Annotated in this window: 61 protein-coding genes (2 of these 61 only partly in view); 41 read left to right on the top strand and 20 right to left on the bottom strand. The window is 42.8% G+C overall.

The window, feature by feature from the left end:
* The 5 genes from LRQ06_RS20075 to LRQ06_RS20055 form a co-directional block, all read right to left on the bottom strand.
* On the bottom strand, positions 1-1,105 hold the 5' portion of the coding sequence (locus LRQ06_RS20075) for an MFS transporter (RefSeq protein WP_232768812.1). The gene continues 254 nt to the left of window position 1, outside the view; only the first 1,105 of its 1,359 coding nucleotides appear in the window; the start codon lies at positions 1,103-1,105; its stop codon lies off the left edge, out of view.
* Positions 1,106-1,246: 141 nt separating this feature from the next.
* A complete protein-coding gene (locus LRQ06_RS20070; protein WP_232768811.1) occupies positions 1,247-2,056 on the bottom strand; it encodes an inositol monophosphatase family protein in 810 nt (269 codons plus the stop codon).
* 183 nt (positions 2,057-2,239) lie between these two features.
* Positions 2,240-3,229, bottom strand: a complete 990-nt coding sequence (locus LRQ06_RS20065; RefSeq protein ID WP_232768810.1) for a LacI family DNA-binding transcriptional regulator — start codon at positions 3,227-3,229, stop codon at positions 2,240-2,242.
* A gap of 117 nt (positions 3,230-3,346) precedes the next feature.
* Positions 3,347-3,982: a response regulator gene (locus LRQ06_RS20060; protein WP_232768809.1), complete on the bottom strand. Its 636-nt coding sequence runs from the start codon at positions 3,980-3,982 to the stop codon at positions 3,347-3,349.
* Positions 3,979-4,893 carry a sensor histidine kinase gene (locus tag LRQ06_RS20055; RefSeq protein WP_232768808.1) on the bottom strand — a complete coding sequence of 305 codons (915 nt, stop codon included), beginning with the start codon at positions 4,891-4,893 and terminating at the stop codon, positions 3,979-3,981. The genes LRQ06_RS20060 and LRQ06_RS20055 overlap by 4 nt, the downstream gene beginning before the upstream one ends.
* 705 nt (positions 4,894-5,598) lie before the next feature.
* On the opposite strand from LRQ06_RS20055, the gene pstS reads away from it, so the two are divergent.
* The 4 genes from pstS (at position 5,599) to pstB (ending at position 9,332) form a co-directional block, all read left to right on the top strand.
* The gene (pstS, locus tag LRQ06_RS20050) at positions 5,599-6,642 is read left to right on the top strand and encodes a phosphate ABC transporter substrate-binding protein PstS (RefSeq protein ID WP_232768807.1); all 1,044 of its coding nucleotides are present in this window, start codon (positions 5,599-5,601) and stop codon (positions 6,640-6,642) included.
* An 85-nt stretch (positions 6,643-6,727) separates the two neighbouring features.
* The gene (gene pstC / locus LRQ06_RS20045) at positions 6,728-7,651 is read left to right on the top strand and encodes a phosphate ABC transporter permease subunit PstC (protein ID WP_232768806.1); all 924 of its coding nucleotides are present in this window, start codon (positions 6,728-6,730) and stop codon (positions 7,649-7,651) included.
* Positions 7,648-8,484 (top strand): phosphate ABC transporter permease PstA, encoded by an 837-nt coding sequence (gene pstA, locus LRQ06_RS20040; RefSeq protein WP_232768805.1) that lies wholly within the window; start codon positions 7,648-7,650, stop codon positions 8,482-8,484. Before pstC ends, pstA begins: the two co-directional genes overlap by 4 nt.
* Positions 8,481-9,332, top strand: a complete 852-nt coding sequence (pstB, locus tag LRQ06_RS20035; protein WP_308218843.1) for a phosphate ABC transporter ATP-binding protein PstB — start codon at positions 8,481-8,483, stop codon at positions 9,330-9,332. Before pstA ends, pstB begins: the two co-directional genes overlap by 4 nt.
* Before the next feature lie 57 nt (positions 9,333-9,389).
* On the opposite strand, the gene LRQ06_RS20030 is transcribed toward pstB, so the two are convergent.
* Positions 9,390-9,914 (bottom strand): macro domain-containing protein, encoded by a 525-nt coding sequence (locus LRQ06_RS20030; RefSeq protein WP_232768804.1) that lies wholly within the window; start codon positions 9,912-9,914, stop codon positions 9,390-9,392.
* Positions 9,915-10,261: 347 nt separating this feature from the next.
* Here LRQ06_RS20030 and frdA point away from each other — a divergent pair, with 347 nt between their 5' ends.
* The 18 genes from frdA to LRQ06_RS21310 all read left to right on the top strand — a co-directional run bounded on the left by frdA (position 10,262) and on the right by LRQ06_RS21310 (position 21,862).
* Complete coding sequence (gene frdA, locus LRQ06_RS20025) at positions 10,262-12,073, top strand: fumarate reductase (quinol) flavoprotein subunit (protein WP_232765960.1); 1,812 nt, start codon at positions 10,262-10,264, stop codon at positions 12,071-12,073.
* On the top strand, positions 12,073-12,813 hold the full coding sequence (locus LRQ06_RS20020) for a succinate dehydrogenase/fumarate reductase iron-sulfur subunit (RefSeq protein WP_232765959.1): 741 nt from the start codon (positions 12,073-12,075) through the stop codon (positions 12,811-12,813). Before frdA ends, LRQ06_RS20020 begins: the two co-directional genes overlap by 1 nt.
* A 4-nt stretch (positions 12,814-12,817) precedes the next feature.
* A complete protein-coding gene (gene frdC, locus LRQ06_RS20015; protein ID WP_232765958.1) occupies positions 12,818-13,201 on the top strand; it encodes a fumarate reductase subunit FrdC in 384 nt (127 codons plus the stop codon).
* Positions 13,202-13,211: 10 nt separating this feature from the next.
* The gene (gene frdD / locus LRQ06_RS20010) at positions 13,212-13,574 is read left to right on the top strand and encodes a fumarate reductase subunit FrdD (RefSeq protein WP_232767104.1); all 363 of its coding nucleotides are present in this window, start codon (positions 13,212-13,214) and stop codon (positions 13,572-13,574) included.
* Between the two features lie 96 nt (positions 13,575-13,670).
* The gene (locus LRQ06_RS20005) at positions 13,671-14,990 is read left to right on the top strand and encodes an anaerobic C4-dicarboxylate transporter (RefSeq protein WP_308218831.1); all 1,320 of its coding nucleotides are present in this window, start codon (positions 13,671-13,673) and stop codon (positions 14,988-14,990) included.
* A gap of 225 nt (positions 14,991-15,215) precedes the next feature.
* A complete protein-coding gene (locus LRQ06_RS20000) occupies positions 15,216-15,629 on the top strand; it encodes a sensor histidine kinase (protein ID WP_232768803.1) in 414 nt (137 codons plus the stop codon).
* Positions 15,630-15,776: 147 nt separating this feature from the next.
* Positions 15,777-15,926, top strand: a complete 150-nt coding sequence (locus LRQ06_RS19995) for a hypothetical protein (protein WP_232768802.1) — start codon at positions 15,777-15,779, stop codon at positions 15,924-15,926.
* A 204-nt stretch (positions 15,927-16,130) separates the two neighbouring features.
* On the top strand, positions 16,131-16,502 hold the full coding sequence (locus tag LRQ06_RS19990) for a sensor histidine kinase (RefSeq protein WP_232768801.1): 372 nt from the start codon (positions 16,131-16,133) through the stop codon (positions 16,500-16,502).
* A complete protein-coding gene (locus LRQ06_RS19985; protein ID WP_232768800.1) occupies positions 16,459-16,845 on the top strand; it encodes a sensor histidine kinase in 387 nt (128 codons plus the stop codon). The genes LRQ06_RS19990 and LRQ06_RS19985 overlap by 44 nt, the downstream gene beginning before the upstream one ends.
* Positions 16,842-17,087, top strand: a complete 246-nt coding sequence (locus LRQ06_RS19980) for a response regulator (RefSeq protein ID WP_232768799.1) — start codon at positions 16,842-16,844, stop codon at positions 17,085-17,087. Before LRQ06_RS19985 ends, LRQ06_RS19980 begins: the two co-directional genes overlap by 4 nt.
* 697 nt (positions 17,088-17,784) lie before the next feature.
* A complete protein-coding gene (locus tag LRQ06_RS21290) occupies positions 17,785-17,958 on the top strand; it encodes an ATP-binding cassette domain-containing protein (protein WP_373054847.1) in 174 nt (57 codons plus the stop codon).
* The gene (locus LRQ06_RS19975; protein WP_232768798.1) at positions 17,876-18,259 is read left to right on the top strand and encodes an ATP-binding cassette domain-containing protein; all 384 of its coding nucleotides are present in this window, start codon (positions 17,876-17,878) and stop codon (positions 18,257-18,259) included. The genes LRQ06_RS21290 and LRQ06_RS19975 overlap by 83 nt, the downstream gene beginning before the upstream one ends.
* Positions 18,260-18,479: 220 nt before the next feature.
* Positions 18,480-18,818, top strand: a complete 339-nt coding sequence (locus LRQ06_RS19970) for a hypothetical protein (protein ID WP_232768797.1) — start codon at positions 18,480-18,482, stop codon at positions 18,816-18,818.
* 9 nt (positions 18,819-18,827) lie between these two features.
* Entirely contained in the window at positions 18,828-19,028 is a 201-nt protein-coding gene (locus LRQ06_RS19965; protein ID WP_232768796.1) for a hypothetical protein, read from the top strand.
* A 184-nt stretch (positions 19,029-19,212) separates the two neighbouring features.
* A complete protein-coding gene (locus LRQ06_RS19960) occupies positions 19,213-19,395 on the top strand; it encodes a hypothetical protein (RefSeq protein WP_232768795.1) in 183 nt (60 codons plus the stop codon).
* A 20-nt stretch (positions 19,396-19,415) separates the two neighbouring features.
* Positions 19,416-19,661, top strand: a complete 246-nt coding sequence (locus LRQ06_RS19955; protein ID WP_232768794.1) for a hypothetical protein — start codon at positions 19,416-19,418, stop codon at positions 19,659-19,661.
* A gap of 825 nt (positions 19,662-20,486) precedes the next feature.
* On the top strand, positions 20,487-20,903 hold the full coding sequence (locus LRQ06_RS19950; RefSeq protein ID WP_232768793.1) for a hypothetical protein: 417 nt from the start codon (positions 20,487-20,489) through the stop codon (positions 20,901-20,903).
* The gene (locus LRQ06_RS21310; protein WP_232768792.1) at positions 20,900-21,862 is read left to right on the top strand and encodes an ABC transporter permease; all 963 of its coding nucleotides are present in this window, start codon (positions 20,900-20,902) and stop codon (positions 21,860-21,862) included. The genes LRQ06_RS19950 and LRQ06_RS21310 overlap by 4 nt, the downstream gene beginning before the upstream one ends.
* Positions 21,863-22,275: 413 nt before the next feature.
* Here the strand turns inward: LRQ06_RS21310 and LRQ06_RS19940 are convergent, their stop codons facing one another.
* A complete protein-coding gene (locus tag LRQ06_RS19940; protein WP_232768791.1) occupies positions 22,276-22,422 on the bottom strand; it encodes a hypothetical protein in 147 nt (48 codons plus the stop codon).
* A 293-nt stretch (positions 22,423-22,715) separates the two neighbouring features.
* On the opposite strand from LRQ06_RS19940, the gene LRQ06_RS19935 reads away from it, so the two are divergent.
* From LRQ06_RS19935 to LRQ06_RS19930, 3 genes are read left to right on the top strand one after another with little or no spacing between them, the layout of a single operon-like run.
* Positions 22,716-23,120, top strand: a complete 405-nt coding sequence (locus tag LRQ06_RS19935; RefSeq protein WP_232768790.1) for a hypothetical protein — start codon at positions 22,716-22,718, stop codon at positions 23,118-23,120.
* The gene (locus LRQ06_RS21280; protein ID WP_373054845.1) at positions 23,032-23,235 is read left to right on the top strand and encodes an SbmA/BacA-like family transporter; all 204 of its coding nucleotides are present in this window, start codon (positions 23,032-23,034) and stop codon (positions 23,233-23,235) included. The genes LRQ06_RS19935 and LRQ06_RS21280 overlap by 89 nt, the downstream gene beginning before the upstream one ends.
* Positions 23,192-24,010 carry an SbmA/BacA-like family transporter gene (locus LRQ06_RS19930; protein WP_373054844.1) on the top strand — a complete coding sequence of 273 codons (819 nt, stop codon included), beginning with the start codon at positions 23,192-23,194 and terminating at the stop codon, positions 24,008-24,010. The genes LRQ06_RS21280 and LRQ06_RS19930 overlap by 44 nt, the downstream gene beginning before the upstream one ends.
* A gap of 100 nt (positions 24,011-24,110) precedes the next feature.
* Here the strand turns inward: LRQ06_RS19930 and LRQ06_RS19925 are convergent, their stop codons facing one another.
* A complete protein-coding gene (locus LRQ06_RS19925) occupies positions 24,111-25,286 on the bottom strand; it encodes a dicarboxylate/amino acid:cation symporter (RefSeq protein ID WP_232767215.1) in 1,176 nt (391 codons plus the stop codon).
* Positions 25,287-25,689: 403 nt separating this feature from the next.
* On the opposite strand from LRQ06_RS19925, the gene LRQ06_RS19920 reads away from it, so the two are divergent.
* Positions 25,690-26,613: a LysR substrate-binding domain-containing protein gene (locus LRQ06_RS19920; protein ID WP_232767213.1), complete on the top strand. Its 924-nt coding sequence runs from the start codon at positions 25,690-25,692 to the stop codon at positions 26,611-26,613.
* A gap of 75 nt (positions 26,614-26,688) precedes the next feature.
* Here LRQ06_RS19920 and ansB read toward each other — a convergent pair whose 3' ends face one another.
* Both ansB and aspA read right to left on the bottom strand, forming a co-directional pair.
* Positions 26,689-27,750, bottom strand: coding sequence for an L-asparaginase 2 (gene ansB / locus LRQ06_RS19915; protein WP_232767211.1), 1,062 nt, complete (start codon positions 27,748-27,750; stop codon positions 26,689-26,691).
* A 59-nt stretch (positions 27,751-27,809) separates the two neighbouring features.
* Entirely contained in the window at positions 27,810-29,240 is a 1,431-nt protein-coding gene (aspA, locus tag LRQ06_RS19910; RefSeq protein WP_232768789.1) for an aspartate ammonia-lyase, read from the bottom strand.
* Positions 29,241-29,542: 302 nt separating this feature from the next.
* Between aspA and LRQ06_RS19905 the strand changes: the two genes are divergently transcribed.
* The 7 genes from LRQ06_RS19905 (at position 29,543) to fecE (ending at position 37,847) form a co-directional block, all read left to right on the top strand.
* Positions 29,543-30,850, top strand: a complete 1,308-nt coding sequence (locus LRQ06_RS19905) for an anaerobic C4-dicarboxylate transporter (protein ID WP_232768788.1) — start codon at positions 29,543-29,545, stop codon at positions 30,848-30,850.
* Between the two features lie 97 nt (positions 30,851-30,947).
* Positions 30,948-31,853 (top strand): bifunctional helix-turn-helix transcriptional regulator/GNAT family N-acetyltransferase, encoded by a 906-nt coding sequence (locus LRQ06_RS19900; protein ID WP_232768787.1) that lies wholly within the window; start codon positions 30,948-30,950, stop codon positions 31,851-31,853.
* A gap of 173 nt (positions 31,854-32,026) precedes the next feature.
* Complete coding sequence (locus LRQ06_RS19895) at positions 32,027-34,144, top strand: TonB-dependent siderophore receptor (RefSeq protein WP_232768786.1); 2,118 nt, start codon at positions 32,027-32,029, stop codon at positions 34,142-34,144.
* Positions 34,145-34,218: 74 nt separating this feature from the next.
* A complete protein-coding gene (locus LRQ06_RS19890) occupies positions 34,219-35,133 on the top strand; it encodes a Fe(3+) dicitrate ABC transporter substrate-binding protein (RefSeq protein WP_232768785.1) in 915 nt (304 codons plus the stop codon).
* Between the two features lies 1 nt (position 35,134).
* Complete coding sequence (locus LRQ06_RS19885) at positions 35,135-36,121, top strand: iron chelate uptake ABC transporter family permease subunit (RefSeq protein WP_232768784.1); 987 nt, start codon at positions 35,135-35,137, stop codon at positions 36,119-36,121.
* Entirely contained in the window at positions 36,118-37,077 is a 960-nt protein-coding gene (gene fecD, locus LRQ06_RS19880; RefSeq protein WP_232768783.1) for a Fe(3+) dicitrate ABC transporter permease subunit FecD, read from the top strand. The genes LRQ06_RS19885 and fecD overlap by 4 nt, the downstream gene beginning before the upstream one ends.
* Positions 37,077-37,847: a Fe(3+) dicitrate ABC transporter ATP-binding protein FecE gene (gene fecE / locus LRQ06_RS19875; protein WP_232768782.1), complete on the top strand. Its 771-nt coding sequence runs from the start codon at positions 37,077-37,079 to the stop codon at positions 37,845-37,847. The genes fecD and fecE overlap by 1 nt, the downstream gene beginning before the upstream one ends.
* Before the next feature lie 79 nt (positions 37,848-37,926).
* On the opposite strand, the gene LRQ06_RS19870 is transcribed toward fecE, so the two are convergent.
* Positions 37,927-38,832 (bottom strand): LysR substrate-binding domain-containing protein, encoded by a 906-nt coding sequence (locus LRQ06_RS19870; RefSeq protein ID WP_232768781.1) that lies wholly within the window; start codon positions 38,830-38,832, stop codon positions 37,927-37,929.
* Positions 38,833-38,946: 114 nt separating this feature from the next.
* Here LRQ06_RS19870 and LRQ06_RS19865 point away from each other — a divergent pair, with 114 nt between their 5' ends.
* The 4 genes from LRQ06_RS19865 to LRQ06_RS19850 all read left to right on the top strand — a co-directional run bounded on the left by LRQ06_RS19865 (position 38,947) and on the right by LRQ06_RS19850 (position 42,750).
* On the top strand, positions 38,947-40,275 hold the full coding sequence (locus LRQ06_RS19865) for a 6-phospho-beta-glucosidase (RefSeq protein WP_232768780.1): 1,329 nt from the start codon (positions 38,947-38,949) through the stop codon (positions 40,273-40,275).
* A 143-nt stretch (positions 40,276-40,418) separates the two neighbouring features.
* The gene (locus LRQ06_RS19860) at positions 40,419-40,706 is read left to right on the top strand and encodes a YciI family protein (RefSeq protein ID WP_232768779.1); all 288 of its coding nucleotides are present in this window, start codon (positions 40,419-40,421) and stop codon (positions 40,704-40,706) included.
* Between the two features lie 202 nt (positions 40,707-40,908).
* Positions 40,909-42,153 (top strand): DNA/RNA non-specific endonuclease, encoded by a 1,245-nt coding sequence (locus LRQ06_RS19855; RefSeq protein ID WP_232768778.1) that lies wholly within the window; start codon positions 40,909-40,911, stop codon positions 42,151-42,153.
* A gap of 165 nt (positions 42,154-42,318) precedes the next feature.
* Entirely contained in the window at positions 42,319-42,750 is a 432-nt protein-coding gene (locus LRQ06_RS19850) for a GNAT family N-acetyltransferase (protein WP_232768777.1), read from the top strand.
* A 15-nt stretch (positions 42,751-42,765) separates the two neighbouring features.
* Here LRQ06_RS19850 and LRQ06_RS19845 read toward each other — a convergent pair whose 3' ends face one another.
* The 7 genes from LRQ06_RS19845 to LRQ06_RS19815 form a co-directional block, all read right to left on the bottom strand.
* A complete protein-coding gene (locus LRQ06_RS19845; protein WP_232768776.1) occupies positions 42,766-43,662 on the bottom strand; it encodes a LysR family transcriptional regulator in 897 nt (298 codons plus the stop codon).
* A gap of 117 nt (positions 43,663-43,779) precedes the next feature.
* The gene (locus LRQ06_RS19840; RefSeq protein WP_232768775.1) at positions 43,780-44,397 is read right to left on the bottom strand and encodes a cysteine hydrolase family protein; all 618 of its coding nucleotides are present in this window, start codon (positions 44,395-44,397) and stop codon (positions 43,780-43,782) included.
* Positions 44,398-44,465: 68 nt separating this feature from the next.
* Complete coding sequence (locus LRQ06_RS19835; protein ID WP_232768774.1) at positions 44,466-45,035, bottom strand: Crp/Fnr family transcriptional regulator; 570 nt, start codon at positions 45,033-45,035, stop codon at positions 44,466-44,468.
* A gap of 89 nt (positions 45,036-45,124) precedes the next feature.
* On the bottom strand, positions 45,125-46,615 hold the full coding sequence (locus tag LRQ06_RS19830) for an MFS transporter (protein WP_232768773.1): 1,491 nt from the start codon (positions 46,613-46,615) through the stop codon (positions 45,125-45,127).
* 17 nt (positions 46,616-46,632) lie between these two features.
* Complete coding sequence (locus tag LRQ06_RS19825; RefSeq protein ID WP_232768772.1) at positions 46,633-46,962, bottom strand: ArsR/SmtB family transcription factor; 330 nt, start codon at positions 46,960-46,962, stop codon at positions 46,633-46,635.
* Between the two features lie 239 nt (positions 46,963-47,201).
* Positions 47,202-49,277, bottom strand: coding sequence for an EAL domain-containing protein (locus LRQ06_RS19820; RefSeq protein WP_232768771.1), 2,076 nt, complete (start codon positions 49,275-49,277; stop codon positions 47,202-47,204).
* A gap of 239 nt (positions 49,278-49,516) precedes the next feature.
* Positions 49,517-50,983, bottom strand: coding sequence for a sensor domain-containing diguanylate cyclase (locus LRQ06_RS19815; protein ID WP_232768770.1), 1,467 nt, complete (start codon positions 50,981-50,983; stop codon positions 49,517-49,519).
* A 258-nt stretch (positions 50,984-51,241) separates the two neighbouring features.
* Between LRQ06_RS19815 and LRQ06_RS19810 the strand changes: the two genes are divergently transcribed.
* Positions 51,242-51,838, top strand: coding sequence for a gamma carbonic anhydrase family protein (locus LRQ06_RS19810; RefSeq protein ID WP_232768769.1), 597 nt, complete (start codon positions 51,242-51,244; stop codon positions 51,836-51,838).
* 31 nt (positions 51,839-51,869) lie between these two features.
* On the opposite strand, the gene fhuB is transcribed toward LRQ06_RS19810, so the two are convergent.
* Both fhuB and LRQ06_RS19800 read right to left on the bottom strand, forming a co-directional pair.
* A complete protein-coding gene (gene fhuB, locus LRQ06_RS19805; protein ID WP_232768768.1) occupies positions 51,870-53,846 on the bottom strand; it encodes a Fe(3+)-hydroxamate ABC transporter permease FhuB in 1,977 nt (658 codons plus the stop codon).
* Positions 53,847-53,914: 68 nt separating this feature from the next.
* A complete protein-coding gene (locus LRQ06_RS19800) occupies positions 53,915-54,700 on the bottom strand; it encodes an ABC transporter ATP-binding protein (RefSeq protein ID WP_232768767.1) in 786 nt (261 codons plus the stop codon).
* 193 nt (positions 54,701-54,893) lie between these two features.
* Here LRQ06_RS19800 and LRQ06_RS19795 point away from each other — a divergent pair, with 193 nt between their 5' ends.
* From LRQ06_RS19795 to LRQ06_RS19785, 3 genes are all read left to right on the top strand, one after another.
* Positions 54,894-55,637 (top strand): siderophore ferric iron reductase, encoded by a 744-nt coding sequence (locus LRQ06_RS19795; RefSeq protein ID WP_232768766.1) that lies wholly within the window; start codon positions 54,894-54,896, stop codon positions 55,635-55,637.
* A 78-nt stretch (positions 55,638-55,715) separates the two neighbouring features.
* The gene (locus tag LRQ06_RS19790; RefSeq protein WP_232768765.1) at positions 55,716-56,624 is read left to right on the top strand and encodes an ABC transporter substrate-binding protein; all 909 of its coding nucleotides are present in this window, start codon (positions 55,716-55,718) and stop codon (positions 56,622-56,624) included.
* A 184-nt stretch (positions 56,625-56,808) separates the two neighbouring features.
* On the top strand, positions 56,809-57,671 hold the beginning of the coding sequence (locus LRQ06_RS19785; RefSeq protein WP_232768764.1) for a TonB-dependent siderophore receptor. Its footprint extends 1,216 nt past the window's final position; only the first 863 of its 2,079 coding nucleotides appear in the window; its start codon is at positions 56,809-56,811; its stop codon lies off the right edge, out of view.

The following is a 57,671-nucleotide window of genomic DNA, read 5'->3' as shown; positions in this document are numbered from 1 at the left end:
AAGAAATATCCACCGCAATCAGGCCACCCAGAAAACAGGTCAAAGCCCCTATCGTTGCCCCAAAAATCAACATGGAAATGATGTCGGTATAATAATTTTTAGGTAAGAACAACATGGCAGCAAAACCACAAACATTAATTAAGCTGATAAACCCTGCCATAACACTACGGTTACGAGGGAAAAAACGGTCAGATAAAACGCCTGCGATAATAGTACCAACAATACCTGCGATGGCATTCACGCCCACAATGGCTGATGCTTCGATAGTGGTATAATCTTTGGCTTGTTGAAAATAGAAAATACCCCAGGAGTTGACCGCGTACCGATCGATATACATAGATGCGGAAGCAATAGCGATCACCCACAATGCAGGATTTTTCAAAGATAACAACTGGCTTTTAATAACCGGGCCCTGTTGCTCGATCTCATCCTGAGGTTCATTACGAATAACTCCGATTGGTGGATAGCCGGCACTTTGTGGAGAATCACACATAAAGAGCAATATAACAATCGCCCCGATAACGCCCAACGCAGAAGAAGAAAAATAGCCTAAATTCCAACCGTAAGTCGCTACAACCGTAGCAATTCCCATATAAGTTACGGCTTCACCAACATTATGGGCCGTAGACCAAAGAGAATAAAAGGTTCCGCGCTCTTTCGAGCCATACCACCGGGCCAGCGACACAACACATGGTCCAGCGCCCATTGACTGTGCCCAGCCATTGATGCCCCAGAACAAAGTCAGCCACATAGCATTTGTATTAAAGCCCATCAACAGGTTCATACACGCACTGAGCAATAGGCCAAAACCCATAAAGTGAACAACGTTCGCATGGTCCGCCAGAAATCCGTTAACCAGTTTACCGATTGCGTAAGCAAAAAATAAAGCGGAGCCTATCATCCCTAATTCTGTCGGCGAAATACCGATATCAATCAGAGCACTCTTAGCCACCGTAAAAGAAAGACGGCAGACATAAAAAGTCACATAAGCTATCGTCATAGCAAGGAAACTTTTCCACCGAAGAAACATAAATTTCTGAGGATTAAATGTTTTATTTTCTGCTGCGGGAGCCGCAGCTTTGAAAAAATTCACAACTCCAGACATAATTGTTACCCCATTTAGTAATAGAACACTTAATCTGATAGTTGCCAATTTCGAGTCTTATTTATCGCTTATATGTACTCTATTTATAACCGGCATTGTAGGGTATCAGAGTAAAGTGAGTCTCAGATTATAATGACAATGTTATTCCAGCCGCTGCGTGATCATATCGCTCAACTGTGCAAATATTGTCTCGTTAGCCAGCAATAGAGGGTTCCCCTGAAGCAGACCATGATTGGCCAAAAAATCATTACTTACGCCTCCGGCTTCAACAACCAGAACCAGACCCGGCAGGCTGTCCCACGCATTCATATGAGGTTCGTAATATCCAATCAGCCTTCCGGCTGCAACCCAGGCTGTCATCAAAGCGCCGGAACCGCTTCGTATAAACATGCCGCCCTTGTGCAGCAGATTCCCGATAAAAGGCACAAATGTCTCAGGTGTCACACGGTGTGAAACTCCAACACCCATAACCCCATCTTTCACGTCTTTTCCCGGATGAACACGCATGGGTTTATCATTCACCCACGCACCTTTTCCTTTACAGGCACGGAAAAGTTCACGATGATTTGGATCGTAAACCACACCCACAACTGGCTGACCCGCGACTAAAATACCAATGGACACACACCAGTTATGCAATCCATTCAGAAAACAGCTGGTACCATCGATCGGATCGACAACCCAGGTACATAATGCACTTTCATCACCCCCTCCGGTTTCTTCACCTAAAAAATCATCATCAGGAAAACGGCTGCTGATCATTGTCCGGGTCAAATCTTCAACTGTCCGGTCTGCTTTACTTACAACATCCTGAAAATCATCACCTTTATGTTCAACGACAAGACTCTCCCGTTGCTGGTAAAACTTAAACCCACAATTTGCGGCTTCAACGGCTACCTCGCAGGCATACCGGTATCGTTCTTCAATATCCTGATCTGTTAAATTTTTCATATTTCAACCTTATTGCACACGTGTGCAATTATTAATAAAAAAAGAGTATACTTAAACTTAAGTTTGAATTTGCACGCGTGTGCAAATTCAAACCAAAAAAAATATACCGAAGAATACTGATTAATATGGGCGCTTAATAAACGAAATTCTGTGACCATGAACTCAGAAACTAAATTAAGCTAATCACGCTGTTTTTCTTAAAACTAATTTGACAGGTACCGCCTTCTGAGTTGATGGCCGGGAAAAATCAAAAATTCTTTTTAGTAGCGAATCTACCGCGAACTTCGCCAAACTGTCAGTATCTTGCTGAATAGTCGTAAGTTGATAAGCATCAAAAGAAGCTTGGGGAATATCATCAAAACCAACAATCTTTACGTGGGAAAATTGCGAATTATTCTTAATATAATCGACGACTCCCATGGCCAACATATCGGTTGCACAGAATATCCCCCCCAGAGATGAATCATTGTTTAACAGTTTTTCAGCGGCATCCCAGCCTGAACGATAGCTACTGTCCGGACAAAAATAAGCTTTGGGAGTAACCGCATCCAGAGCCTGACTAAAAAAAGTCCAACGTTGCGATGAACTGAAATTAACTTCGCTTTCACCGATAAAACCGATCTCTTTAAGCCCCTGAGCCAGAAAAAGCTCTGCAACTAAACTCGCTCCCTGTGCATTATCACTACAAATCAGATCCGCTCCGGGTAAATCTGCGTAGCGATTAAGCAACGTAACAGGGATTTTTTTTGCCAGATAATCTTCCGCAAGAGACAAAGGAGGGGCACCGGATGTCAAAATAACGCCGGCGATATGATAACTTAATAAGTGACGTAATGAAGGCTCAAGCTGCTGCGGGTCATCGGCATTAATCAAAAGAGGCATAAACCCCTGTAATGCCAGATGATGAACTAACGGAGCAAGCAACTTGCTCCGGAAAGGGTTGTCAAATCCGGCGGTCACTATCCCAACAAAATTACTGCTCCCTTTCGTCATTGTCCGGGCAATAATATTAACCTGATATCCCAGCTCTCTGGCTGAATTCATCACCAGTTCCCGGGTATGCTCGGAGACAGACGCACCTGGTGTGAAAGTTCGGGAAACGGCAGATCGGGAAACCCCTGCATGACGGGCAACATCAGCGGCTGTCACCCAACTTTTCTTTTTCGTCGCCATTTCCACCTCTGGTTTATGATACTCATAGATTCATTCTAAGCTAATAGAATGAAATATATAAGTAAATTATTCCAGGTAGCTAAGTCCCGTGGAAACCGGCTTCGTAAAAATGTCCAGTTAAAATTCCATTAAACCACCGGAGCAAATATCTTTCCCCAGCGCAGTTAGTGTGTACTCTTTATGATTCAGTTTTTTTACGATACCACAGTTGACTAACTGCCTAAGATGAAAATTAAATTTGGTGTGATCATCAACATCAACCAAACGACAAAGGTCCATAAATTTAACCTGATGATACAGTCGTAGCTGCTTAATCACGGAACGACGGATGGGGTTCGCCAGCGCACTAAAAATAAGATCATCATCACGTTCAGATTTTACCGACTTAGGCTGATACTTCTGAACCACTTTCTTTAACGTCACTACTAAAGTATCAATATCAAATGGCTTTGTCAGAAACTCATCTGCCCCTTTTTTCATGGCGTTTACAGCAAGATCCACGGTTGCGAAAGCAGTCATAATAATAATCGCAACACCGGGCTGGAGATATTTAAATAATGTAATCCCGTCAATTCCCGAAATTTCACCCAGCATGATGTCTAATAAAATAACATCAAAGTTTTCTTCTTTAAGACGTGCCAGAGCCGTTTCAACACTGGAGTCACATTCGACTTCAAAATTTTCATACTCCAGTGCCGCACATAAGCTATCACGAAGCGAATCATCATCTTCAACAATGAGTACTTTTTTCATTGAATATTCTCCGGAATCACGACATGAGCACATGCACCGACAGACTTATCATCAAAGTGCAAACTTCCCCGGTGAGATTTCAGAATGTTAGACACAACATTCAGACCAACACCCGTTCCGTTATTACCGTGTTTGGTAGTAAAGAAAGCGTCCTCTATCAGCGCTTTATTATTAACAGAGATACCCTCACCTTCATCCATAATCTTAATGTGAATGAGCCCCTGACTGGCAAAGGCTTCTATCGCTATGTATTTCACCTCTGATTCTTCACAGGCATCAATGGCATTACTCAACAAGTTACTCCACACAGATAGCAATAAATTCTTATCCCCAAACACCGTTAAATCAGGCTGAATTTTACGGGAAACTGAAAAATTTTTTAATCGGAAATGCAGCAGTGATAATGCTTCTTCGATGGAATCGTTAATGAGGAACTCCGATTTATCCGGTGTCAGCGTTTGTGAATAGTTCAGCACACTTTGACAGGTTCCGATAACCCGTTGAATACTCTTTTTCATGCGAACAGCATGATCCAAAATCAGTTCATCATCTTTTGCCAGTCTGACGATCATATCACTGCTCAGTAATGCACTACTCAGAGGCGTCTTCATCTCATGGGCAAGGGCAGCACTCCATTCCCCTAGCTCTCTCAGGTGCACTTCATGCAACTGGTACTGAAGAGTATCACTTGCCATTTGTTTAGATTCTTCAGAATATAACCGCAGTTTCTGATAAACAACTACGAGTAAAAATCCGGCCGACCCCAGCAGGTAAAGTTTTTCAGACAATGTATAAGGAGACATCAGCAAAGAAACGGAGCAAACCATCAATGCCAGAGGAAATGAATAGCTTTCATACCATGTCTGCTGGTTACCTTTACCATTTCGATCCGTCTTAATCCAAACAGACAAACTGTAAAACACCATAGAAATATAAATAATAAGGTGCTGGCTGCTGATATCCCCTATATATGAGACAAATAAAATCAGTACGAAAAACAGACTCAATATTAACTTATGAAAACGATATGCCAGTAAATTTTTTGTCCATACGCTAACAATACATAAAGCAAGACTTATCAGTGACAAAGAGTGAAGCGTTGCTAAGTATACGGAAACTTCGGACCTGATATTATCGAGGGTATAGTAGAAGTCTAAAAAATGCTCAGTTGAAATAGCCAACCCATGAAACAGACTGAAAACCGCAAAATAAATCAATGAGTTATATGTGAAATCTTTTTTTTCAACATGTCTGTTCAGAAAAATCAGAAATGCAATAAAAAAATAGATAATTGTGGTTATTATTTGCAGCTTGAATGAAAAGAAAGAATTCATTATTAATACAAATCCATATTCTGTTTTTTCTATGATATTTCGTTTTTATGACAAAAAAAATACATAATTATTTTTAATTTACATGCCTTAAATGACAGTTATTCACAGTAAAAATAGCAATATGATAAATATTTTTATCATAATTAACCATTTCAGATAAATATTCCCAATTATTCTTTTCATGTAACGGAATGTAATAAAACTGTCATTCAAAATTTTTAGCGTGAACCTATCAATTTCTTCACTCACTACATAAATACATTATCTATTTTTGGGGTAACCATGAAATTCACGAAAACAGTTTTACTTGCTTCTGCTGCTCTGTGCCTTTCTTCGTATGCTTTCTCTGCAACAAACGAACTAAATGGCGCCGGTGCGACATTCCCTTATCCGGTATATGCAAAATGGGCTGAAGCCTACCAAAAAGAAACAGGTGTAAAAATTAACTATCAGGCAATTGGTTCAGGTGGCGGTATCAGACAGATAGAAGCAAAGACTGTTGATTTCGGTGGTACTGATGCACCACTGGATGTCAAAGAACTTAATAAAGAAGGTATGATTCAGTTCCCAATGGTAATGGGCGGGATCGTTCCGGTGGTTCATATCCCACAAATAAAAGAAGGTCAGCTCAAGCTGACTGGCTCTCTTCTGGCAGATATTTACCTGGGTAAAGTTAAAAACTGGAATGACAAGCGCATCGGTGAGCTGAACCCTGGTGTTTCATTGCCAGACCTTCCAATTTATGTTGTTCACCGTTCTGACGGTTCAGGCACTACTTTCAACTTTACTGACTATCTTGCTCGTGTCAGCAGCGACTGGAAAAACAATGTTGGTGTAGGCAAAGACATCACATGGCCAAGCGCAGCAACCGATATCGGCGGTAAAGGTAATGCAGGTGTTGCAAACTATGTAACCCGTACAAAAGGCTCAATTGGTTATGTTGAATACGCTTATGCGACTCAAAACCACCTTGCTTACACTCAGATGAAAAATAAAGCTGGCAAATTTGTGAATCCAACAGCAAAAAGCTTCCAGGCTGCGGCTGCAAATGCGGACTGGAAACACGCTCCTGGCTTCAAACTTATTCTGAATGATCAACCAGGAGCAACAACCTGGCCTATGACTTCAGCGACTTTCATTCTGATGCATAAAAATCAGAAAGATGCTGATAAAGCAAAAGCAATGGTTAAATTCTTTACCTGGAGCTATCAACACCCTGAAATGGCAAAAGATCTTGATTATGTTCCAATGCCAGAGTCTGTTGTCCGCTTAGTAAATAAAACATGGAAAAACAACCTAAAATCAAATGGTCAGCCCGTTTTATAACTAGGACCTAACTCAACAAGACCACACCCAAACCATTGGTGTGGTCACTTTATTTAAGCAACTATATATATGAGTAATAATATGTATGAGTAATACAACAAATATGAATCGTGGAGATAATATTTTTAATTCAATCAGCTTAATTAGTGCGTTGATTGTCTTAGTATTACTTGCCGGATTGATTATCTCTCTGATCAGTGGTAGTCAGTTGGCATTTTCTACGTTTGGTTTCAATTTTATCGTCAATGATAAATGGGACCCAATCAAGGGGATCTTTGGTGCAGCAGCTTCCATCTACGGTACACTGGTCAGTTCTTTAATTGCCTGCCTTATCGCCGTCCCACTTTCTCTTGGTATCGCTGTTTTCCTTTCTGAGCTCGCCCCTCAATGGATACGAACTCCGGTTGCAAAAGCAATTGAATTGTTGGCCGCCATTCCCAGTATTATTTTCGGTATGTGGGGATTGTTTGTTTTCGGCCCGTGGTTTTCTGATAACTTTCAGGTTTGGTCCAGTGAACATCTGGGAGATTTGCCTGTCATCGGTGCGCTGTTTTCAGGCCCGCCTATCGGAGTCGGACTCCTGAGTGCAGGTATCATCTTATCTTTTATGATACTCCCTATCATCACGTCACTGACAAAAGAAGCGCTGGCATCCATCCCGAATGTACTGAGAGAAACCGCTTATGGTATTGGAGCAAACCAGTACGAGGTGATTACTAAAGTGCTACTACCCAGTGTAAAAAGAGCAGTCGTCAGCGCCTGCATTCTCGGGTTAGGCCGGGCATTGGGAGAAACCATGGCCGTTACCTTTGTAATCGGCGGCGCAAACCGAATTCAGGCATCGTTGTTCATGCCGGCAACATCGATTGCCTCCACCATTGCACAACAATTCAATGAAGCGACAAATTCCATACATATTTCATCACTACTTGGCTTAGGTGTCCTCCTGTTTGTCATTACCTTCATCGTGATGCTAATAGCAAACCGTCTTGTGGGAGATAAAAAATGACCATAAGAAAATTTAAAAACAAATGCTTTTACTGGCTATGTATTCTTGCAGCGGCTCTCGGTATTCTGGTACTGGCCAGTATTCTATGGACGCTGATCAGCGAGGGTTTAAAAGGTTTAAACGTGGCTCTGTTCACTGAAATCACTCCGGGACCGGGAAGTCATGGTGGATTAAAAAATGCGTTCCTTGGTAGTCTTTATATGACATTTCTGGCCATTTTGATTGCCACACCGATAGGTCTTCTGGCTGGAACATGGCTCTCGGAAAAAGAGAAAAATCATCCTGGAGCACAAGCTATTCGCTTTCTGAATAACATTCTGGTCAGTGCGCCTTCCATTCTGGTTGGTCTGTTTGTCTATGCCATTATAGTGGTACCAACAGGGGGGTATTCCGGCTGGGCCGGCACAGTCGCTCTCGCGATTCTGGCCCTTCCGACCATTATAGCCTCAACAGAAGAAATGTTACGTCTTGTACCATTATCACTGAAAGAAGCCGGACGAGGTATCGGAGCGGCAAACTGGGTTGTCCTTATTCATCTATGCTACCGTTCCGTTGCCCCCGGCATTATTACCGCCATTTTACTTTCTCTAGCAAGAATTGCCGGAGAAACCGCACCATTATTGTTTACCGCCCTTAACAGTAATTTCATGAGTACTTCGATGAGTTCTCCGATGGCAAACCTGCCCGTCACTATCTATCAGTATGCCATGAGTCCTTATGAGTCATGGCAACAACTGGCATGGTCCGGAGCCCTTGTCGTTACGCTGTTTATTCTACTTATTAACTTAGGGGCAACCCATTTACCAAAATTAATCTCGGTGAAAAGAAAATGAATACAAACGCAATGTCATCAGCAACATCTGCTGTTTTACACATTCCTGAATCAAACCAGTTCGAGTCCACGCAGGAAGTTATTGATGAAAAAGATGTAGTGCTAGATATTCAAAGTCTTAACTTCCACTACAACAAACATGCAGAACCTGCACTAAAATCCGTTACATTACCAATTTTTAAAAAACAGGTTACGGCCCTTATCGGCCCATCAGGCTGTGGTAAATCAACCTTATTACGCTGTCTGAACCGGATTTACTCTTTGTATAACCAGCAATTTGCAACAGGCGAAATCAACTACGATGGCACAAATCTTCTAACTATCAAAGACCTGAACGAATTACGTTCCAAAATTGGCATGATCTTTCAAAAGCCGACGCCTTTCCCTATGTCGATTTTTGAAAATATCGCCTTTGGCCTTCGTCTGGACGGCAAGTTAAGTAAATCTCAAATCAAGGAAAAAGTGGAATCTGCACTTAAGTCGGCAAATTTGTGGGAAGAAGTTAAAAACAAACTTCACGATGATGCCACAGGGCTTTCCGGTGGGCAGCAGCAACGTTTATGTATTGCAAGAACGGTCGCCCTTGAACCATCCATCATTCTTATGGATGAGCCAACTTCTGCACTCGATCCCATTGCAACATCTGCGATTGAAGAACTCATCACTCAGTTGAGAAAAGACTACACTATCGTGATCGTCACTCATAACATGCAACAGGCGATGAGGATATCGGATCACACTGCCTTTATGTATCTTGGGGAACTTATCGAGTTCTCACCAACCCGTCAGTTATTCACCCACCCTACACACGAACGTACCAAACGATATATTTCGGGTGATTTTGGCTAATTCAGGCTCAAATGCCCAAAGGAGTAACTTTCCACACCGAGGCGTTGCTCCTTTTTTTTAGTTTTTAAGTTGTCGGTATGTATTGTCGTAAATATCGAATAAGGCCTGATCAAACAAATAAAAAAATACCTGCAGCGATTTATATTGCGATTCACAACAGGTCATCAGCGCAATGTAAGCCGCTTCTTCGAGAGGATAGCCATATACACCACAGGATATAGCAGGAAATGAGATACTTGATAAATCCATCTGCAATGCCAGTGATAATGATGAGCGGTAGGCCTGCTCCAGATGATAAGGCGGGTTTGAGTCCGAAAAATAATTCGGTCCAACCGTATGGATAACATACTGACATTTTAAACGACCCGCTTTGGTTATCCGTGCCTCCCCAACCGGACAACGAACGCCATCGATATCAGGCAATGCTTTGCATTCTTTCAATAACCCGGTACCGGCCGTTCGGTGAATGGCACCATCGACCCCACCGCCACCCAGCAGCGTCACATTTGCCGCATTAACGATCGCATCAGAATTCGACTGAGTGATGTCACCACGCTTCAAAATAATATGATTATTATCCATATCCCCTACCTTTCCATCACAGATACCTACCTTATATAACTAGCACATGCCCCTAAAAAACGGTATCTGACAACGATGAAAAATTCCCCGGTTATAAAAAACACAAGATCAGAACGAATTTTTTTTCCAAATAACAAGTTTTTGGAACGTATTTTTTGGGTTACAGAAGTTACAAAAGGTTTAGATAGTTACAAAATAAGCAAAATCAATATTTCTTACTATTCCCAGTATTAGACTACCCACAATATAGTCAATCACGTTTTTTTCGGTGTACAACACTGATATATAAGAACAATAAAAGTGATAATTTACACTACACAATTTCTATTACTCACTGGAGGATAACTGTGCAAACTTTTACCACAGATATCGCGGTCATTGGTGCCGGTGGCGGCGGTCTTCGCTCAGCGATTGCAGCAGCCGAAGCAAATCCAAACCTGGAAGTCGCTCTGATTTCTAAAGTTTACCCAATGCGTTCGCATACCGTTGCAGCGGAAGGCGGCTCAGCGGCTGTCATCAAAGAAGAAGATTCACTGGATAACCACTTCAATGATACGGTTGGCGGTGGCGACTGGTTGTGTGAACAAAATGTTGTGGAATATTTTGTTGAAAACGCAACCCGCGAGATGACCCAAATGGAACAATGGGGTTGTCCATGGAGCCGTAAAGAAAACGGCGAAGTGAACGTACGTCGTTTTGGCGGAATGAAAATTGAACGCACCTGGTTTGCAGCGGATAAAACCGGCTTCCACATGCTTCATACTTTGTTCCAGACTTCAATGAAGTACCCACAAATTAAACGTTTTGATGAATATTTTGTGGTTGACCTGCTGGTTGACGGCGATGAAATTCAGGGTCTGCTTGCTATTCACATGTCAGAAGGCGAGATGGTCATCATCAAAGCCAAATCCGTCATACTGGCAACCGGTGGTGCGGGTCGTGTGTATCACTGCAACACCAACGGCGGTATTGTTACGGGCGATGGTATGGCGATGGCTTACCGTCACGGCGTACCACTGCGTGATATGGAATTTGTTCAGTATCACCCGACAGGTCTGCCGGGTACCGGTATTCTGATGACCGAAGGTTGTCGTGGTGAAGGCGGTATCATGCTGAACAAAAACGGTTACCGTTATCTGCAGGACTACGGTCTGGGACCAGAAACACCGGTGGGTCAGCCGAAGAACAAATACATGGAATTAGGTCCGCGAGACAAAGTGTCGCAGGCTTTCTGGCATGAGCAACAGAAAGGCAACACCATTCAGCACCCACTGGGTGATGTGGTGCATCTGGACCTTCGTCATCTGGGTGAAGAATACCTGGAAGAGCGTCTGCCGTTTATCTGTGAGCTGGCCAAAGCGTACGTTAACGTAGACCCGGCGAAAGAGCCGATTCCAATTCGTCCGACGGTTCACTACACCATGGGTGGTATTGAAGTTGACCCGGCGTGTGAAACCCGTATTAAAGGGTTGTTTGCGGTGGGTGAATGTGCGTCTTCCGGATTGCACGGCGCTAACCGTCTGGGCTCTAACTCACTGGCGGAATTCGTGGTACTTGGCCGGGTTGCGGGCGAAAGCGCGGTGAAACACGTGGACAAGTTTGCCGGCTGGGATGATAAGAAAATCGCGGCACAGGTAAAAGAAGTGGAAGCCCGTATTGAGGCGCTCCGCACTCAGGAAGGTGACGAGAACTGGGCAACCATCCGTACCGAGATGGGGCAGAGCATGGAAGCCGGTTGTGGTATTTACCGTCAGGAAGACCTGATGCAGCAGACCATCGACAAACTGGCTGAGCTGAAAGAACGTTACAAAAAAATCAGCATCAAAGACAAAGGCAATGTATTTAACACTGACCTTCTTTATGCAATCGAAGTGGGTTATGGCTTAGATGTTGCAGAAGCAATGGTTCACTCTGCGATTAACCGTCACGAATCCCGTGGCGCACACCAACGTTTAGACGAAGGTTGTCAGGAACGGGATGACGTTAATTATCTGAAACACTCGCTGGCCTTTTACAACCCAGAGGGCGCACCGAAGATTGACTACAGTCCGGTAACGATTACCAAATCGCAACCGAAAGCGCGTCTGTATGGTGATGCAGCAGAAAAAGCAGCAGCGGAAGAAGCGGCGGCAGCAAAAAGCGCAGAGGAGAAGGCATAATGACCCCACAACGCATGCAAAAGGTAGATATTCTGCGTTATGACCCTGAAAAGGATGCTGAACCATATCTACAGTCGTACGAAGTGCCATTCAATGAAACCATGTCGGTTCTGGATGCGCTGATGTACATCAAAGACAATCTGGACAAACACCTGTCATTCCGCTGGTCCTGTCGTATGGCCATTTGTGGCTCTTGCGGCATGATGATTGGTGGCGTACCGAAACTGGCGTGTAAAACGTTTCTGCGTGATTATCCGAATGGTGTCAAGATTGAGCCGCTGGCGAATTTCCCGATTGAGAAAGACTTAATTGTGGACATGACTCCGTTTATCGAGCGTCTGGAAGCCATTAAACCTTACATTCTTGGTAACGACCGCAAACCGGAAGACGGCACTAACCTGCAGACACCGGAAGAGATGGCCCGTTACAAACAGTTTGCGGCGTGTATCAACTGTGGTCTTTGCTATGCAGCCTGTCCTCAGTTTGGTCTGAATCCTGACTTTATCGGTCCTGCGGCGCTGACGCTGGCGCACCGTTACAATCTGGATACCCGTGATAACGGTAAGGCCGAGCGTATGGATATAATCAACGGTGAAAACGGTGTCTGGGGCTGTACGTTTGTCGGTTACTGCTCTGAAGTGTGTCCGAAACACGTTGACCCTGCAGCAGCAGTTAACCAGGGCAAACTTGAGTCATCAAAAGACTTTGTGATTGCCATGCTAAAACCACAGGAGTCATAAGAAGATGAGTAATCGTAAGCCTTATGTAAGAGAAATGAAACGGACCTGGTGGAACAACAATCCGTTCTACCGTTTTTACATGTTACGTGAAGGAACGGTATTACCCCTGCTCCTGTTTACGGTATTCCTGACGTTTGGTTTGGGTGCATTGGTACAGGGCCCGGAAGCCTGGGCAAGCTGGTTATCATTTATGTCTAACCCGGTTGTCATCATTATCGATATTCTTGCGCTGCTGGGGTCACTTTACCACGCGCATACATTTTTCGGCATGCTGCCGAAAGTCATGCCAATCAAACTGAACGGCAAAGAGATTGATACAAAACTGATTGTTGGCGGTCAGTGGGCAGCGGTTGTCGTGATTTCAATCATCGTATTGCTATTGGTATAAGGAGAAGACTGTGATTAATCAACATCCAAAACGTTCCGACGAGCCGGTATGGTGGGGTCTGTTTGGTGCTGGTGGTACCTGGTTTGCCATAATTTCACCGGTCACAATCCTTGTACTTGGTGTTTTGGCACCGCTGGGTATTCTGGATGCGGACGCACTCAGCTATGACAGAGTGGCGGATTTTGCCGGCAGCTTTATTGGTGGCATTTTTGTCATTCTGACGCTGGCGCTGCCAATGTGGCATGGTATGCACCGTCTTCACCACGGTATGCATGATTTGAAAATCCACACTGGTTCACTGGTCAAGTTCCTGTGTTATGCAATTGCGTTTGCTATCACTGTACTTGGCGTTGTGTTTGTATTTATGATTTAACGACTTAATGAGGCAGTGAACTTCCCTACAGGTGAAACTGCCTCGCTGTATAGGAAACAAAAGATGTCAATAATACACTTATTCGACGGTATCAACATGTTCTATGTTCACATGCTATTGTTGTTGGCCGTCATCTTCACTGGTATCCGGTTTGGAGGCGTCGCGTTTGGTCTGCTTGGTGGCCTTGGCGTAACCATTCTGGCTTTCGTATTCGGTATTGCACCAGGGAAACCCCCTGTCGCCGTAATGCTGATTATTTTGTCTGTAGTTGCAGCTTCTGCAACGCTTGAAGCGACTGGTGGTCTTAAACTTTTAGTCAAATACGCAGAAAGATTAATGCGTAAACACCCTAACCAGATCGTATTCTTAGGTCCTATCTGTACTTATACTTTAACCGTTTTGGTCGGTACAGGTCACTCTGTATACCCTCTTCTACCGGTTATCTATGATATTGCCTATAAAAAAGGCATTCGTCCTGAACGTCCGATGTCAATTGCATCTGTCGCTTCTCAGTTAGGTATTACTGCCAGCCCTATTGCAGCGGCTGCAGCCGTTGTCATGGCAACAGCAACCGATAATAACCTTGATATCGGTCTGATCGATGTTCTGAAAATCACCATTCCAGCTACTTTCTGTGGTCTGATGGTGGCTTGCACATGGAGCCTGAAACGCGGTAAAGATCTGGATAAAGACCCTGAATTTCAGGCTCGTCTGAAAGATCCTGAATTCGTCGCAGAACTTGAAGATAACGATGGCACTAACGAAGAACAGGATATTGAACATACTGCAGGCAAAGGTCTTGGTATCTTCCTTGGCGGTATCGCAGTCGTTGTCTTTGTTGCACTATTCGGTAAAACACTGGGACTTCTGCCGCATGGCGTGAAAATGTCAGTTGCTATCCAGTTCTTAATGCTTGCGGTTGGTGCCGTCATCCTTCTGACAACTAAAATTCAACCAAAGAAAATTGTTCACAGTAACGTTTTCATCGCCGGTATGACTGCAGTTGTCATTATCTTTGGTATCGCATGGATGAGTGAAACCATTATTACTCACCACGAAGATTACCTGATTGGAATGATCAGCGGCATTGTTGCAGCACACCCATGGGCATTTGCGTTCGCCATGTTTGCAGTATCTGCATTCCTGAAGAGTCAGGCAGCCGTTCTTACCATCATGCTACCTCTTGGTTTTTCTTTAGGAATTCCGCCAAAAGTACTGATTGGTGTATTGCCTGCTTGTTACGCATATTTCTTCTTCCCATTCTATCCAAGTGATCTGGCAGCGATCACTTTCGACAGAACCGGAACAACCCGCATCGGTAAATATGTACTAAACCACAGCTTTATCATCCCAGGATTTCTTGCCGTATCAACAGCAACCATCATTGGTTACTTCTTGTCTATGGCACTAAATTAATAGAATAAAACTCTGTTTATTCTATTAATTGAAGGTCTTGGTGATATATTTTTCGGCTGATTGGTAATACAATCAGCCTTTTCTTATTCTATATCAGCAAAAAATGGGTCTAGATAAGTCATAATTTATATAAATATTAATTACGTGATAATCTAAAACGAATCAAACACAAGATCGATCCATAATAACTATCTGCAAAATGCAGAAACCCAATTAATCCAAACTATGAAATTAAAGAACTACCTGACATTAAGTACCGTTGCAGCCACTTCATCAATTGTGATTATCGTCACTGTGGCTATTTTGTACCTATTACAGCATACCTATCACGATGGTTTGAAGGCCAGGGGTCTTGAACTCGCCGCAGTGGTTGCTCATGATCCGGTTGTTATTGATTCTGTGCGGGAAAAAAACCAGGGTATTCCTCAATACGTACTGCAACATTATATCGAAAACATCAGGGCGAGAACTGATGCTTCTTTTATTGTCGTCGTTGATAAAAATGCCATCCGGCTAAGCCACCCAGATCCACTGAAAGTGAATAAACATTTCGTTGGTAAAGATATCTTCCAGGTTTTAAAACAAGGCGAGGAATACAGCACGATAGAAACTGGATCATTGGGGAAAAGCAATCCGTAACTTGCACCGATCATCGATAATGGACAAATCATAGGCGCTGTCTGTATTGGTTATCTTACTGAACAAATCTCTGACATTCTTCAAAGGCAGTTTATCCAGATAATTACACTAATTGTTATCGTTTATTTAGTCGGCTTGTGTGTCACAGTGGCCTTTTTAACAAAAATAAAACGTACCTTTTTCGATTTCGAACCGGAATACATTGCCAATAAATTTCGCGAACATGAAATGGTTTTCGATAGTATTCGTGATGCTATTATTGCTATCGATAAAGATATGAAAATTACCACTCATTAACGATCGGGCAATAAGAATGTTATCGATGGGGGTTTTCAGCCGTTCTGATTATATAGGGCAATTATTATCCCGCTACAGTTCTTCTCTTAGTCACCAGGTATTACAAACACCGGAGCATTTTCAACAAGGGGAATTTATGTTGGGGTAAATTATTATATCAGGCTGATATTTACCCGATTATCACATCAAAAGAATTAAGTGGTCATGTCATTGTTTTTTTTGCCAAATCAAATAATAATGATCTGGAAAAACGAATTAACCTACCTTAAAAGTTATTCCGAATTATTAAGAAGCAAAACTCACGAATATTCCAATAAATTAAATGTATTATCAGGTATGCTTCAAATTGGAAAATATGATGAGTGTATCGACTTTATTCAGCAGGAAGCCGACGGCTACCAATCGATAATTAATCAGATCGTTAAAACGATTTCCAATTCTGCTGTTGCGGGATTATTATTGGCAAAATTTAATAAAGCTTCTAGAATGGGCGTGCATTTTAAGCTGGATAACGACAGCAGCTTTTCCCCTTATGAAAAAGATACTTCCGAAAAAAATTGTCACTATTCTCGGTAATTTAATAGATAATGCTCTGCTTGCTGCCTGGGAAAACCGAAATCAGCAACCGTCACCCTTTATTTCAATTTATATCAGTGACAGAAGTCAACATATTATGATTGAAGTGGAAGATAATGGTATTGGAGTACCAAGCGAAATTGAACATAATATATTAGAATTTGGAGTAACCTCCAAAGATACGGACGAACAAAATGGTGTCGGTCTGTATTTGGTAAAACAACTTGTCGATTACATGAACGGTAGCATTGACTGGGAAAGAACAGAAGATAATTCAACCTTATTTAGCGTATATTTAGAAAGAAAAGTGGTCACAGATGAAAAAATAAAACCCGTGTTATGATTCTGGAGGATGATATTCGTGCAAGTTACACTCTGGAATCAACAATTAATCATCATGGTAAATTCCAGGTTGTTACCGTCACCGAAACGTGCCGCGAAGCTCTAGACCAGTTCAAATTATATACGCCTGAGTTAGTCTTTGTTGACATCACTTTACCGGATGGTAACGGACTGGACGTTATCCGAAAATTACGTACAGAGAATGAGTCCTGTCATTTCATCATGACAACCGCTATTCCGTGATACTGTTGTTGTTGAAAAAGCAGTTCAACTCGAGTTATTGACTATCTTGTTAAACCCATCCGCATGTCGAGAGTAAATCAGGCTCTCGATGATATCTGAAATCAATTGAAACATTTCGAAATCAAACGACAGTCGATCAGGCCCGTATCGATACATTGTTAGGAAAATCACCGACGTCACACTCCCGCCGACGTACACCAAAAGGAATAGACACATCCACACTGGAACGCCTGCGTCAACGCATCAATGAACTGGGACTCACGGAGTTCTCGGCTGAAGAAGTGGGGCAAATCATGGACTTTAGCCGCATTACTGCCCGACGTTATCTCGAGTACTTAGAATCCGAAGGTACCCCTCAAACTGGAACTGGATTACAATACTGGGCGGAAGACCCAGACGAATTTACAAAAATGCTATCGTAAATCTTATCAATAAGACTCATGCACTGATACAATTCCGCGATGGTATATATCGTAGTTACGACTAATCCAAAGCGGAGGTCATGTGGTAGTAAACCGATAGCAGCAATAAAAAAGCGTAATCAGACCACAATAAAGAAAATAATGATTTTATGCTTATCGACGTTGTATCATCATGTCGGTTGCATTTTGCATTTTTTTTACAGATTGATGAACACGTGTTCATTATAGAAAGATAACAGACAACGAGTGAATAAATTTTTTCATCAGAGGGAAAGATGCAAGGTTACAAATGGAAAATCTTCAGGTGGCATACGGGGACATACGTTCTGAATGATCTTAACCTGTCGGTTCATGATGGAGAGATGATTGCTTTACTGGGGCCTTCCGGTTGTGGAAAGACAACATTGTTTAAATGCGTTATGTGGCTTTACTCCCGTAACGGGTGGTGAAATATGGCTTGATAAAGCTCCCATAACCTCAGAGCCGGCAGAGAAAAGAAAAATCACCATGGTGTTTCAGAGTTATGCACTTTGGCCTCATATGACGGTTGGCCAGAATATTGGCTTTGGACTAAAGGTGCAGAAGCGGCCGGAAAAAGAAATTTCAGCCCGTATTGATGAGATGTTGGTATTGGTTGGTCTTCAGGGCCGGAAGGAAGATAAAGTGACGGCGTTATCTGGTGGTCAGCGTCAGCGGGTTGCGCTGGGCAAGAGCACTGGCTATTCGTCCGGATATTCTTGTTCTGGATGAACCTTTATCCAACCTGGATGCGAAGTCCGTATGCAGGTACGCCATGAAATTAAGCAGTTGCAGAAGAAACTGGGTTTACTTCTTTAATTGTGACTCATGATCAGGAAGAAGCGATGGTTATGGCGGACAGGATCGCTGTACTTAATAAGGGAAAAATTGAACAGATAGAAAAACCCGAAGAGATTTATCAAAACCCTAAAACTCCTTTTGTTGCGGATTTATGGGGGTTGATAACCATTTGTCATGGCCGGTTCCGGAAGGAAACCGTTCATTTTATTTTCGTAGTGAAGAGGCATCGCTGGAACCTTTGGCGAAATACACACCGATTCGTTCCTATTCGGCTCACGGATTAATTTTATCTGGCAAGGTGGCCCAGAGTGTCTTTTTCGGAAGTTATTACCGGCTTCAGATTGATTGTGCTGGTTATTCACTGGCAGTGAATCACTGCGACCCTATTTTAGAAAATACGCCCGTGAGAGTGCATGTACCCCAAAGTGCACTTCACATTTTCGATTTAAATCATAACCCAAGACAAACTTCGTTACAGGCACATTGTTAAGGACATATTATGCATACGAAATCTAAGGTTGTTTGGCTTAGCGCACTAAGTTGTATTTCACTATCAGGGTGGGCAAATGCTGAAACAACATTGAATGTGCATCCGCCGGAAGTCAGAATATGGTTGATTACGTTAAATCTTATCTGGCACCGAAATTTGAGGCATCTCATCCCGGTGTCAAAATTAACGTTGTCGGCACAGGACCGGTGATGCCGGTTCTCATAAAATCTATGAAAAGCTGGATGCACAAAAGAGTAGTGGAGCGAAGAACTGGGATATCGATGTTGCTGTTGTTCACCAGAAAATTGCGGTGATATGGTCAAAGATGGCCTGCTGGAACAGTATCGTTCTGATATTAAAACCGGTGGTATGGTTTCTCGTGATAGTGCCAAAAATGCACTGGGACGAATGTGGATGGTTATGTGATGCCAATGTTCCACAGTCAACGGCCATTGCTTATAACAGCGATATGATCGCTCATCCACCGTCTTCTTATGATGAGTTGGTGAAATGGACGAAGAAGCATCCGAAAGCATTTGGCTACAACGGAAATCAAGAACGGTATGTCTGGTGTTAGCTTTGTGACCGGATGGATTTATGCTTACGGCACTGATGCAAAGCGTTTGTCCAGCATGCCATATGATAAGAGTGTTGAATCCGGATGGCAGGAGGGCGTACGCAAAACTGAAAGCCTTTAATGAGAATGTCACGTTTACACCGGGTAATGCCGGTACGCTTGATATGCTCAACCGCGGTGAAATTTTCATGGGGCCGGTTTGGGTTGATATGTTCTACAGCTGGAAAGCTGACGGGAAGTTACCGCCATCAATGAAATTGGCTTGATTGCACCGGGGATGCCAGGGCAACCAATGTACTATGTGATACCAGCAAAAGCGAAACACGCCAATTGGCTAAAGAATTTATCGCGCTGGCAACCAGTCCGAAAATTCAGGCGGAAGGCATTGTGAAACGATTTAACTGGTATCCCGGCATTGATGCAAATACGTTAAACCTCAGTTGGATAAAGCAACCTGGAATAAATTGTTCGCGGAAATAACACCGGATGATTTATCGAAATACGGTAAGAATTTTCCTATTGCATCTTATTTCGATGACATTAAAGAAGGGTATGAACGTAATGTAGCTAACTAGCTTGATTTCGTTCCTTTATTTTCTGTCGCCGGAGTCAGAGTCTACCGGCGGCAGAAGCTTATATACTGTCAGGTTTTGAGTTTTTCCATGTACCGTTCTTCTTCATTATTAGTCTGGCTGGTGATACCGGCGGCATCCATTATCGGGATTTTCTTTATTTATCCCTTATGTTTTTCTTTATATTCGGCGTTTTGCCTCGTCAACCGGCGGTTTTACTTTTTGAGCACATGAGTAAGTCGTTCGGGCTGTATTCCCGCGACATCGGATATACCGTCTTTATTGTCTTTTGCTCGCTGAGCATTCTTGCCATTATTTCGGTTGCGATTGCATCTGTTTTAAGACTATCACCGATTTAATTCGCTGGTAAAATGGCTGGGGGTATTGTACCGGATCCCTTTATTTATTCCGCTTATTGTGACGGCTCAGATGATGAGAACGTTTTTAGCCAAAAACGGATTAATGAATAACGCTCTGGTGGCGACAGGAATGCTGGACCCCTTTTGATACGGTTTCTTTTTGGGGGGCAGTGGGATTATTATTACGTTTGTCTGGAAACAACTGGCGTTTTCAACCTTGTTAATTTCCGGTGCGATGGCGGCTTTGGATGATACCACAAATACGTGCTGCACAGAACTTAGGGGCTTCCCGGGTTCGTATTCTATTTCAAATTATTCTTCCTCAGATTGCTCCGACACTGGGTGTCACACTCGTGTTATCCGCCGTTACTATGATGTGAATTCTGCTTTATCTGTTCCTTTGATGATAGGGACGGGGTCTCCGACGATGATGACGGCAGATATTGCCTTTCGTATTAATTCTTATGGTGATTATCACGTGGCCAATTCATTAGGGATCATCTCGTATCTGATATGTGCGGTTTTTGCCTGGTTCTATCTCCGCCACAGCCTGAAAGAAAAAGGAGCATCGTCGTGAACGGAATCAGTATAAAAGAAAAATATGCGATAAAAATAATACCTAGGATGCCTTCAATCCATCTATCTCGCTGGTTGCACGGTGTTCTTATTCTGCTGTTTGCCCTGATGATTTTCGGTCCCATTTTGAATCTGCTGATCTGGACAGTGGCCGAAGTCTGGTATTTTCCGCATTCGTTGCCCAGTCAGTGGGGACTCAAGTACTGGCATCAGGTTTTCAGTCCATACAGTGATGTGTCCGGTTCGTTGTCAACCAGTGTCTTTATCGCGGTTTCGACGGTGATGGTTTGCCTACTGGTATCGGTTCCGGCGGGATATGCATTATCAAAACGTTCTATGCCTTTGCGCTTTTTATGGATGCTGCTGTTTTTGTTGCCACAGGCTTTTCCTAATTTAACGGTCTATGTGAATATTGCCCGTATTTTCTATGGCTTGGGTTTAAATGGAACATTTGGGGGTGGTGCTGGTTCATTCGGTACATGGCTTGATGTTTTCGGTATGGATTTGTGTGGCGGCTTTCTCAAACCTGGATGTATTGCAGGAAAGGGCTGCGAGGAATTTAGGTGCATCCGGAATGTATACGTTCTGGAAAATTACGTTTCCTCAGGCGTTGCCCGGTGTGATTGCCAGTGGCATTTTTGTTTTTTCTTGAGTCTTTGGATGAATTTCCGGAACGTTTTTTTGTCGGTGCTCCGGATGTACATACCTTGCCATTACTTTTGTATATACGGCGAGTATGGAAGGGAATTATCAGATAGCATCAATAACAGCATTAATTCTGCTGATACCTTCTGTCATTTTTATGTTTGTAGTCAGCCGGTTTATGAATGCCAATATGCTGGCGAAAATCGGCAAGTAGAGTCTGCCTCACAGGCAGACTCTGTGCTACGGTTGAAGCCGAAAGAGTTTGTGGGAAGAATACCCTTCACTATACCGGGTCATCCAGCCTTTAAATGCTAATAATTCGTCCTTTTGCTCCGGAGAATCTTGAATACACTCCTGTAAATCGGTGAAGACAAGGTGATAAATATCCAGACAGGAAGGTGTCGTGCTTCTGGCTAAGTATTCAACCTCAAAATTGCTGGCAGTGAGTGTATAAATTACAACGACACATAAGTCAGCAACACATAGGCAGTCGTAAAAATTAGGGTTAGTGATTTGTTTAGTTATTTGAAAGAGCTGGGTTTGCAGAATTTAGCCGACTTTACTGATGCTGATTTCTCGGTATTGTTTATTCGGTCAGAGACTTTAGCTCAGCCTGTTCTTTTTTCATTTCTTTCTCGATTTTCTGAAAGTCTTTGTTCCAGTCAGGCGATTTCTCTTTGTCTGAGGGCTTTCTGATCGTCCCTTTATTTCTTGCCTGTCCGGAACGCTTATTTACCGGATGATGCTGGGCTTGTTTTTTTTTCCTTATTCCGGGTTGTCGTTGATGCGTTATCTGCCATTACATTGGCAATTCCAATTCCCCATACTAAAAATAATAAAGCCATTATTGCCGCTGCTGAAATAAGTTTCTGCATTATTACGCTCACATATGAAATCGAAATAGTAAACTTACTACACATAATAAGAACGCTAAGTATGAGCAATGAACAGGGTGTGTCATTTTTCAGTCAATACTTTTGTTATCGAGTCTTATTTTTAAATTGAATTTTTGTTTACTTCTTTGGTCAAATTAATCAATACTCGTCGTCGTAGTTAGGGTAAGACATTATTCTGTAATGAAAATGTCTAATTTGAACACAAAAATATGATTATTCAGGTGGAGAGGATATCCATTTTGCTACTGGCTGATGGATAAGAGGTAAGTATTTTGTTTGATTCGTTTTTTCCAAAACCTAAGTTGTTTTTTTTCAGTTTTGTTTTCTGGTCATTATTGTGTGTTATTAGTTGGTATACCGTTGTTCAGGGGCTGGGGCCAAAGTTGAGTATGGCATCCGTATTCGGTATTGATTATCCAGATTCATTAGCGGCAAATGCGAATCAGTTGGCTAAGATGCATTTTCATGAACTGACAGAGAATAGCGACGAAACGCATGCGCTTTATCAGTATATGGCCTGTTTGTTGACAGCCATTTTTATTGGTGTCTGGATGATATGGGGGCGGGCAGAAATGGGCCAAGTGGTCTGTGTCTGGCTCTGCTCTGATTGTCTTTATTACCTGGTTTCAGGTCGAAGTGAGTGTCAGGCTAAACGAGTGGTACGGAGAATTTTATAATCTGATTCAAAAAGCACTTGCCACACCGAATAGCATTACGTTGACGAAATTTTATTCAGAGTTGTCGGACGGTGTTAATTATTCTGATGGTAGCTATTATTGTTGCGGTTTGTAATGCCTTTTTCGTCAGCCATTTTGTCTTCCGTTGGCGAACAGCTATGACGGACTACTATACCTCCAAGTGGCAGCATGTCCGTCACATCGAAGGGGCTTCCCAGCGTATTCAGGAAGATACCATGCGTTTTGCCTCTATTATGGAAAGTCTGGGTGTCAGCCTGTTAAATTCCGTTATGACGCTGATAGCATTTTTACCCATTCTCTGGGGGTTGTCCGGTTATGTCAAAGAATTGCCTCTGGTGGGAGAAGTCCCTCAGGCGCTGGTGTTTATTGCTATTTTGTGGTCAATCTTTGGGACATTATTGTTGTCCGTTGCAGGGATAAAACTGCCGGGACTTGAGTTTAAAAATCAGAAGGTTGAAGCGGCTTATCGTAAAGAGCTTGTTTACGGCGAAGACCATGAAGAGCGGGCTCAGCCGGTTACACTGCAGGAGCTGTTTGGGAATGTCCGGCAGAATTATTTCAAGCTTTACTGGCATTATGTGTATTTTAATATTGTTCGGTATGGATACCTGCAGTTTGGGGCGTTTATTCCCATGATTGCTTTAGCGCCTTCCATTGTAGCCGGTGTATTTACTCTCGGTATTATGCAGAGGATATTAAATGCATTCGGTCAGGTTGAGAATTCGTTCCAGTATCTGGTTAACTCCTGGACTACAATCGTTGAACTGTTGTCTATTTATAAACGTTTAAAAGCCTTTGAGCAGGCTGTAGACCTTAAGGCATTGGATCCTATTGAAGTTGAGACGCAGGAAGTGTTAGAAAACAATTAAGTTTCTCTGACTGAACGTTTATGAATGCGCTGCTATTAATGGCAGCGCATATTATTTGTGGAGCGTTATTCTTTTCGTATTGTTGCGCGGTAACCTTTAGTTAGATGACTGAGTCGCCAACAGATTCTATTTCCTGCTCTTCTTCTATCCGGTTAATCAGCAGTGCGATAACACCATCCCCAGTGACATTGCAGGCTGTTCCGAAGCTATCCTGTGCCAGATGAAGAATAATCTGAAGCGCAATCATTTCTTCAGTAAAACCCAGCATAGAACCGAGGAGTCCGACAGAAGCCATGACTGCTCCACCCGGTGCTCCGGGGGCTGCAACCATGGTAACCCCCAACATTGCTAAAAATGGCAAAGCGTGAGTCAGTGAAATAAGATGAAAGTATCCTGTCATTAACATGACGGCGACGGAAACCCCCGCAATACTGATTGCTGAGCCGGACATATGGATATTCGCGCAGAGTGGCACAACAAAATTTGCGACTGACTTGGAAACGCCGTTCATTTTCGTTTGCCGTAAAGTGACCGGGACGGTAGCGGCTGAAGACATAGTACCGACTGCAGTCAGGTACGCCGGTAACATTACTTTTAAAATACCTAACGGAGAACGTTTCAGGATAGCTCCGGTAAGGGAGAATTGAAATAACAGCCATATCCAGTGCATGACAATGATTGCAAGAATTACCAGACTAAATGTTTTTAATGTGGCAAAAATGGTTCCTTTTGCTGTCACATCTGCAAAGACACCCGCGATGTAAAGTGGTAAGGCGGGGATCATTACTTTGTTTAAGAACATTTCAACAACATCCCGACCCTGATCACTGACTATTTTCAGATGTTCGTAGCCTTTATGTGAGATTCCGATACCAAACATAAAAGCAATGGTTAAAGCTGTCATGATGTTCATCATGGGTGGAATTTGCAGATTTATTAATGGGCCTAATACCGTACCGGTTTCTGGTAATTTGCCTGCACCGTGTAAAAGGGGAGGGAAAAGAGTTGATGCAACGGTAAATGCAAAAATACCAGCCAGTAATGTGGATAAATAGGAAAGCCCGACAGTTTTGGACAAGAGTTTTCCTGAGTTTTTTGGAAGTCCGGCTATTCCACTGGTAACATAGAACAATATTAGCAAGGGAATAACAAATTTTATAAGTTGACTAACAAAAGCTTTGATTGTTATTAATATTTGGATTAGAAAGTCAGGCATAAACTGACCAACTATAATTCCGAATATTATTCCGAAAAATAATTTTATAATTAAGTTCATTTTTATAACCTATGTTTTACGTTTGGATAATATGTTTATTTTTATGTTATTATTTTTTATAATTAAACCACATGATAAATGGGTTTATTTCATTTAAGAAATGCTAATTTATACATATGGATTAAAATAAAGCATTATTATCTTTCTTACATTGTGATCTGTATAACTGAAAAAATTATTTCATATATAAATCATGTGGTTGCATTTTTTATCTTTTTTTAACTAAAATAATAGAATTAAAACTAACTTGTGTTATTCTTTGATCCCGGTTTTTGACTTAGTCTTATTAGAATTAATTTGTAAATTGTACTTTTAATAAGCTAATAAATGGATATTAATTGTTAAAATCTTCATGCATGGAGTGCCAATATACTTGATTATCAAAAAGTAATTCGGTTACAAAATGAATAATATCGAAACAAAATGGTTAAAAGATTTTTTAGCGCTCAGTGATGTCCGAAGTTTTTCTCAAGCTGCTGAAATTCGTAATGTCACGCAACCCGCATTTAGCAGACGAATAAAATCACTTGAATCTGAGTTAGGTGTTGAACTGGTTTTCAGAGGGAAAACGCCAATTGAACTGACTGTCGCCGGGCGACAATTTAAATCAACAGCAATTTCAATTCTGGGGCAGCTTGAAGAAGAAGCCAACCGTCTCTCAGGAAGCCTATCTCGTGGATGCCATACCGTCAGGTTGAGTGCCGTTCATTCTATCGCAATTACATTATTACCCAAATTGCATGAGAGTCTTTTTAAACCAAGGCAGAACAGTACCCGTTTAGCTGTCGTTGCAAATGAAGTGAAAGATGGAGTTGATCTTCTCGTGGATGGAAAATGTGATTTTCTGTTTTCATTTTACGAAGATAAATTACAGGTTTCACCCTACCGATCCATTTATTTAGGTAAGAGTTACCTGTACTGTGTTTCCGGAACGGATGGTAAGGGTAATCCACTGTTTAGTTTAGATAACGATGATAACGCTCAAGTTCCCTGTCTTGACTATACTCCGGAAAGTTATATGGGAAGAATTATTCAGAGGAATAATGCCCAGCTGACTCAAAATAGTATTTGTTCCGCTTCCATGACCAACTTTATAAAAGCTCTCGCTTTAAATGGGCAAGGGGTTTGCTGGCTGCCGGATTACTCTATTCGCAAAGAGTTAGAAGAAAAAAAATTGGTGATTCTTACAGAGAGAAAGCCAATCGCTATGGAGTTGTATATTTACCGGTACCACACAAGACTTCATGAAACCTGTGAAACTATTTGGAATGAATTAAAGCAGATATGCCCAATTAAGGACCTTTGTGGAACGTTGTTGGTTGGGTAAGGTTATTTGTGGATACAAAGATTAAAAAGCCTCGTATGAGGCTTTTTAAGTCTGTGTTCTTTTCGTGTATTCGTTTTAATACAAAGAAAAATTCTTTTGAATGACTTTGTAGTTTTTGGTTTCAAGCAAAGACAGCATCAAAAGAATACGTGCTTTCTGAGGGTTTAGTGTACCGGATGCGACAAAGCCGTATTTATCATCATTGACTTCTGCATGCAGTGTCGTTGAACCGCTACCGGTTCTTGAGCTACGTACGACGACAATGCCGTTTTTACTGGCCTTTTCTAATGCGTCAAATACAGTGTGATACATGTTACCGTTTCCGACTCCGGCACTGACAATGCCATCAAATTTCGACTGAGTATATGCCTGAACCGGCAGAGCCGATGCGTTAGCGTAGTTATAGACAATACCAACCTTGGGTAAATGGTTGATTTTGGATACATCAAAAGGGGTTTGAGTGGTGTGTCGGTGACGGGGTGCCCGGTCGTACTGAACATCGCTGTTATGAATATAACCTATAGGGCCGTAGTTGGGTGATTTGAATGTCTGGACTGATGTTGTGTTTGATTTTGTGACATCACGAGCATCAAATACTGCGTCATTCATAGCAACCACGACACCCTGACCATAAGAATCTTTGTCTGTTGCTGTGACAACTGCATTGTAAAGGTTCATTGGACCATCTGCACTTTTGGCGGTAGAAGGGCGCATAGAGCCAACCAATACCACTGGTTTATCGCTTTTTATTGTCAGATCAAGAAAATAGGCAGTTTCTTCCATGGTATCTGTACCATGTGTAATCACAACACCATCAATATCGTCTCTTTTCAGTAAGGCATTAACACGCTTTGCCAGTTTCAACCAAACTTCGTCATTCATGTCCTGAGAACCAATGCTAACCACTTGTTCTCCGGTGATGTTTGCTAACTTTTCGATTTCAGGAACCGCTGCTACCAATTGTTCTACGCCAACTTTACCTGCCGTATAGCTGGAATCTGTCGCACTTTGTCCGGCTCCTGCGATGGTGCCGCCTGTCGCTAAAATGGCAATATTAGGTAGTTCACCGGCTGTAGTAAAACAGCTAAAACAAATTGAACTCAATAAAAGACTCTTGCCCAAAGACGTTTTCAACATAGATTGCATCCTTATAAATATGAAAATGCCAGCGGCAATTCGCTGGCATTTTTCAGGGGTTATTTGTATAAATTTGCTGTATATTTCGGTTGCATAAAGTTTGATGCGGATAAGATCTGGTCAAGCTCCGCTTCGCCCAGAAGCTTCCTTTCCAGAACCACTTCACGGACACTCTTACCGGTTTGAGCGCATATTTTTCCGACGATATCACCTTCGTGGTGACCGATGAACGGATTAAGATAAGTGACAATTCCAATTGAGTTCAGAACGTAGTTTTCACAAATCTCACGGTTAACCGTAATTCCTTTGATACATTTATCTGCCAGAGTCAGGCATGCATTATTTAATAAAGAAATGGATTCAAATATAGCCTGACCAATAACCGGTTCCATTACATTAAGCTGTAACTGTCCTGCTTCAGCGGCGAAAGTCACGGTTGTGTCATTACCAATAACTTTGAAGCATACCTGATTTACGACTTCAGGTATTACTGGGTTTACTTTTGCCGGCATGATTGAGGAACCCGCCTGTAATTCAGGAAGGTTGATTTCATTCAGTCCGGCTCTTGGTCCTGAAGAAAGTAAACGCAGGTCATTACAAACCTTGGATAATTTAACGGCAAGCCGTTTTAGCGCAGCATGAACAGTAACATAGGCACCGCAATCAGAAGTCGCTTCAATTAAGTCTTCAGCCGGTGTACAGTTAAAGCCTGTAAATTCAGCCAGATAATGCACAGCAAGTTCCTGATATCCTTCAATGGCATTCAGGCCAGTGCCGATAGCGGTTGCCCCCAGGTTGACTTCAAGCAGAAGATCAACGGTATTTTTTATATTTTTAAGTTCTTCTTTTAGCAATGTTGAGTAAGCATGAAACTCCTGACCGACAGTCATTGGGACAGCATCCTGAAGCTGAGTTCGGCCCATTTTCAGAATGTCTTTGTATTCATTGCTTTTTTCATCGATTTCGTGTTGAAGATATTCGATGGATTTGATCAGATTCATCACGCTGCTGTAGACCGCAATACGGAAACCGGTAGGGTAAGCACAGTTAGTTGACTGACTTTTGTTCACGTGATCGTTAGGGTTGATGATATGATATTCACCTTTCTTATGCCCTTTCAGTTCAAGTGCAATATTGGCGATAACTTCATTGGCATTCATGTTGACGGAAGTACCTGCGCCGCCCTGATACACATCGGAAATAAAGTCATTGATGCATTTATTTGATACTAATACGGCATCACAGGCTTTTAAAATATAGTTTCCAATTTCTTTTGGAATGGTACCGAGTTCCATATTGGCTTTTGCTGCTGCTTTTTTGGTGAAAATAATACCTTTCACTAAATCAGGAACATCTGCGATGGTAGTAGATGAGATATTAAAGTTTTTGCGTGCCCGCAGACTGTGAATGCCATAGTATGCAGATGCAGGAACCTGCATTTTCCCTAATAGATCTTCTTCCGTTCTAAATTCTTCTTTGGTCGCTAACATTTTGTTACCTTTTACTGGATTGCTAACATGTGTGAATAACATAATCCTGATTTATTTAATTAGGAAATGCCGAAATATTAGCTCTGATAAATATTCTGCATGAGCTGCAGTTCGTAGCTTAAAAATGTTATTGATACTTTGACTTTCGTCAATTTGGCCTATGCGATATTTTTATTGATGGTAAATATTAGGCATTTCAAATTTTGGGTTTCTATCGGTTATTTTAATAATACTTTGATGAGTTTTTTATATTTTGTGACATTTTTAATTATTAAAATAATAACGATTAAGGAATCTACCCCATGTTATTTGTTCAAGTTTTACTGCTGTTGGGATGTATTATCCTGGCAGCGAAATTAGGCGGTGTCGGTGTTGGATTAGCCGGCGGATTAGGAATGGTTGTGGCCGTTTATATATTGGGATTAGCTCCCGGAAATATCCCTGTTTCTGTTATTTTGATTATTATGTCCGTTATATTAGCACTTTCCGTAATGCAGGAAGCCGGCGGAATGAAATACATGGTTAAGTGTGCGGAAAAATTATTAAGAAATAATCCCAGATATATTAACATTATTGCACCTGCAACTACGTTTGTTTTAACTACTTTGGCAGGTACCGGATACACCGCTATGTCTGTTTTAAATGTTATACAACAAGTCGCGAAAGATAATGGTGTAAGGCCAAGTCAGCCACTGAGTTCTTCGGTTGTTGCGTCACAGATTGCGATTACGGCGTCTCCAATTTCCGGTGCAACAGCGGCGATGTATGTTGTCGTGGAAAAAATGGGGGTCAGCTTTGTTGACGCAATGGCTGTGATTTTCCCATCCGCATTATTTGGTTGTATCGTTGCGGCATTTGTTGCCAGCAGACAAGGTTGTGAATTAAAAGACGATCCCATTTATCTTGAACGCGTGAAAAATGGTTTGGTTAATTTAGATGATATTGAAGATACCGATGAACCTATAACACCGGAAGCGAAACGTTCGGTTTTCTTTTTCCTTGGGGGCGTTATCTTTATTGTTGCTATGCTGATGTTTAAGTCTGTTATCGGTCATCATTTAGGTTCAAAAGACATTATTATTATTACGATGTTTTTTGTTTCTCTGGTAATGGCTGTATTTTGTAAAGTACCGCTAAACCGGATTAAACAGGCACCAATTTTTCGCGATGGGGCTGAATCAATCATTGTCATTTTGGGTATAGTATGGCTGAGTTCAACTATTATCGGGGCTCATATCGGTCAGATTAAAGATATTGCGGCAACGGTTTTGCATCATTATCCGTTTCTTCTGTCTCTGGTGTTTTTTTGTACCAGCGCTCTATTGTTCAGTCAGGGAGCGACCAGTGCACTTCTTATCCCTATAGCGGCTTCAATTGGTGTCGATGCCGGAACCATTCTGGCAAGCTTCATTGCGGTCAGTGCCTTGTATATTACCAATATTTATCCGACCACCGCATTTGCTATCGCAACGGATGATACCGGTTCGTTTTTGAGCCGGAAATGGAATGGGTCTTTCATTGTGAATCATCCTTTCTTCCTGCCCGGAATTTCCGGCATTATTGCTGCGGTTCCGTTCGGATTTTTACTTGCTACCGTTTTTGTTCACTAAAATGTGTTAGCTGTCTTATTCAGGTTAGTCTTGACAAAATTGCGCACCGCAACTAAATTTGGTTGCGGTGCGCAATTTTATGTAAGGATTATGCCAAATGAAGGATTCATTATTACGTCAGTATTCCCGTCAGATGGTTCGCCTGCTCGGAATGCTGGATAAACAGTGCGGAATGCTCCACGTTACTCCCGTTCAGGCTCATGCTTTGGGAGAAATTCGTTTACAGCCTATGTCTGTCAACCAGCTATCTGAGCAGTTGGTTGTGGATAAATCTAACGCCAGCCGGACGGTGTCCGGTCTTGAGAAGGCAGGGTTAGTGTCTGTTCAGCCAGACCCGCGTGATAAAAGACGCCAGGTTGCCGACATTACTGCTGAGGGATGCGCTGTGCTTGAACAGTTAGACCGGCAGCAATCTGATTTTTTTTCCCGGGTGATAGGGCAGTTAAGTGAATCCGAGCAGCAGCAGGTAAAGCTGGGAATGGAAAACTACCTCAAAGGTCTGGTGAAAGCATTCCAGTCAGAAAATTATATTATCCGCCCGGTGACACCCGGCGATAACGCAGATATTGCTTCTGTTATACGCAAGGTATCGGCTGAATATGGATTAACGCCGGACAAAGGTTATGGCGTATCTGATCCGACGTTGGATGATATGTACAACGTTTACAATAAAACCGGATCAGGGTATTGGGTGATTGAACAGGAAGGAAGAGTGATTGGTGGCGGTGGATATGCACCTTTGAAAGGAAATGAAGCGTATTGTGAGTTGCAGAAAATGTATTTTTTACCGGAAGCACGGGGACACGGATTAGCAAAGCGTATCGTCGGTATGATGGAACTACAGGCAAAGGCATTGGGATATTCTGCCTGTTATCTTGAAAGTACAGAAAGCCTTAAAGAAGCTATAACATTGTATGAAAAGCTGGGATTTGAGCATATTGATACACCTTTAGGACATACCGGACATGATGCATGTGAAATTGTTATGGTAAAGCCAGTATAGAAATTCGTCCGTTTTTATCGCTATTGTATGAGAATTATCCGGAACTGCTTTTTTAACTTACATAAATATTAATAGCAATTGTAATAAGAATTGTTATCAGTTATCTTTGCCGGAACTGTAACTATTTATTCATGATATTGATGTTTATTTCTCGTAATATTCTGGCATCGTTTATGTTGCCAGTAATTGGTACTTGCTCTTTTTCTGTATTAGCAGAACAAACGGCGACAGTAAATGAAACGACAGAGAAGACCACTGACTCTACGTCAAAGGCTGAATCAAATGATTCGAATACAACGGATACCAGTGATGTTGTTGTGTATGGCCGTGCGCTTTCTTTATACCGCGAGCAGGAATCGTCTCTGGCGACCAAGACGCCGACCGACATCGATAAAATTCCTCAGTCGGTTCAGGTCTTACCCCGCCAGCTTATTGAAGATCAGGGCGCAAGGGAGATCACGGATCTTTATCGTTCTATCAGTGGATTAAGTGCGTATAACTATTCTTATGTTACATTTCGTGGATTCCGTCAGGATGAAACGTTGTTCGATGGTGTCAGAGGGAATCCGTTTGAGGGTTTTTCAATCCCACAATTGTTTAATATCGAACGGGTTGAGGTGCTCAAAGGTCCGACCGCCGCTCTCAATGGTGGTGGCGAGCCGGGAGGTGTCATTAATTATGTGACGAAAAAGCCAACTGCCGATACTCAGAGAAAAGTAAGTGTAACGGGCGGAAATGAAGATTTTGCCAGCGGTAGTGTTGAGTTGTCCGGTTCCGCCAATAAGCAACAGACGCAAAGGTATCGTATTGGTGTTTACCAGGATCATGAAAATCCATCCAGAAAGAATACCGACGTAAGAAACCGTATTATCGATCTGGGCTATGAAATTGATGTGTCGGATTATACTACCATTGGTTTGCAGTTTATGGATGTTCAGCAACATAATGGTGGTTATCGTCTGCGGGGAATACCGGTTGATGATAGCGGAAATTTCCTGACTGATACCGACTGGAATGCTAACGAAGCATCAGACTATCAGACGCTTGATGCTCAGGTATATCAGGCGCGGGTTGATCATTATTTTAATGATAACTGGAATGGCAACCTGACACTGCGTTATTACGAGAATACTGAGAAGCAGCGCTATCACGAACCAAATGGTTTGGTGGATACTGACTCCGATGGTATTTACGACGAGACAAAACGTCAGTTACGGGATCAGTTATGGGAACATAAAGCCGGCTCGATGACAGGGAATTTAATTGCAAATTATGGCGATCATACTGTATTGATGGGCGCGGATTATTATCAGCTCAATACGCACTATGTCTACTACCGGGGGAATGCCACAAATCTTAGCCTGACGGATCCGGTCTATGACGAGGATACCGGAAGTGTGTCGACTTCTCTGAATAAAGAAACCAAAACCCGTTCTGAAAGGTATGGTGTTTATTTACAGGATCAGTGGGATATTACATCAAAACTAAATCTTGTCAGTGGTCTTCGCTGGGATGGGTTCAGCGATCATATTGATGATCTAAAGAATAATTCGACGGATGATTATACTGGAGGTGGATTGTCCTATCGTTTGGGATCGACTTATGAACTCACCGGCGATTTTCATCCGTATGCAGTTATTGCTACCGGGTTTGTTCCTCAGGATGCTGCTAAACAGGGGGGAGCTTCCGGAGGGCCATTTGATCCGGAAGAGAGTCTGATGAAAGAAATTGGTGTCCGGAGTTACTGGCTGGATAACCGGGTTAACGTTAATCTGGCAGCGTACCACATTATTAAAGAGAACGTTCTTCAGGAAGATCCGGAGGACTCTGACAAATATGTGGCGTACGGTAAAGTCCGCAGTCAGGGTATTGAGATGGATATGCTGGCGGATATCACGGAAGACTGGGCTGCTAACCTATCTTACGCCTATAACGATACCAGAGTAAAACAGGCTTACGATGGCATCAGCCGTACCGTCGGTACCCGGTTTGCCAATGCACCGCATCACCAGCTTGGTGCGTGGACGCGTTATGATGTTGTAGCGTTGAATTCTTCAGTTGGTTTCGGAGCCAGTTACGTTAGTGAGCAGCTCAGCCAGGACGGACAACGGGTTAAGCCATACACTATCTACGATGCGTCATGGCAAACTAAAATCGAAGATTGGACAGTTCAGCTTAATGTAAAGAATCTGTTCGATAAAGAATATGCTATCAGTGGGTTTCTGGAAAGAACCGGTCACTTTGTCGGGGAAGGCCGTCGTATCTATCTGACGGCCAGTTATGACTTTTAATCAGTGATGCGCAAGGTCTGGCGATATGCCAGGCCACTTTCTGATATCCGGACAAAGTAAGAAGGATTAATCTGATGAGAAAAACACTTGGTTTCTTTTTCTGTTTTGTGTTGTTGTTCTGTGGTGAAGTGGCCGTAGCTAAAGCGGTTACCGTCGTGGACAGTCATGGTCGGTTTTCCATTGATTATCAGCCTGAACGTATTGTTGCTCTGGAATTTTCGTTTGTTGATGCACTTGTCTCTGTGGGGCTCAGTCCGGTAGGTATTGCGGATGACAATGACCCGGGTCGTTTGTTGCCAGAGATAAAAGAGAAACTCAGTCACTGGCAGTCTGTCGGAACCCGCTCTCAGCCTAGTCTGGAAGTCATTGCTTCCCTGAAACCTGATCTGATTATTGCCGATGTGGATCGCCACTCCGGAATCTATAGTGATCTGAATAAAATCGCCCCGACTTTGCTATTGCCATCAAGACGCGAAACGTATCAAAGCAACCTTAAATCCGCTGAGATTATCGGAAAAGCAGTTGGAAGAGGGAACGAAATAGAGCAGCGGTTGCGTCAGCATAATAAGGCTATGAATCATTATAAGCTTTTGTTTAAAAAAGCAGGTCTGGCGCATAAATTTGTTCAGTTCGGTGTCGCAAGAGAAAACGGGTTTTACGCACATTCTGAGGATTCTTACGCTGGCGGCGTACTCCATACACTGGGATTTGAAGGGGCGGCCGCACTACATAATGAGAAAGCTTCCCGTCAAATCAGCTTTGAACAACTGTTGGCCATCAATCCTGATTATCTTGTCGTGGGAGATTACGTTTCTGACAGCATTATAAAAAAATGGGAAAAACAGTCACTGTGGCGTGTGCTAAAAGCAGTACAAAGTCATCATATTTATCATGTAAACGGTAATTTATGGTCCCGGTGCCGGGGAATCATGGCTGCCGAAGCCATGGCTAATGATTTAATGCAACTGGCATCAGGCAGAAATTCCTAACATGGTACGGTACGTTTTTCAGTGTCTTGTGATGGCCCTGGTCACTTTGATGTTATCGTGGTGGGGGCTTTTTGCCTTTTCCTCATTTCCCATTTCCCCTGCGGATGCGTTAGCGGGCCTCTTTTCTCCGTCAAGCGGCCGCACGGCTCAGATTTTGGTTCATGAAGTCCGGCTTCCCCGGGTGATAGTTGCCTTGATGGTCGGGGCAAATTTAGCGTGCGCCGGTGCATTAATGCAGGCCCTGACTCAGAATTCTCTGGCTTCGCCGGGGCTGTTCGGCGTAAATGCCGGGGCGGCGATGGGCGTGGCATTCGTTTCTACGTTTTGGGTCTCTGACAGCCCGGTATCGGCGACGGTTGCCGCTATTTTTGGCGGTGGCGGTGCATGGGCGTTGGTCATGATTCTTGGCGGTGGCTGGCGTCATGATGTCAAACGGAGCCAACTGGTTCTGGCCGGGATCGCGATTTCAGCGTTATGTGGCGCCGTAACGAAAGCGTCGGTTTTGCTGGTCGAAGAACAGGCATCCAGTGTCATGGTCTGGCTGGCCGGTTCTTTTGCCAGTGTGGCATGGGACACGGTTTTTTGGTTGTTCCCGGTGTCGCTGCTGGCGCTGATCGTCAGTCTGGTGATTGCGCCGAAACTGAATCTGATGTCGATGGGTGAGGAGCGGGCTGTCACGCTCGGCGTGAATCTGATGTCTTTGCGTCTGATCATCAGCCTGCTGGTTCTGGTGTTGGTCGGAGGGAGTGTCAGTGCTGTCGGTTCTATTGCCTTTGTGGGGTTAATGGTGCCACATATTTGTCGTTTTCTGTTCGGGTATGACTACCGGAAGCTGCTTCCGCTCTGTGTGTTATCCGGCGGGTTGCTTTGTGTGGCTGCCGATATTGTCAGCCGGGTGGTCAGTTTCCCGGTCGAAACCCCCGCCGGTGCCGTACTGGCGTTGATTGGTGCCCCCGGATTTCTCTATTTGGTCAGGAGAAAATCATGAGAAAATCAATGATCACAGGTGTGATTTTATTGGCAATCATCATGATTTCAGTGGCCAGCCTTTTGTACGGTGCCGTTCATCTGTCTGGTCATCAGGTATGGCAGGGATTATTTTCAGGCAGCGAGCATTATTTTACTATTCACGAATACCGGCTCCCCCGTCTTTTTCTGGCTGTGATTGTCGGAGCATTGTTGGCCGGAGCCGGGACACTGGTTCAGGGGGTGATCCGAAATCCACTGGCTTCGCCGGATATTTTAGGCATCAGTCACGGGGCCGGGCTGGCGGCTGTGTTGTGGATGATTGTTCGGCCGGGTACATCCGTGTACTGGTTGCCCTTTGTGGCACTGGCTGGCGGATTATCTGCTGCGATGATTCTGTTATTGCTGTGCCGGCATTTTATTCAGCCCGTCAGGCTGGCCCTGACCGGTGTCGCCTTGTCGGCTTTACTTGGCTGCGCCATCGATTTTTTATTGCTAACGCAACCGATGGAAATCAATAATGCATTGCTCTGGCTGACCGGCAGCCTGTGGGGAAGAAGCTGGAATCACATTTTGATGCTTGCTCCCTGGCTGGCTACGATTCCTTTTGCTTTGTGGCGTTGTCACTCCCTGAATTTGCTGACTCTGGGGGACGATAAGGCCAATACATTAGGCGTATCAATCACAAAAACCCGGTTGTGGTTTCTGGGGATCGCCATTATCTGGACGTCGGCCAGTGTTGCTGTGGTCGGGCCTTTGAGTTTTCTTGGGCTGGTTTCTCCGCATCTGGCGAGACAAATGGTGGGAGGCCGGCATCAGATCCTGTTACCTGTCTCAATGCTGATTGGGGCGTTGTTGCTACTGAGCGCCGATTTTCTTTCAAGGGTAGCTCATCCGCCATTGGAACTTCCCGCCGGTATTCTTACCGCGGTGATTGGAGCGCCATATTTTCTCTATCTTTTGACCCGGTTGAAATAATGAAACAGATTACGACGGAAAAATTAACGGTTGGTTATCAGAAAAAAGTGGTTGTGGACGATGTGTCTGTTGTGATCCCGACTGGCAAAATAACGGCGTTACTGGGCCCGAATGGTTGTGGAAAATCCACGTTTCTTAAAACATTGGCCAGAATACTTAAACCTGTGTCAGGGCACGTTCTTATCGAGAGTCAGAATGTAGATGATTTGTCATCGAAAATGTTTGCCCGCCAACTGGCCTTGTTACCTCAGTCTCAGTTACCGCCTGAAGGCATTACCGTCAGAGAAGCGGTCAGTTACGGACGCAGTCCGTACAGCGGAATCTGGGGACAGCTCTCTGAAAAGGATTGGCAGTACGTTGATTCGGCGATGAAGGCAACCGGCATTACTGAGCTGATGGACAGGAAAGTAACGGATTTATCCGGAGGGCAATGCCAGAGAGTCTGGCTGGCCCTGACGCTTGCTCAGGATAGCGACTACATTCTGCTTGATGAACCAACGACTTATCTGGATCTCAATCATCAGGTTGAGCTGATGAAATTGTTGCATACGCTTAAAGCGCAGAAAAAAACCATTGTTACTGTGTTGCATGATATCAATCAGGCCTGCCGTTACTGTGATCATCTGATTGTGATGAAAGATGGACAGGTGATGGATGAAGGTTCCCCTGAATCGGTGCTGACAACCGATCTGCTATCTTCGGTGTTTTCTCTGGACGCGGAAATTCACCGGGACCCTGTCGCCAGAACACCGGTTTGTGTGGTGAGATAGGCCGGTTTGATGACTACACTTCACATGCCCCGCCTTGCCTAAATCACCATCAACTCGCTGCAAAAACCATCACCAAAGGTCAACAGACCCTAAGCTGTTCATTAATCCACAGTGAGAAAGCGTTAAATCTTGGCCGGACTTCATGCCCTTTCGGACAAATTAAATCGTAACCCAGTCCTGAGTCGACCGTTTCCAGAGGGGCTATCAATTCTCCGCTGTCAAGGTAGGGTTTGATCAGCTGGTAACGCCCCATGGCAATCCCCATTGAGTTTTTGGCTGCCAGCATCGTGAGTTCTTCATGGTTAAAAACGTACTTTTTACTCATTACATCAATCTTTCTGTTGGTTTCTTTCAGCCATGTTTGCCATTCTGCCTGTGGGGAGAGAAATTCCAGTGATTCGGTACAGTGCAGGAAGCAGGCTTCCGATAATTGTTTATCACCGGTGTTCAGATTGAGTGACCGGGCGTATTGAGGCGTACAAACCGGAACCAGAGTTTCATCAAATAACCGCTGGTGGTAAAAGTCGGCGTGGGTGGCATCACCGTAATAAATGGCCAGATCCACCGGTTGATTCTGAAAATCCAGTTTACTGGCCTTAACCCGGATTTTGACATTCAGGTTAGGATATCTGGACTGAAAAGACGCTAACCGGGGCATCAGCCACAGATGAGCAAACGTTGGGGCGATGCCGATGTAGAGCTCTCCGCGTAATTCGTTAAAGCGAATGTCTTCAATTTCAGAAAAAACGGTGTCCAGTGACGTATTCAGGACACCTAAAATCCGTTTCCCTTCTTCGGTCAGTTCCAGCTTTCTTGTTAAGCGAACAAAAAGCTTAAAGCCCAGTTCCTGTTCCAGTTTTTTGATGCGTTGACTGACTGCACCCTGCGTCAGACACAACTCTTCGGCGGCAAGGGTAAAACTTAAAAATTTAGCGGCAACACTGAATGAATACAGGTTGGCAATGAGCGTTTGTTTGTTATCCATGATGCTAAGCTTATGTATTAGTCTCGCTAATACATACTAGCGAATATTTGGTTTGTTAGCGATTGAAATTTACTGTGAAATTAACCTGACTTATCCATAAGGCAGGGGAACACTATGAACAAGCAGCTAAAAATCGCGGTTATCGGTGCCGGATCCAGTTATACTCCGGAGCTTATCGAGGGACTTTTAAAAAGAAAGCATGAGTTACCGGTAGCCGAATTGTGGTTAGTTGATATCGAAGATGGGCTGGAAAAAGTGACGATTATCGCCGATCTTACCCGTCGGATGATTCAGCGTGAAGGATTAGAAATTCGGGTTGAAGTGACTCTGGACCGAAAAGCGGCATTAGAGAACGCGGATTTCATCTGCTCTCAATTCCGGGCGGGGTGTCTGGACGGGCGCATTCGTGATGAACGGATTTCTTTAAAATATGGGATGATTGGTCAGGAAACTAATGGGCTAGGTGGATTTGCCAATGCTTGCCGAACCATCCCTGTTGCTCTGGATATTTGTCGTGAAATAGAGCAGCTATGTCCGGATGCATGGTTACTGAACTTTACCAATCCTTCCGGGATGGTGACGGAAGCCATTTTAAAACACACCAATGTGAAAGCGGTTGGTTTGTGTAATGTCCCGGTGATAATGCAAAAAGGCGTTGCCAGATTACTTAATGCCGATGAAAACGAGTTTGTTATGCAGGTAGCCGGGTTGAATCATCTCATCTGGGCTCGTCAGATCTTACATCAGGGTGTTGATAAGCTGGATATTGTGGTTGACGAAATTCTTAAGGGCCGGGATTACCTGGTTCCGAGCAACATTCCTCCTTTTGCGTGGCCGGAAGATCTTCTGAGAAACATGAAAATGATCCCCTGTGCGTACCTTCGTTATTATTACCTCAGTGATGACATCATGCGTCAGGAAATGGCCGAAGCGGATGGCGAAGGAACCCGTGGAGAAGTCGTGAAAGCCATGGAACGTAAGCTGTTCGATATTTATAAAAATCCGTCGCTGAATGAAAAACCCAAAGAATTGGAAAAACGGGGTGGTCAGTATTACTCTGAGGCCGCATGTGAGTTGATGTCATCGATTTATAACGATAAGCGCACCATCATGCATGTAAATACAAGAAATAACGGGGCGATTAATGATTTGCCTGATGATTGTGTTGTCGAGGTGAGTTCTGTTATCACAAAGAGCGGACCACTTCCCCTGAATGTTGCCCCTTTCCCGACGGATACATTACGCATGATTCAACTGATGAAAGAATACGAGTCACTGACCGTTAACGCTGCGGTCACGGGCAATCTGAATGATGCAAAAAGGGCGCTGATCCTGAATCCGATTGTGAATACCGGAATGGTTTTGGATGACGCATTGATGGAGACGGTGCGAGAAAATGCGGCTTACCTGCCACAATTTCAGCATTTACTGAATGAGAACTGATTGTTTAATAATGTGAAACAGAGTGTTCCTGCATCCGGTCTGGTTTGTTCTCCCGGTTTTCGTAAGATATCTCCAGACCTTCTGAAGACGTTGTATTCAGAGGCGTTGGTATAAAATACATTATCAATTGAGGAGAACAATCTATGTTTATCGTTTCTTTAACTTATGTCTGCGAATTAACGAAAGTTGACCAGTTTGTGGGAGAACACCGGGATTATCTGGATAAGCAGTATGCGTCGGGTGTCTTTCTGGCTTCTGGCCGGAAAGAGCCTCGTAACGGTGGCGTTATTCTGGCTAATGCGGAAAGCAGAGCAAAACTGGATGTATTATTAGAGCAGGACCCGTTTTATCAAAATGGTGTTGCAAAATATGATGTCATTGAGTTTATTCCTTCTAAAACCTGTCCTGAACTTGATTTTTTACGTCAGTAATTCAGGTTCTGAACCTGTCTGTTTTTAAACGATGAAGCCTATGAAATGGGCAGGTTAAGTTTGTCCATACAGAATTTATTCGTTTTATGCATGATCGTTCCAGCTTATTTCGGTGATTTTCTAGCCGCTGTCATTTCTGATTCATTTATATGCCTTAAATTACATATTGAACATTCATCTAAGGAAGAACAGGAGCAGATCGATGGCGGCAGTGACAGCAAGAAAAATGGGTTATGACGAAGATTTTTTAGATGGCTATACGATAGCAATTCCAACGCCGAGTGCAGAATTGTCATCCGAAATTCTATTTGATGCAGATCTGAGAGACGGCTACATCCTGGATTATGAGAAGTATTCGGTGGTAATGAATGCCGACCCGCAAAAACGTTCGGCAGCCGTTGTGGCATTTATGTTTGATCAGGAAAAGTTTAAGCAAACAAAGCGGGCCAGACGCTGGCAACTGGATAGCCGGATTGGTTACGATGACCAACTGGATAATGATTACTACATCAATAATCCCTGGGACAGAGGCCATTTAGCCCGCCGTTCAACTGCCGGATGGGGAGATACCCGAACAGAAGCACAGCGAAGTGCGAACAGCACGTTCTTTTATACTAATGCCGCTTTACAGCATTGCTGTCTTAATCAGGACGAGTGGCTGGCTCTGGAAAATTCCGCTAAAGAATGGGATATGGATTCAGACGGTAAAATTCTGAGTTTTAACGGGTGTATTTACGGTGACTATGACCGGACCATTCAGCCTCAGGGCAGAGATATCGTCCGCATTCCTTCTGCTTTTTTTAAAGTGCTTGCATACAAAAACAAAAAGGGTCAGCTTGAATGCCGGGCATTTATTGTCGAGCAGGACAGCTTTAGCATGAAAGATAAGAATGCGTCTTCTCAGCCCAGTTTTGATTCAATGACTTATCAGGTGTCTCTGATGGAAGTGGAAGTTCAGACCGGGTTGGTATTTGATGAGCAGCTTTATGAGGCTAATCCACTGAAATACAATGCCCCGGATCCGGATAACAGTCTTAATATTGTTCATACTCCTGAACGTATCGAAGTCTTTAATCCATCGGATGTCATTGGTCATGGTGATACACGGCAAACCGTGAAAGATGATATTGTTGATATTTTTATTACATTGCTGAATCTTAGTGAACAGGAACCGGCTCTGACATTGATGAATATGGGAACTCAGCCCATCGATATCAGTGGTTGGTTTGTGTTATCGGGAAAGGGTAAACAATTTGCTGTTCCTGCGGTTACATTGAATTGCGGTGAGTCGGTGAATATTCTGCTGACCGGCTACGACCCGAAAGACAACAGTATGTTGGTTTTGAAGGACAGCCATGATGCCCGTATTGATTGGGTGCATTATGAACCTACAGGGCTTAATACCGATATCATCCGGTTCGTGACACCGGCCCGGCTTTTAGAATAGTCCGGTTTAACCACTATCTGATCATCTGTAGATAGTCAGATAGTGGTTGTTTCTGGTGGTCGCGTGTGATTCAGTATTCAGAGGGTCCCGGTTTCTACATATGTATCCTTTAATTCGTTGACTGGAAATTTGTACTGCTATTTTTATTTTTTGGAGAAGTGATAAATGATTGAAATTAAGTCCCCGCAGATTACCGACGCTCCGGTTATTTCAGATTTGTTAGCATCTCTTGGTTATCCGGGTACTCAGCCTTTTATTGAACGCAGAATTGAACAGTTGTTGGCTCATCGTGATGCTGAGCTACTTGTAGCCGTTGATGATGGAAGCATTCTGGGGGTTATCTCTCTGCACTTTATTCCTCAGATTGCTCTGGCTGGTGACTATTGCCGTATCAGTGCGTTATGCGTATCGGAAGAAGCCCGTAATGGCGGAATCGGTGCACTGCTTGAAGAAAAAGCCGTGGAACTCGCGAAACAACGGGGTTGTGATCGTATGGAAGTGCACAGTCATTCCCGGCGTGTGGATGCGCATCGTTTTTACTACCGGCAAGGGTACGTTGATTCCCCCAAATATCTGTGTAAGTCTTTGACGGATTAGGGGTTAATGATGGCGTTATTTTGAGCCGGGAACGGGGCATTTGGCCAGAGAGAGCTGTTTGATAAAATCGATAAACACCTGTTCCCGTTTGGATGGTCTCGGGTTGATATGCACCACGAACATGGGTAACGGTGGTGGCATGTATTCCGTCAACACATTGACCAGTTTTCGGTCCTCAATTGCCTGCCCGACAGTAAAATCCGGCAGATAGGCAATCCCTAATCCGTTGAGTGCCATCTGGTATAAATCCAGACTGTTATTAATTCTGGTCTGTCCGAATACGGGCATATCGACCTCTTTCCGGTCAATGGTATATCTCCATGCTTTCGATTGGTTGTCAAAATGTAGCAGGCAGTTGTGTTTATGCAGGTCATCCGGGTGTTGCGGTGTTCCGTGTTGATCCAAATAGGCTTGTGAAGCAACGGTATGTTTTCCCCAATAGCCAATCAATGTGTAGTAAAGCGTGGAGTCCGGGAGAGGCCCGCAATGCAGTGCCAGATCATATCCGTGACTAAAGAGTTCCAGTGAATGGTTACCGGCAATGATATCCAGAGTCAGGTTCGGGTGAGACCGGTAAAATTGCTCCAGTGCTGGTATCACGTGTAACTGACTGATGGAGTGAGGTACGCCGACCTTAAGATTGCCACTGAGGGTATTGTTTTCTCCTGAGATCTGATTCAGACACTGATCGTATAAACTGAGAATGTTTCCACAGTGGTCAAAAAACATCTGCCCTGAAACGGTCAGTGTAATTGAACGGGTATTTCGTTTTAACAATGAAGTCTTTAGCTGGTATTCCAGTTTATTAATATGACGGCTGACCATCGCTGGTGAGATATCTAACTCACTGGCTGCGGCACGAAAGCCGTTTTTTTTCACTACCATACAGAAGACTTTCATTGAGTCGATCATTGTGATAATTCCATGTCATTGGTTACCGGGCATCATCTTAACACTCAGTTATGAAAACCAGAAAATATATCTGCCGGTCAGCAAAGCCTCTGCTATGTCTGTATATTCAAAACGTTATTATTGCGAGGCTGTTGGCTCAAGTAAATTTTGGACGGAAAGCTCTTTCCCAAAATGTCTGACAATATGTTGGCTGAAATGTTTTTTCTGTGCATTGGAAAAAGCACCGGTTGCCTCGGTGATCACAAAGGTATTGTACCCTAAATCGTGTGCTGCCCTTAGTGTTGACTCGACACATACATGAGTCGCAAACCCGATCAAAATCAGGTTGTGAATGCGATTGTTTCTTAACACACTATCCAGATTACTGCCGGAAAAGGCACTGGCTCCGGTTCGCCCGGTAATGACATGCTCGCCGTTTTCGGGTTTAAAGTCAGGATGAATTTCTCCCTGAAATCCCTGCCAGGTTTTATTCGCCGGGATTGCATGTCTCATTCCATAGGAAGCATTACCAAAAATCAGATAGTTATTGTCCGGCTGCAGAGTAACATGAATAATGAGATACCCTTTTTCTCTGGATGCCGTCAGAACGTCTTTCGATTTTTCAATGGCACCGGCAAACGCCTCTTTGTCCTGCACCAATTTATTACGAAGGTTTCCCCGTTCACTTACCCATTCATTCTGGTATTCAATGAGTACCAATGCCGTCTGGTCGGGCTGCAAATCTACCTTTTCCATTGTGTCTTCTCCTGTTGGACTGTTTTTTACAGATTACGGCAGAGAGTGAATGGGTGCCTTATCAAATGTTAAGGGCTGTGTTTTAACCGGGAGAACGTCACGGGGCTCATACCTAAATAACTTGCGATTTGGTAGTCATTGATTCGGTTGAAGAGGCGGGATTCATTGGCCGCCAGATCCTGAATTCTTTGTTTTTTATTCAGGGTTAGTAAACGGTGTTCTCTGCTGACTTTTTCGTTAACCAGCCACTCAAGATAGCGAAGATAAAAGTATTCCCATGCATTGAATGATTCCAGTCTGGATTTGAAATCATGAAAAGGCAACTGTAAGACCCGGGTATGCTCGCAGGCTGCGATACCAAATAAACTGGGTTTATCCCGGGCAATGGGAGCGACAGGGAAAACCAGATGGTTTTCAAAGAAAAAAAGTTTATTACTTTCCTGTCCTTCCGGGGTCAGATAATACATGCGTATCGCACCATGTTGAATCAGGTAAACATGGTCAAAGATCTCACCGGTTTTCAGCAGGTGCTGATCTTTTTCATAGTCTGATGCTTTGAAAGATGAGAATAAGTGTTTTATTTCATTTGTACTTAAACCGGATTCAGTCAAGACGTTCTGGTAGTCTGGATAAGTCATGTTATTACACCTGATAGTAATTTTTATGATTAAATTTAAGGGGTTAAACTTACTAAAATATGAGGAAGATATGAAATCAGTGTATATGGTTAAACTTTGCGTTGAACGACTTTCTTACTCAGAAACAGAGATATAAATGCTCCGGCCAGTAAAGTGACAATAGGAAGCCATACAGAATCAATAAGTGAAATTGCATAATGTAAACGTAGACCATCAGCAGGAGAAATAACCAGTGGTGAGTTATCAATCGAATTAATGATATTTATATTTCTTAATCGGTCTTCTATTACAAAGGCAATAAGAGAATTACCTAACACAGCCCCCAGTATGCGAAATGTGTTAAAAACACCAGATGCGGCTCCTTGCAATGTTTCCGGTACATTTCTGGTTGCGTACGCGGCAAGAGGGGACCAGATAAAGGCGGCCCCTATTCCAAAAATACCATATCCAATTGTGATTAACCAAACGGGACGTTCGGGCATCATAGCCAGCATTAGGAATAAGGCACCAAATGCAGTCACTATAAACGCTGGAAAAACAACATATGGAGCAGTTACTTTCCCAATAATGCGTCCTACTTTGCTGGCTAATATAACACCACAAGCAGGCATTGAAACTGTCAGCATTGCTGTCGTCAGAGGCGAGCAGCCATCAATTCTTTGCAGAAAGTACATAACAGGAACAATTTGCGCGTTTACGGCAATAGAAATCATGAATAAAGAAAGGACGCTAATGGAGAAATCCTGCGTCCTAAACAGTGATAATGGAACCAAAGCTTCATTCTCACGGCTCTTTTGTGATTGGATAAAACAGAAAAGAGAAATGATAGAAATAGACAATATTGTCCATATAGCGATATTCCAGTGTAGTTCTTGTCCCTGTTGAATGGAGAACACCAAGCCAAATAATCCGATACCACTTAATAGAACTCCCGGTATATCGAACCTGTGAGAATTGGGGGAAAACTTAGGAATATACCGCAGAGTTAATGGAATAGCGATGATACCCAAGGGAACATTTACGAAGAAAATCCATTGCCATCCGAGAAAGGCAACAATAACGCCACCGAGTAATGGACCTGAAAATGTAGCTAATCCTGATACTGCTCCCCATGTGGCTAAAGCGGGACCTCTTGCACCAACAGGAAAAACCCTGTTTATCACGGAGAGTGTTTGTGGTCCCATTAATGCTGCTCCTATTCCTTGAAATACTCTGGCGACAATAAGAAGGGAAATCGTGTTTGATAAACCACATAAAATGCTGGAGAAGGTAAAAATGATAATGCCTAAAATGTATATGTTACGGGGGCTGAAGCGGTCTCCCAGCCGACCAGAAAGCAACATAGGGACTGAATAGGCAAGTAAATATGAACTGTTGACCCAAATGACAGAGTTGAGTGATGTCTGTAAAGCGATTTGAATGTTTGGCTGAGCAACTGCAATGATAGTGGTATCAAGCATAATCATAAAAAAACCAATGGAAACAGCCCAGAATGCAGGCCATGGTTTGATGCTCTCTGATTCAGAAAAAAATATATTTTCAGAACTCAACGCAGTGTCTGATTGTTCTATGTGTGACATTATACTTTCCTTAAAAACTATTTTTGGAAGCTATCTTCCTTCGCATGCAAAATAGCATCGAGTAATCCCGGAAACCGTTGTTCAATATCGGCTTTGCGAATGCTAATTAAGCGGGTACGGCCTTGAACTGATGTCGTTGTTAATCCGGCTTCGCGCAACACTTTCCAGTGATGAGATAGGGTTGCTTTTGTTAATTCCAAATCTTGTGCAACAACTCCACACTCGAAAGGTTCAGTATGTTGAGCAAGAACCCGTATTAAGTGCCGTCTCACAGGATCTGCCAGTGCAGATAATAATGAGGTCATATCAATTGAATCAGTCGTTGGCTGAGGAAGTCTTCTTTTCATAATGTCCTAATATTTTTTTGTATCTGTCTATTTTTTATCTGTTTATATAGTAAAAAGTTTTTATTACTTTATTAGATAGTTAGATAATTATCTAACTATCTAATAAAGTAATTCTGAACAGATGCTATGTCAAGAATCATTTTGGAGATAGTAACTCTCTTATCCGGTTATCATTTATAGGCTTATTATCGGATGGAAAGGGGATTAGGTAATACTGAAGAACGAAAATGCTTATGGTGTTAATACTGGACAACTGGTTCAGTTGTATCTGACATTTCGGGAGTTTGAGGTCCCTGAACCAGGCAGTTTTCGATAATTTTAGAAAAATCGGCAGGCTTATTGATGTAATAACCCTGGAAATGATTACATCCCATTTGATATAGCTTTTCAAGTTGCTCTTTTGTTTCTATGCCTTCTGCAACCACATCGTAATTGTATATTTGGGCGATATTAATGAATGACTGAATCAGGATGTCGTAGTGTGGTTCGCCTAATTTGGATACATAACTTTTATCAATTTTTATTTCGTTAGCCGGAAGTTTAAGCAATGATGGAAATGACGTGTAGCCGGTCCCGAAATCATCGAGAGAGATGGAGCATCCTAAATCTCGTAATTCTTTTATGTTTCTAATTTCATATGGATTGATATCAACAAAAAAGGTTTCTGTGATTTCTAAGCATAAAATAGAAGTATTGATATTATATATTTTTAGTAACTTTTTAAAGTTATCAATAAAAGAGTTATCCAGCATTTCTCTGAATGAAATATTAATCGAGAATCGAAGTTTTTGACCAATAATATCATTATATTGATTGATGACTTTAAATGTTTCTTCAATAACCCATAAGTCGATAGTTTTAATATACCCATATCTCTCGGCTATATTAATATATGTTTCCGGAGAATAAGCGGACAGATCCAAAGAGTGGCTTCTTAAAATTGTTTCAACACCGCTTATTTTCTTTTTTTTACGATTATAAATTGGCATGAATTGCAGGTAAAAACTATCTGTTCTCATAGACTTTTTCATACTATTAAGTATAAATAATTCTTCTCTGTGTACCTTTAATGGTTCAATGCCGTAGTGGACCAGCTTCTGAGAATGACTTTTAGCATAACTGGTGACAAGTTTACTGTTTTCAATCAGTTGCTGAGCCGTCTCTGGTATGTGTTCGGCATCGATAACACCAAGTACGATATCAAGTGAAAACTGTCCGGTGTTACTGATGTTTATACCAAGTGAACACAGGTCAAATAATAGGTTATAATTTTTCTTTGTAAATGGTTTACCTTCTTTTAATATTATGAATTCGTCATCATCGATCCGGTATACAACCAGCTCTTTTTTATTCAATTCAACAGTACAACGATGCCAGGTAAAATTAATGATATCTAATGTGGTTTTTTTGCCTATTTTTTCACATAAAGATTTGTAATTAATAATTTTCAAAGAATGTATCTGAAAATTCTTTTCTCTGATGTCTGAATAGTCTCTGACCAGTTTCTCTATGTTAAAAAATCCGGTTTCTTTATCGGTATAAAATATTTTTTTAGATTTCTTAAGGAGAATTCTGGTATGTAAAAAGTAATGGAATAATAGTGCGATAATTAATATTGGCCACAGAGCTGACATCCACTGATAGAGTTCTTTCTGGCTTATTTTATCGCCAACTAATGCCAGATTTTGTATCTTTAGTTGATAGCGGCTGGCATGAAGCAGTGGAATGTCACTGATATACACTTCCAGACTGACAACATTGTTCAAGTCCCGGTGGGAATGGTTATAAGGGATATCATATTTATTCAGCCACCAATTTTCGACATTGAAATCATTCAGGTTAAAAACGTGTATTTTCTCAGGATTGAATTTAACGGCCTGATATTTCGTATTCTCCATAGCCACTGATGGATTACTGGTGTCATAAATCGTTTTTATGAAAATGGTGACTTTTCCTGAGTACCGGGATGTTTCGGCGGAAGCCTGAATGTCTGCCGTGATCCGGTCATAAGAGTGGAAGGATGGGTATGCGTGGGTCGTTTTATTTTCAGGGAAAAGTAAAACAATGCCACACATTGTTATTGAGTTCAGATCCCGTGCATCGCATGTCAGAGAGAGAGACGGATTACTCCGGGTTAATTGTTTTTTATCCGATACCGGGCCCGCAATCAAATATTGAATACCGGGTTTGGTCAGAAGCGAAACAGAAGTAGTGTTTTGGTCTGAAAAAACAAACAGCTGAAAAAGGCTCGAGATGACCAAGGCACTTATTATTATTGTGCTGTAGATTTTTGCCAGCGAAAGTGGCTTACGCATTATAATCGTTCCCGGATTGGTCATTTTTACACCAAGTTATGCTATCACGTAATTTATAGTGAAATAAGTATCACTAACGCTTAATTTAAAAAAGATAGAGGTGGTATTACAGTTAAGACAAAAATATTATCTTGGTTTTATATTATTGATATTTAATAAAAAATATTAATAATCCATTGATAGAGTTGTCAGTTTCAGTATGTAGAATATGAAGCGCAATCCATACATTATTGCTTGTTTTACTTTAGTACGACCTGATCCCGTCCATGATGTTTGGCCTGATATAACGCGTTATCCGTTTGTTCTATGATCTTATCTACGCTCAGATTATTATTTCGTATGATGGAAGCACCGATAGAGACGGAATATGTAATGGGTTTATTCTGGTGGATATAAGGGTGGTTTTTGATTGAGTCTCTAATGTAATGACACATTTCCAGAGCAGTAGTTTCAGCTGTTTTAGGTAACAAAATAGCAAACTCTTCTCCGCCAATGCGCGCAATACTGTCGTTCTTTCTCAACGCTTTCTGACAGATTTTAGTGAAGTGGCACAGGACTTTGTCTCCAACCGGATGTCCGTAGGTATCATTGATTCTTTTAAAGTAATCAATATCCACAATCGCCAGGGTGAAAAACGATTGATGTCTTCGGATATGTGATAGATAGCTCTCAATTTTCTGTTTGATTTTTCTCCGGTTCAGTACTCCCGTTAGGGGATCGGTCGTGGCCTCCTGTTCTAAACGGACTTCTCCCTCTTTTCTGTCGGTGATATCCCAGAAAATACCAGCAAGGACAGGATCTTGCTGGGGAACATCAATTGCAGAATTTGCCGAGACTTCTATCCAGCCATACGTTCCGTCATTTCTCAAAATTTTGATATCGCACCGGAACGATGAGCTCTTGCTGTAAATATATTTACGGGCTTGTTGAAGGAACCGGTGTCTGTATGCTGGATGAATTCTCCTTAACCAGAGCCTGAGATTAAAATGAATAGTATGAACGACGTCGGAGGAGGGGGATAATATTTCCGAAGTACACCACAGATGCCCACGCCGGATATCCAGTTCCCATGTGCTGCATGTTGTATTTTGCATGAGGACACTTAGCTGGTTTCTTTTTACACGGAGGTTATCCCGCACTATGGCACTTGATATAAAAAAGCTCGCTGTTCTGAGAAGCACAATTTCTGTCGCTGACCACTCTATGGCCCTTTCACAGTCATCCAGTCCTAATGTTCCCCACCATTGGTTCTCAACAATAATAGGAATGGTGAGCATAGAGCGTATTTTCTGACTTTCGAGGTAAGTTTTCAGCCAGGAATCCGATAATTTGCTGGTGATGACATGCTGGTATTCCCCTTTTTGGCGACTTTTAATCAGATCAGAATATTCCAGAGTATGAATGGCTGATTTAAAATGATTAAAGTGTGGAAGACCGATTTGAATGTATTTTTCTTCAGACGCCCATTCGAAGACGTAATCCTGCAGAATATAGTCATCTTGTAGCTCCAGTGTCTGAAAGATCCACACCCGGCTTACCTGCGTAATTCTTCCCAATTCTTCCAGCAGGGGATTAATACCATGAAGCAGCCCGTGCCCGGTGATCAAATCAGAGGCACTAGTCAGAATGGCGGTTAGGAGTTCATTATTAAGACTGCCTGATTGGCTGTCGTTTATACTATCCAGACTTCCTGTCTTTATTACCATGCGAAATACTACTTTTAGACCGTGAGGTTTTTATAACTGTTGATAATAAACCCAAATAAAATATTCAGCCCTATACTGCTTTATTTTCGTTGAACTGTATAGCGGATTTAGTACCTTTTAGCATTGTTATTTCTCAGTTTATTGGTATTTCCGGTTGTTTTTAGTACACATAATTGGTTAAAAAATGTCTATTTAATTATTGGATTTTCGGTCTCTGTGTTTTAATAGATTGGTCAATAAAGTCACAGGAGGACAGAGATGTTAATTCGCCACAATGGAAATACGCCGGAAATTGATCCGGATGCATGGGTCGCTCCGAGTGCCGTTGTGTATGGTGATGTCAAGATTGGACCGGGTTGCCGTGTTATGTATGGTGCTCAGATAATAGCAGAGAGTGGTTCAATAACGATAGGCAATGAGTGTATTATCATGGAAAATGCAGTGCTGCGTAGTATGGAACATCATCCGTTAAGTATCGGTAATAATTGTCTTATTGGTCCCACTGCTCATGTTGCAGGCTGTACGGTAGAAGATGAAGTTTTTATCGCAACCGGAGCCTCTGTCTTTCATTCTTCAAGACTTGGGAAAGGCAGTGAAGTTCGCATTAACGGAGTTGTTCATCTGAAAACTCATTTACCAGAGGGTGAAACCGTTCCTATCGGCTGGGTTGCCGTAGGAGATCCGGTACAGCTTTTTCCTTCAGAACAGCATGATGAAATTTGGGAAGTTCAGAAGCCGCTGAATTTCCCGTTAGAGGTTTATGGATTAGATCGTTCGGAAGCCTCGATGAAAAACATTACCCGCAAGCTTTCAGAAAAGCTTGGAACTCATCGTGATACAGACGTTGTTTCTTAACAAGGGCCGGTGGATACGTATTTTCTATAAACTAGCAATTAGATTTACCAATACGATTAAAAATCAACAGTGTCAGGAAATACAACGCTCCGATGATGGCAACCAGTGTGCCTGCAGCAATTTGATTCGGAAACAAAATGACTTGTCCGAGCCAGTCAGCCCATAGCATTGACGTCCCTCCGATAAGGCTGGCAACGGCTATTTGTGATTTTACTTTTCGTGCACCTAACATATGGGCAAGGTGTGGAGCGACCAGTCCGACGAAAGATATCGGTCCCAGTGTCGCGGTGACGATTGCACAAAGTAACGCAACCAAAGTGAACAGGAAAATAGTGGTTTTGTTAATGTTAAGCCCACGGGACTGAGAAAATGCTCTCCCAATTGATAGCAGGGTCAGCGAGCGGGATGACAATAGAGCAAGTACCGTTAATAACAGTGTAAAAATGGCCAGAAGAACCGCTTGTTGATCTGTGACCCGATAAGTTGATCCTGACATCCATTGTATAATTTGGTAACTATCCTGATTTCCTTTTGCAAGAGAAAACTGAACCAATGCCTGTAGCAGTGCCGTTATTGATATTCCGGTAAGCACAAAGCTGGCCGGAGCGAACTGATGCCTTTTCCCTAAGAGAAGTAACGCGATTAATACGGTTCCGCACCCGGCAAAGGCGGTTAGCCATTGATTTACGGGTAAACTATGATTAATGAAAAGCGTTGATACGACCAGTAGGAAAGTGGCTCCGGAAGAAATCCCGAGAATATCAGGACTGGCCAGAGGGTTGTAGATAATCCGCTGTAAAATAACGCCGGCAACAGCGAGAGCTATGCCTGCCGATAGCGATGTCAGAGCTCTCGGCCAGCGTAGTTGCCATTGATACTCATCTGGCCATATCAGAGACCAGCTTGAGTTAGTTGGGTGGTATGTTATGTATAATAGTGCGGCTAACAAAAGAGCAGCCACTATCAGGGCAGTTCCATTTTTGCTGAAATATAGCCTTGAATTCGGAATGGATACCGAGAGCGCGTCCTGAGCCGTTAATTGTTTGCGGCTAAACCAGATTAAAGCGGGTGCGCCAATGGCTGCAGCAGTAACACCACTTGGTACGACCTGATTAAATATATGCGTTAACCATATTGATAATGTGTCGGTGATAACAAGCATTATGGAGCCGAGTATGGCACTAATAATCAGCTCTTGTCTGGCTGTTCGACCTCCCAATAATCTGGCTAAATTCGGCGATATCAAACCGATAAAGCCAATCAGTCCGACAACCGTAATAGAAGCAGATATTAACCACATGCCTATTAACATCAGTATGAAAAACACAGGTATAACGGATAATCCCCGTGCTTTTGCGCCATCCTTACCGAGACGGAGAAGGGATAATAGTCTGGGCGCAAATGCGAATAACGTAAACCCGACTAATAATTTGGGCCATAACCATGTTAATCCATCCCAGCCATTTTGAGCCAGATCTCCGGCTCCCCACATAAACACGGTTTCTGCATATTGCTGGTTTAGCAAAATAATAGCACTGGCAATTGCTCCGAGTAATAAATTAATGACCATTCCTGAAATGACGATAGGCAAGCCCGCCATATTCTGAAATCCGGCGATTATGATTATCAGGCCAAAGGCCATCATTGCACCACTCATTGCAGCTACCGAACTGTAATTGCTCGATAAATTGGGCCACCAGATACTAATGCAAACTAATGCAAGCCAGGCTCCGGATGATGTGCCCATTGTTAAAGGTGACATTAACGGGTTCTGGGTGAGCTGCTGCATCAGGCTGCCCACCGTTCCCAAAACCGCGCCAACGCAGATTGCTATTAGTAATCTGGGCAGTTGTGCATAAATGAAATTAATGTCATCAAAGGAACCAGCCAAATGAGGGGTGAGAATTAAGTTCAGTTGCTGATGAAAGGTCAAGACTTGCTGAATCTGTAAGCTTGCAACAGAAATACAAATCAATGCAAGTATACCCGTAAGGTAGCGTTTAATCATGATGCAAAAGCCATATTATTTATTGTCAGTCTGGTGATGGCCCGGTTATCCGGGATGAGATGAAGCGATTAAGCGCACACCACTGCCACTTTATTTATTTCCGAATTCTTTTGAGGAGAGGGATGGGGTATCAGAGTTATTGGTGTCTGATAAAGACTGGATAGCCTTTTTTCGTTTGCAAGAGATTTTATGGAACCATTAAATGCAATGGTACCCTGCTTTAAAGCGATGACATGAGAAGCGAATCTAAGAGTCAGATTCAGATCGTGCAAAATGACGATAATGCCACGTTGCTGGTCGTGGTTTAGTTTTGTCAGTAATGTCATTAACTGAAATTGATGGTGGATGTCCAGAGCTGATGTCGGCTCGTCTAAGATTAATATTGGTGATTGCTGAGCAAGTAGCATAGCAATCCATGCCCGTTGCCTTTCTCCTCCTGAAAGTTCATCAGCAAGAGTGTCAGAAAAACCATTTATTCCGGCCTGATTTATGGCCTGTGCTATTACGTTTTCATCATTTTTGTTCCATCGGCCAAGCAGTCCCCGCCATGGAAAGCGGCCTAAACGAACCAGTTCACGAACAGTTAAACCAGCACTGTTTGGTAGTTTTTGAGGTAAGTAGGCAATGGATTTAGCAAGTGTTTTCGTAGTAAACGATTTAATAGGTTTACCATCCAGATATATCTCTCCATTGTCTGGTTGGGTCAGCCCTGATAAGAGATTGACCAGTGTCGATTTCCCCGAGCCGTTATGACCCAGAATGACAGTGAGTTTGTCAGTGGGAATATTGAGTTGATCGACAGACAGAATAGTTCTGCTATTACGGATTACTTTAATATTGCTGAGCGAGAACATGCTGATCCTCAATTTTTATCTATATATTAATGATAATGGTTTCCATTATCGTTTATTGAGTATTTTACTGATAAATCATCTAATGAACAGATTTAATTACACCTAAATACCCCATTTTAATAAAAATACGAATTATTGCTATTATCATTAACTTTGTGTATGGTGAATTAATGTCTGCGTGTAAAGTTCTCTTATGTTTCAAAAATCCGATTCCCCTGAATCGCAGTTTATTTCTCTGATTAAGCAGTATGTCCCGGAAATGGAAGGGGTTGTGAAAGCCCCTGCTGTTAGTGAACTATGTTTGACGAAGAATAATCTGGATCTCATTCTCTCTTTATATCAATCGGTTAAAGAACAATACCCTGAAGCCGGTGGGGCGTATCATCAAGTCAGGACCTGGGGAATGATAACCTGGCAGCCAATCCTTCTTTCTCTCTTTGCTGCTCATGCTTTTAAAATGCAGCTTAAACATGATCAAATTGCTCAGAGAATGCGAGGAAGTTTCGTTTGTGGATATTCATTAGATGTTGGTTCTCTGAATGATTGTTCTCAGTCTGATTTGTTCTCTCTTATTGAGATAAATGGTCATCAGCTTAAACGCTGTCTGGATAACTATCTTAGTGAGGTTTGTCAGCTTTTCCCTATTAGGGTACAAGAGGCCCGAAGGTTAGCTGCTGACAGATTATTATCGACATTACTCTCGTTGAGGGGGTCGTTAATTAATGTGGATAATCAGCAGTTGTCCTCATTGGGAAAATGCTGGCTGAATGCCACCGGAATGAGTAACCAAAGTGGCTTTATGATGGTTGTTTCTGAAAATGGTGAAAAGGCGCTTGGACTAAAAAGAAAGGGCTGCTGCCTGCATTTTCGGACGAAAAATGGGGCATTATGTGCGACTTGCCCGAGGCAAAGGAAGGGTATACGGCACAGCAGTTAAAAAAGTGTCTGATGTTACAACCGGCGGAGCTCAGTAAATATGAGTATTGGAAGTTATTAACCAAACATTGAGTATGATATGAAAAGAATTATGTTGAAAACCGGTATCATTTTGTCTCTGACATTTTATGTATGTTCTGGTTGGGCATTCACTGTGAATGATAGTCTGGGCCAACATAAATTTGTTGCGCCGGCACAAAAAGTGGTCACATTAAATTGGGGGGCGACTGAAGAAGTGATCGAGTTGGGGGTTGTTCCTCTCGGCATTGCAGATATCAATGGTTATCAAGAATGGGTTGTTCATCCTCAGTTGCCGCAGAGTCAGGATGTTGGTAGCCGTAGCGAGCCTAATCTGGAAGTGCTTTATCATTTAAAACCAGACTTAATTATTATCGGCTCAGGCCAGAAGCAACTTCTTTCTCAGTTACAGAGTATTGCGCCTGTTCTGTATTTTGATAATTTCAGAAAGGATCATAATAACATACAGGCAATAGATGCTTCCTTTATTGAGTTAGCCCGGGCGTTAGGTAAAGAACAACAAGCTATAGAGCGACTTGACCGACGAGAAAAAAAGATTAAGCAGCTTTCTGATCAGTTACACAAAAAGTTTGGTTCTCATATCCCGGAAACAACATTAATTCGCTTTGCAAGTGAGTCACATGTCAGAGTTTACGGGAAAAACTCAACGGTTGAGGCGGCACTGAAAAAATTGGGAATAAAGTCAGCGCTTGATATTCAGCCATCCCAATGGGGGCAAGTGCAGCGGCCAATTACTGATTTATCTAAGATAAATAATGGGATAGTTCTCTATGTGGAACCGTTCCAATATGAGGCGAAATTAAAATCAATGCCATTATGGCGTTACTTACCGTTTGTTCAAAAGCATCATGTCGGTCCGGTTGGCCCGGTATGGACATACGGTGGTTCCATCTCAATTGAGTATATTGCTAAGGCAATTACTCATTCACTCCTGAATATCTCGTATTAGTAATTAAAGGACAGAAGCTTAATCCGTTCCAGATAGATAAATTCAATTCAAAATGCATTATAGCTGACCATATTGTAAATAATAATTGTAACGATAAGTATTATCATTTACGATCCAAAATTCTGCTGTTATCTCTTCATATTTTAATTATCTGACGGCAGGTTTTTAGTGAAAGGAGTTAGTTATGTTTATTCGTCTCAAGCCTCTCAATATGGCTGTTTTGATGGGATTAGCCGGGAGTTCATTTTCTTCAGTTGCTCATTCAGAAACGGATCAGAATTCCGTGGATGATGTGATTGAAGTGACTGCCAGTAAAACGGAAATGAATTCTTCGTATAAGCCTGAAGAAACATCATCAGCTACCGGATTATCGTTAAATGCATTGGAAACGCCTCAGGGATTAACGGTTATTTCCAGTGAACAAATGGATGACTTTGCCGTTGAAGATCTTAAAGATGCACTTGATATGGCTACGGGGGTGAATGTTGAACGGGTAGAAACCGACCGGACTTATTACAGTGCACGAGGTTTTGATATTACCAACTTTCAGTTGGACGGAACCGGAATTCCTTCAGTGTGGGGGCTTCAGTTAGGTGATGTTGATACAGCGATTTATGATCGGGTAGAAGTTGTTCGTGGTGCCAATGGGCTGACTTCCGCGTCCGGAATGCCATCCGCTACGGTCAATTTAGTCCGAAAGCGGCCAACCCGGGATTTTCAGGGGAAGTTAAAAGGAACGGTTGGTTCCTGGGATAAGCGTCGGGTCGAAGGTGATATATCCGGGGCCTTGAATGATGAGGGGACGGTCCGGGGCAGAATGGTTGGAGTATATGGGGATAAAAATTCCTATCTTGATCGGTATGGAAAAGAAAAGTATGTTTTTTATGGCATCGTTGACTGGGATATAACTGACCGTTCGACTGTCACTGTCGGTTATTCGGATGCGACAAATAAAGCGAAAAGCCCTATGTGGGGAGCCTTACCTTTTAGTGAAGATCGTTCGGGCTTTGATGTTTCCGCCAGTACCTCTGCGGATTGGGCATACTG

Origin of the sequence: Vibrio salinus (assembly GCF_021272385.1) — a bacterium.
GTDB classification, from domain to species: Bacteria; Pseudomonadota; Gammaproteobacteria; order Enterobacterales; family Vibrionaceae; genus Vibrio; species Vibrio salinus.
This window is presented reverse-complemented; position numbering and strand designations above follow the sequence as displayed.

What these genes read in the sequence shown, in the direction of transcription:
- LRQ06_RS19800 (WP_232768767.1), bottom strand. Translation starts at nt 54,700, where the DNA reads ATGTTCTCGCTCAGCAATATTAAAGTAATCCGTAATAGCAGAACTATT.
- LRQ06_RS19845 (WP_232768776.1), bottom strand. Translation starts at nt 43,662, where the DNA reads ATGATCGACTCAATGAAAGTCTTCTGTATGGTAGTGAAAAAAAACGGC.
- LRQ06_RS19890 (WP_232768785.1), top strand. Translation starts at nt 34,219, where the DNA reads ATGAGAAAAACACTTGGTTTCTTTTTCTGTTTTGTGTTGTTGTTCTGT.
- LRQ06_RS19840 (WP_232768775.1), bottom strand. Translation starts at nt 44,397, where the DNA reads ATGGAAAAGGTAGATTTGCAGCCCGACCAGACGGCATTGGTACTCATT.
- LRQ06_RS19865 (WP_232768780.1), top strand. Translation starts at nt 38,947, where the DNA reads ATGAACAAGCAGCTAAAAATCGCGGTTATCGGTGCCGGATCCAGTTAT.
- LRQ06_RS19905 (WP_232768788.1), top strand. Translation starts at nt 29,543, where the DNA reads ATGTTATTTGTTCAAGTTTTACTGCTGTTGGGATGTATTATCCTGGCA.
- LRQ06_RS19870 (WP_232768781.1), bottom strand. Translation starts at nt 38,832, where the DNA reads ATGGATAACAAACAAACGCTCATTGCCAACCTGTATTCATTCAGTGTT.
- LRQ06_RS19965 (WP_232768796.1), top strand. Translation starts at nt 18,828, where the DNA reads ATGCATACGAAATCTAAGGTTGTTTGGCTTAGCGCACTAAGTTGTATT.
- pstB (WP_308218843.1), top strand. Translation starts at nt 8,481, where the DNA reads ATGAATACAAACGCAATGTCATCAGCAACATCTGCTGTTTTACACATT.
- fecD (WP_232768783.1), top strand. Translation starts at nt 36,118, where the DNA reads ATGAGAAAATCAATGATCACAGGTGTGATTTTATTGGCAATCATCATG.
- LRQ06_RS19830 (WP_232768773.1), bottom strand. Translation starts at nt 46,615, where the DNA reads ATGTCACACATAGAACAATCAGACACTGCGTTGAGTTCTGAAAATATA.
- LRQ06_RS20005 (WP_308218831.1), top strand. Translation starts at nt 13,671, where the DNA reads ATGTTCTATGTTCACATGCTATTGTTGTTGGCCGTCATCTTCACTGGT.
- pstC (WP_232768806.1), top strand. Translation starts at nt 6,728, where the DNA reads ATGAGTAATACAACAAATATGAATCGTGGAGATAATATTTTTAATTCA.
- fecE (WP_232768782.1), top strand. Translation starts at nt 37,077, where the DNA reads ATGAAACAGATTACGACGGAAAAATTAACGGTTGGTTATCAGAAAAAA.
- LRQ06_RS19885 (WP_232768784.1), top strand. Translation starts at nt 35,135, where the DNA reads ATGGTACGGTACGTTTTTCAGTGTCTTGTGATGGCCCTGGTCACTTTG.
- fhuB (WP_232768768.1), bottom strand. Translation starts at nt 53,846, where the DNA reads ATGATTAAACGCTACCTTACGGGTATACTTGCATTGATTTGTATTTCT.
- LRQ06_RS19820 (WP_232768771.1), bottom strand. Translation starts at nt 49,277, where the DNA reads ATGCGTAAGCCACTTTCGCTGGCAAAAATCTACAGCACAATAATAATA.
- LRQ06_RS19850 (WP_232768777.1), top strand. Translation starts at nt 42,319, where the DNA reads ATGATTGAAATTAAGTCCCCGCAGATTACCGACGCTCCGGTTATTTCA.
- pstS (WP_232768807.1), top strand. Translation starts at nt 5,599, where the DNA reads ATGAAATTCACGAAAACAGTTTTACTTGCTTCTGCTGCTCTGTGCCTT.
- LRQ06_RS20030 (WP_232768804.1), bottom strand. Translation starts at nt 9,914, where the DNA reads ATGGATAATAATCATATTATTTTGAAGCGTGGTGACATCACTCAGTCG.
- LRQ06_RS19790 (WP_232768765.1), top strand. Translation starts at nt 55,716, where the DNA reads ATGAAAAGAATTATGTTGAAAACCGGTATCATTTTGTCTCTGACATTT.
- LRQ06_RS19795 (WP_232768766.1), top strand. Translation starts at nt 54,894, where the DNA reads ATGTTTCAAAAATCCGATTCCCCTGAATCGCAGTTTATTTCTCTGATT.
- LRQ06_RS19985 (WP_232768800.1), top strand. Translation starts at nt 16,459, where the DNA reads ATGAAAAAGATACTTCCGAAAAAAATTGTCACTATTCTCGGTAATTTA.
- LRQ06_RS20060 (WP_232768809.1), bottom strand. Translation starts at nt 3,982, where the DNA reads ATGAAAAAAGTACTCATTGTTGAAGATGATGATTCGCTTCGTGATAGC.
- LRQ06_RS20020 (WP_232765959.1), top strand. Translation starts at nt 12,073, where the DNA reads ATGACCCCACAACGCATGCAAAAGGTAGATATTCTGCGTTATGACCCT.
- LRQ06_RS19990 (WP_232768801.1), top strand. Translation starts at nt 16,131, where the DNA reads ATGTCATTGTTTTTTTTGCCAAATCAAATAATAATGATCTGGAAAAAC.
- LRQ06_RS19925 (WP_232767215.1), bottom strand. Translation starts at nt 25,286, where the DNA reads ATGAACTTAATTATAAAATTATTTTTCGGAATAATATTCGGAATTATA.
- LRQ06_RS19955 (WP_232768794.1), top strand. Translation starts at nt 19,416, where the DNA reads ATGCTTACGGCACTGATGCAAAGCGTTTGTCCAGCATGCCATATGATA.
- ansB (WP_232767211.1), bottom strand. Translation starts at nt 27,750, where the DNA reads ATGTTGAAAACGTCTTTGGGCAAGAGTCTTTTATTGAGTTCAATTTGT.
- LRQ06_RS19970 (WP_232768797.1), top strand. Translation starts at nt 18,480, where the DNA reads ATGGGGGTTGATAACCATTTGTCATGGCCGGTTCCGGAAGGAAACCGT.
- frdC (WP_232765958.1), top strand. Translation starts at nt 12,818, where the DNA reads ATGAGTAATCGTAAGCCTTATGTAAGAGAAATGAAACGGACCTGGTGG.
- LRQ06_RS19980 (WP_232768799.1), top strand. Translation starts at nt 16,842, where the DNA reads ATGATTCTGGAGGATGATATTCGTGCAAGTTACACTCTGGAATCAACA.
- LRQ06_RS19900 (WP_232768787.1), top strand. Translation starts at nt 30,948, where the DNA reads ATGAAGGATTCATTATTACGTCAGTATTCCCGTCAGATGGTTCGCCTG.
- LRQ06_RS21290 (WP_373054847.1), top strand. Translation starts at nt 17,785, where the DNA reads ATGCAAGGTTACAAATGGAAAATCTTCAGGTGGCATACGGGGACATAC.
- LRQ06_RS19920 (WP_232767213.1), top strand. Translation starts at nt 25,690, where the DNA reads ATGAATAATATCGAAACAAAATGGTTAAAAGATTTTTTAGCGCTCAGT.
- LRQ06_RS20070 (WP_232768811.1), bottom strand. Translation starts at nt 2,056, where the DNA reads ATGAAAAATTTAACAGATCAGGATATTGAAGAACGATACCGGTATGCC.
- LRQ06_RS20000 (WP_232768803.1), top strand. Translation starts at nt 15,216, where the DNA reads ATGAAATTAAAGAACTACCTGACATTAAGTACCGTTGCAGCCACTTCA.
- aspA (WP_232768789.1), bottom strand. Translation starts at nt 29,240, where the DNA reads ATGTTAGCGACCAAAGAAGAATTTAGAACGGAAGAAGATCTATTAGGG.
- LRQ06_RS19860 (WP_232768779.1), top strand. Translation starts at nt 40,419, where the DNA reads ATGTTTATCGTTTCTTTAACTTATGTCTGCGAATTAACGAAAGTTGAC.
- LRQ06_RS19855 (WP_232768778.1), top strand. Translation starts at nt 40,909, where the DNA reads ATGGCGGCAGTGACAGCAAGAAAAATGGGTTATGACGAAGATTTTTTA.
- pstA (WP_232768805.1), top strand. Translation starts at nt 7,648, where the DNA reads ATGACCATAAGAAAATTTAAAAACAAATGCTTTTACTGGCTATGTATT.
- LRQ06_RS20065 (WP_232768810.1), bottom strand. Translation starts at nt 3,229, where the DNA reads ATGGCGACGAAAAAGAAAAGTTGGGTGACAGCCGCTGATGTTGCCCGT.
- LRQ06_RS19810 (WP_232768769.1), top strand. Translation starts at nt 51,242, where the DNA reads ATGTTAATTCGCCACAATGGAAATACGCCGGAAATTGATCCGGATGCA.
- LRQ06_RS19895 (WP_232768786.1), top strand. Translation starts at nt 32,027, where the DNA reads ATGTTGCCAGTAATTGGTACTTGCTCTTTTTCTGTATTAGCAGAACAA.
- LRQ06_RS19815 (WP_232768770.1), bottom strand. Translation starts at nt 50,983, where the DNA reads ATGGTAATAAAGACAGGAAGTCTGGATAGTATAAACGACAGCCAATCA.
- LRQ06_RS19960 (WP_232768795.1), top strand. Translation starts at nt 19,213, where the DNA reads ATGCACTGGGACGAATGTGGATGGTTATGTGATGCCAATGTTCCACAG.
- LRQ06_RS19940 (WP_232768791.1), bottom strand. Translation starts at nt 22,422, where the DNA reads ATGCAGAAACTTATTTCAGCAGCGGCAATAATGGCTTTATTATTTTTA.
- LRQ06_RS19835 (WP_232768774.1), bottom strand. Translation starts at nt 45,035, where the DNA reads ATGACTTATCCAGACTACCAGAACGTCTTGACTGAATCCGGTTTAAGT.
- LRQ06_RS19825 (WP_232768772.1), bottom strand. Translation starts at nt 46,962, where the DNA reads ATGAAAAGAAGACTTCCTCAGCCAACGACTGATTCAATTGATATGACC.